General features: G+C 43.0%; 54 protein-coding genes (1 of these 54 only partly in view). 38 read left to right on the top strand and 16 right to left on the bottom strand.

From position 1 onward, the window contains the following. On the bottom strand, positions 1–22 hold the 5' end (the start) of the coding sequence (locus tag QQL36_RS19195) for a transposase (RefSeq protein ID WP_321566443.1). 311 nt of this gene lie to the left of the window's left edge; only the first 22 of its 333 coding nucleotides appear in the window; the start codon lies at positions 20–22; the stop codon falls past the left edge of the window. 392 nt (positions 23–414) lie between these two features. Next, a complete protein-coding gene (locus tag QQL36_RS19200) occupies positions 415–735 on the bottom strand; it encodes a LytTR family DNA-binding domain-containing protein (protein ID WP_321566444.1) in 321 nt (106 codons plus the stop codon). A gap of 457 nt (positions 736–1,192) precedes the next feature. On the opposite strand from QQL36_RS19200, the gene QQL36_RS19205 reads away from it, so the two are divergent. The 6 genes from QQL36_RS19205 to QQL36_RS19230 all read left to right on the top strand — a co-directional run bounded on the left by QQL36_RS19205 (position 1,193) and on the right by QQL36_RS19230 (position 5,098). Then, positions 1,193–1,876 (top strand): hypothetical protein, encoded by a 684-nt coding sequence (locus QQL36_RS19205; RefSeq protein ID WP_321566445.1) that lies wholly within the window; start codon positions 1,193–1,195, stop codon positions 1,874–1,876. Beyond that, positions 1,873–2,745, top strand: a complete 873-nt coding sequence (locus tag QQL36_RS19210; RefSeq protein WP_321566446.1) for a hypothetical protein — start codon at positions 1,873–1,875, stop codon at positions 2,743–2,745. The genes QQL36_RS19205 and QQL36_RS19210 overlap by 4 nt, the downstream gene beginning before the upstream one ends. Before the next feature lie 19 nt (positions 2,746–2,764). Further along, the gene (locus tag QQL36_RS19215; protein ID WP_143709008.1) at positions 2,765–3,379 is read left to right on the top strand and encodes a hypothetical protein; all 615 of its coding nucleotides are present in this window, start codon (positions 2,765–2,767) and stop codon (positions 3,377–3,379) included. Beyond that, complete coding sequence (locus QQL36_RS19220) at positions 3,354–4,007, top strand: hypothetical protein (protein WP_321566447.1); 654 nt, start codon at positions 3,354–3,356, stop codon at positions 4,005–4,007. The genes QQL36_RS19215 and QQL36_RS19220 overlap by 26 nt, the downstream gene beginning before the upstream one ends. 351 nt (positions 4,008–4,358) lie before the next feature. Then, positions 4,359–4,730, top strand: coding sequence for a DUF5071 domain-containing protein (locus QQL36_RS19225; protein ID WP_321566448.1), 372 nt, complete (start codon positions 4,359–4,361; stop codon positions 4,728–4,730). A gap of 80 nt (positions 4,731–4,810) precedes the next feature. After that, a complete protein-coding gene (locus QQL36_RS19230; RefSeq protein ID WP_321566449.1) occupies positions 4,811–5,098 on the top strand; it encodes a hypothetical protein in 288 nt (95 codons plus the stop codon). 38 nt (positions 5,099–5,136) lie between these two features. Here QQL36_RS19230 and QQL36_RS19235 read toward each other — a convergent pair whose 3' ends face one another. Next, positions 5,137–5,265: a hypothetical protein gene (locus QQL36_RS19235; RefSeq protein ID WP_321566450.1), complete on the bottom strand. Its 129-nt coding sequence runs from the start codon at positions 5,263–5,265 to the stop codon at positions 5,137–5,139. 178 nt (positions 5,266–5,443) lie between these two features. Between QQL36_RS19235 and QQL36_RS19240 the strand changes: the two genes are divergently transcribed. Beyond that, entirely contained in the window at positions 5,444–6,028 is a 585-nt protein-coding gene (locus tag QQL36_RS19240) for a YdeI/OmpD-associated family protein (RefSeq protein WP_321566451.1), read from the top strand. A 110-nt stretch (positions 6,029–6,138) separates the two neighbouring features. Here the strand turns inward: QQL36_RS19240 and QQL36_RS19245 are convergent, their stop codons facing one another. After that, the gene (locus QQL36_RS19245; RefSeq protein WP_321566452.1) at positions 6,139–7,554 is read right to left on the bottom strand and encodes a SusD/RagB family nutrient-binding outer membrane lipoprotein; all 1,416 of its coding nucleotides are present in this window, start codon (positions 7,552–7,554) and stop codon (positions 6,139–6,141) included. A 16-nt stretch (positions 7,555–7,570) separates the two neighbouring features. Then, positions 7,571–10,825: a SusC/RagA family TonB-linked outer membrane protein gene (locus QQL36_RS19250; RefSeq protein WP_083726969.1), complete on the bottom strand. Its 3,255-nt coding sequence runs from the start codon at positions 10,823–10,825 to the stop codon at positions 7,571–7,573. 637 nt (positions 10,826–11,462) lie between these two features. On the opposite strand from QQL36_RS19250, the gene QQL36_RS19255 reads away from it, so the two are divergent. Continuing rightward, the gene (locus QQL36_RS19255) at positions 11,463–12,434 is read left to right on the top strand and encodes a family 43 glycosylhydrolase (RefSeq protein ID WP_083726971.1); all 972 of its coding nucleotides are present in this window, start codon (positions 11,463–11,465) and stop codon (positions 12,432–12,434) included. Positions 12,435–12,632: 198 nt separating this feature from the next. On the opposite strand, the gene QQL36_RS19260 is transcribed toward QQL36_RS19255, so the two are convergent. Further along, on the bottom strand, positions 12,633–13,172 hold the full coding sequence (locus QQL36_RS19260; protein ID WP_321566453.1) for a hypothetical protein: 540 nt from the start codon (positions 13,170–13,172) through the stop codon (positions 12,633–12,635). 196 nt (positions 13,173–13,368) lie between these two features. Between QQL36_RS19260 and dusB the strand changes: the two genes are divergently transcribed. Further along, positions 13,369–14,406 carry a tRNA dihydrouridine synthase DusB gene (dusB, locus tag QQL36_RS19265; RefSeq protein WP_321566454.1) on the top strand — a complete coding sequence of 346 codons (1,038 nt, stop codon included), beginning with the start codon at positions 13,369–13,371 and terminating at the stop codon, positions 14,404–14,406. 49 nt (positions 14,407–14,455) lie between these two features. On the opposite strand, the gene QQL36_RS19270 is transcribed toward dusB, so the two are convergent. Next, positions 14,456–19,117, bottom strand: coding sequence for an alpha-L-arabinofuranosidase C-terminal domain-containing protein (locus tag QQL36_RS19270; protein WP_321566455.1), 4,662 nt, complete (start codon positions 19,115–19,117; stop codon positions 14,456–14,458). 140 nt (positions 19,118–19,257) lie between these two features. On the opposite strand from QQL36_RS19270, the gene QQL36_RS19275 reads away from it, so the two are divergent. Beyond that, positions 19,258–19,779: an exonuclease domain-containing protein gene (locus QQL36_RS19275; protein WP_321566456.1), complete on the top strand. Its 522-nt coding sequence runs from the start codon at positions 19,258–19,260 to the stop codon at positions 19,777–19,779. Positions 19,780–19,785: 6 nt separating this feature from the next. Here the strand turns inward: QQL36_RS19275 and QQL36_RS19280 are convergent, their stop codons facing one another. After that, positions 19,786–20,004: a hypothetical protein gene (locus QQL36_RS19280; RefSeq protein ID WP_083726989.1), complete on the bottom strand. Its 219-nt coding sequence runs from the start codon at positions 20,002–20,004 to the stop codon at positions 19,786–19,788. A 110-nt stretch (positions 20,005–20,114) separates the two neighbouring features. Here QQL36_RS19280 and QQL36_RS19285 point away from each other — a divergent pair, with 110 nt between their 5' ends. From QQL36_RS19285 to QQL36_RS19320, 8 genes are all read left to right on the top strand, one after another. Beyond that, positions 20,115–20,702, top strand: a complete 588-nt coding sequence (locus tag QQL36_RS19285; RefSeq protein WP_321566457.1) for a sigma-70 family RNA polymerase sigma factor — start codon at positions 20,115–20,117, stop codon at positions 20,700–20,702. 383 nt (positions 20,703–21,085) lie between these two features. Next, positions 21,086–22,024, top strand: coding sequence for a FecR family protein (locus QQL36_RS19290; RefSeq protein WP_321566458.1), 939 nt, complete (start codon positions 21,086–21,088; stop codon positions 22,022–22,024). A 41-nt stretch (positions 22,025–22,065) separates the two neighbouring features. Beyond that, entirely contained in the window at positions 22,066–25,539 is a 3,474-nt protein-coding gene (locus QQL36_RS19295; protein WP_083726995.1) for a SusC/RagA family TonB-linked outer membrane protein, read from the top strand. Between the two features lie 18 nt (positions 25,540–25,557). Then, entirely contained in the window at positions 25,558–27,015 is a 1,458-nt protein-coding gene (locus QQL36_RS19300) for a SusD/RagB family nutrient-binding outer membrane lipoprotein (protein ID WP_321566459.1), read from the top strand. Positions 27,016–27,028: 13 nt separating this feature from the next. Further along, positions 27,029–27,712: a glycerophosphodiester phosphodiesterase family protein gene (locus QQL36_RS19305; RefSeq protein ID WP_321566460.1), complete on the top strand. Its 684-nt coding sequence runs from the start codon at positions 27,029–27,031 to the stop codon at positions 27,710–27,712. After that, positions 27,712–28,524 (top strand): glycerophosphodiester phosphodiesterase family protein, encoded by an 813-nt coding sequence (locus tag QQL36_RS19310; RefSeq protein ID WP_321566461.1) that lies wholly within the window; start codon positions 27,712–27,714, stop codon positions 28,522–28,524. Before QQL36_RS19305 ends, QQL36_RS19310 begins: the two co-directional genes overlap by 1 nt. Positions 28,525–28,570: 46 nt before the next feature. Beyond that, the gene (locus tag QQL36_RS19315; protein WP_321566462.1) at positions 28,571–30,157 is read left to right on the top strand and encodes a metallophosphoesterase family protein; all 1,587 of its coding nucleotides are present in this window, start codon (positions 28,571–28,573) and stop codon (positions 30,155–30,157) included. After that, on the top strand, positions 30,154–31,884 hold the full coding sequence (locus QQL36_RS19320) for a cytochrome-c peroxidase (protein ID WP_321566463.1): 1,731 nt from the start codon (positions 30,154–30,156) through the stop codon (positions 31,882–31,884). The genes QQL36_RS19315 and QQL36_RS19320 overlap by 4 nt, the downstream gene beginning before the upstream one ends. Positions 31,885–32,209: 325 nt before the next feature. Here QQL36_RS19320 and QQL36_RS19325 read toward each other — a convergent pair whose 3' ends face one another. Beyond that, positions 32,210–33,283: an acyltransferase gene (locus tag QQL36_RS19325; RefSeq protein WP_321566464.1), complete on the bottom strand. Its 1,074-nt coding sequence runs from the start codon at positions 33,281–33,283 to the stop codon at positions 32,210–32,212. 196 nt (positions 33,284–33,479) lie between these two features. Here QQL36_RS19325 and QQL36_RS19330 point away from each other — a divergent pair, with 196 nt between their 5' ends. Beyond that, the gene (locus tag QQL36_RS19330; protein WP_083727009.1) at positions 33,480–34,082 is read left to right on the top strand and encodes a DNA-3-methyladenine glycosylase; all 603 of its coding nucleotides are present in this window, start codon (positions 33,480–33,482) and stop codon (positions 34,080–34,082) included. Positions 34,083–34,176: 94 nt separating this feature from the next. Here the strand turns inward: QQL36_RS19330 and QQL36_RS19335 are convergent, their stop codons facing one another. Beyond that, positions 34,177–34,335, bottom strand: coding sequence for a hypothetical protein (locus tag QQL36_RS19335; protein ID WP_321566465.1), 159 nt, complete (start codon positions 34,333–34,335; stop codon positions 34,177–34,179). A 277-nt stretch (positions 34,336–34,612) separates the two neighbouring features. On the opposite strand from QQL36_RS19335, the gene QQL36_RS19340 reads away from it, so the two are divergent. The 5 genes from QQL36_RS19340 to QQL36_RS19360 are packed head-to-tail and all read left to right on the top strand — an operon-like array spanning position 34,613 to position 38,670. Next, positions 34,613–34,957 carry a hypothetical protein gene (locus tag QQL36_RS19340; RefSeq protein WP_321566466.1) on the top strand — a complete coding sequence of 115 codons (345 nt, stop codon included), beginning with the start codon at positions 34,613–34,615 and terminating at the stop codon, positions 34,955–34,957. Next, positions 34,948–35,967 carry a hypothetical protein gene (locus QQL36_RS19345; RefSeq protein ID WP_321566467.1) on the top strand — a complete coding sequence of 340 codons (1,020 nt, stop codon included), beginning with the start codon at positions 34,948–34,950 and terminating at the stop codon, positions 35,965–35,967. The genes QQL36_RS19340 and QQL36_RS19345 overlap by 10 nt, the downstream gene beginning before the upstream one ends. Before the next feature lie 42 nt (positions 35,968–36,009). Next, the gene (locus QQL36_RS19350) at positions 36,010–37,158 is read left to right on the top strand and encodes a hypothetical protein (protein ID WP_321566468.1); all 1,149 of its coding nucleotides are present in this window, start codon (positions 36,010–36,012) and stop codon (positions 37,156–37,158) included. A gap of 8 nt (positions 37,159–37,166) precedes the next feature. Continuing rightward, on the top strand, positions 37,167–37,691 hold the full coding sequence (locus tag QQL36_RS19355) for a hypothetical protein (protein ID WP_321566469.1): 525 nt from the start codon (positions 37,167–37,169) through the stop codon (positions 37,689–37,691). Beyond that, on the top strand, positions 37,681–38,670 hold the full coding sequence (locus QQL36_RS19360; RefSeq protein WP_321566470.1) for a hypothetical protein: 990 nt from the start codon (positions 37,681–37,683) through the stop codon (positions 38,668–38,670). The genes QQL36_RS19355 and QQL36_RS19360 overlap by 11 nt, the downstream gene beginning before the upstream one ends. A 276-nt stretch (positions 38,671–38,946) precedes the next feature. Here the strand turns inward: QQL36_RS19360 and QQL36_RS19365 are convergent, their stop codons facing one another. Next, entirely contained in the window at positions 38,947–39,423 is a 477-nt protein-coding gene (locus QQL36_RS19365; protein ID WP_321566471.1) for a hypothetical protein, read from the bottom strand. A gap of 613 nt (positions 39,424–40,036) precedes the next feature. On the opposite strand from QQL36_RS19365, the gene QQL36_RS19370 reads away from it, so the two are divergent. Further along, positions 40,037–41,860, top strand: a complete 1,824-nt coding sequence (locus QQL36_RS19370) for a M2 family metallopeptidase (protein WP_321566472.1) — start codon at positions 40,037–40,039, stop codon at positions 41,858–41,860. Between the two features lie 39 nt (positions 41,861–41,899). On the opposite strand, the gene QQL36_RS19375 is transcribed toward QQL36_RS19370, so the two are convergent. Together QQL36_RS19375 and QQL36_RS19380 are read right to left on the bottom strand one after the other, a co-directional pair. Further along, positions 41,900–42,850: a YeiH family protein gene (locus QQL36_RS19375; protein WP_321566473.1), complete on the bottom strand. Its 951-nt coding sequence runs from the start codon at positions 42,848–42,850 to the stop codon at positions 41,900–41,902. A 128-nt stretch (positions 42,851–42,978) separates the two neighbouring features. Then, positions 42,979–43,365, bottom strand: a complete 387-nt coding sequence (locus QQL36_RS19380) for an HPF/RaiA family ribosome-associated protein (RefSeq protein ID WP_321566474.1) — start codon at positions 43,363–43,365, stop codon at positions 42,979–42,981. Between the two features lie 204 nt (positions 43,366–43,569). On the opposite strand from QQL36_RS19380, the gene QQL36_RS19385 reads away from it, so the two are divergent. From QQL36_RS19385 to QQL36_RS19395, 3 genes are all read left to right on the top strand, one after another. Beyond that, positions 43,570–44,667 (top strand): sensor histidine kinase, encoded by a 1,098-nt coding sequence (locus QQL36_RS19385; RefSeq protein ID WP_321566475.1) that lies wholly within the window; start codon positions 43,570–43,572, stop codon positions 44,665–44,667. Between the two features lie 5 nt (positions 44,668–44,672). Further along, positions 44,673–45,404 (top strand): LytR/AlgR family response regulator transcription factor, encoded by a 732-nt coding sequence (locus QQL36_RS19390; protein ID WP_083727031.1) that lies wholly within the window; start codon positions 44,673–44,675, stop codon positions 45,402–45,404. A 653-nt stretch (positions 45,405–46,057) separates the two neighbouring features. Beyond that, the gene (locus QQL36_RS19395) at positions 46,058–47,215 is read left to right on the top strand and encodes a sensor histidine kinase (RefSeq protein WP_083727033.1); all 1,158 of its coding nucleotides are present in this window, start codon (positions 46,058–46,060) and stop codon (positions 47,213–47,215) included. Here QQL36_RS19395 and QQL36_RS19400 read toward each other — a convergent pair. Next, complete coding sequence (locus QQL36_RS19400; RefSeq protein WP_321566476.1) at positions 47,212–47,814, bottom strand: outer membrane beta-barrel protein; 603 nt, start codon at positions 47,812–47,814, stop codon at positions 47,212–47,214. The genes QQL36_RS19395 and QQL36_RS19400 overlap by 4 nt on opposite strands. Positions 47,815–47,909: 95 nt before the next feature. On the opposite strand from QQL36_RS19400, the gene QQL36_RS19405 reads away from it, so the two are divergent. The 3 genes from QQL36_RS19405 to QQL36_RS19415 are packed head-to-tail and all read left to right on the top strand — an operon-like array spanning position 47,910 to position 49,961. Then, on the top strand, positions 47,910–48,386 hold the full coding sequence (locus QQL36_RS19405) for a carboxymuconolactone decarboxylase family protein (protein ID WP_083727037.1): 477 nt from the start codon (positions 47,910–47,912) through the stop codon (positions 48,384–48,386). Between the two features lie 4 nt (positions 48,387–48,390). Continuing rightward, positions 48,391–48,741: a YciI family protein gene (locus tag QQL36_RS19410; protein ID WP_321566477.1), complete on the top strand. Its 351-nt coding sequence runs from the start codon at positions 48,391–48,393 to the stop codon at positions 48,739–48,741. After that, positions 48,741–49,961, top strand: a complete 1,221-nt coding sequence (locus QQL36_RS19415) for an RNA polymerase sigma factor (protein ID WP_321566478.1) — start codon at positions 48,741–48,743, stop codon at positions 49,959–49,961. The genes QQL36_RS19410 and QQL36_RS19415 overlap by 1 nt, the downstream gene beginning before the upstream one ends. Here the strand turns inward: QQL36_RS19415 and QQL36_RS19420 are convergent. After that, positions 49,908–51,083: a metallophosphoesterase gene (locus tag QQL36_RS19420; protein WP_321566479.1), complete on the bottom strand. Its 1,176-nt coding sequence runs from the start codon at positions 51,081–51,083 to the stop codon at positions 49,908–49,910. The two genes, QQL36_RS19415 and QQL36_RS19420, sit on opposite strands and share 54 nt — an antisense overlap. Positions 51,084–51,156: 73 nt before the next feature. Here QQL36_RS19420 and QQL36_RS19425 point away from each other — a divergent pair, with 73 nt between their 5' ends. The 6 genes from QQL36_RS19425 to QQL36_RS19450 all read left to right on the top strand — a co-directional run bounded on the left by QQL36_RS19425 (position 51,157) and on the right by QQL36_RS19450 (position 55,443). Further along, positions 51,157–52,083, top strand: coding sequence for an alpha/beta hydrolase (locus tag QQL36_RS19425; RefSeq protein ID WP_321566480.1), 927 nt, complete (start codon positions 51,157–51,159; stop codon positions 52,081–52,083). Between the two features lie 14 nt (positions 52,084–52,097). Then, positions 52,098–52,595 (top strand): FUSC family protein, encoded by a 498-nt coding sequence (locus QQL36_RS19430; RefSeq protein ID WP_083727047.1) that lies wholly within the window; start codon positions 52,098–52,100, stop codon positions 52,593–52,595. After that, positions 52,592–53,365: an exodeoxyribonuclease III gene (xth, locus tag QQL36_RS19435; protein WP_321566481.1), complete on the top strand. Its 774-nt coding sequence runs from the start codon at positions 52,592–52,594 to the stop codon at positions 53,363–53,365. Before QQL36_RS19430 ends, xth begins: the two co-directional genes overlap by 4 nt. Before the next feature lies 1 nt (position 53,366). Continuing rightward, on the top strand, positions 53,367–53,897 hold the full coding sequence (locus tag QQL36_RS19440; RefSeq protein WP_321566482.1) for a hypothetical protein: 531 nt from the start codon (positions 53,367–53,369) through the stop codon (positions 53,895–53,897). Between the two features lie 146 nt (positions 53,898–54,043). Next, complete coding sequence (locus QQL36_RS19445; protein ID WP_321566483.1) at positions 54,044–54,364, top strand: antibiotic biosynthesis monooxygenase; 321 nt, start codon at positions 54,044–54,046, stop codon at positions 54,362–54,364. Between the two features lie 101 nt (positions 54,365–54,465). Further along, positions 54,466–55,443: a hypothetical protein gene (locus QQL36_RS19450; RefSeq protein WP_321566484.1), complete on the top strand. Its 978-nt coding sequence runs from the start codon at positions 54,466–54,468 to the stop codon at positions 55,441–55,443. A 654-nt stretch (positions 55,444–56,097) separates the two neighbouring features. On the opposite strand, the gene QQL36_RS19455 is transcribed toward QQL36_RS19450, so the two are convergent. After that, on the bottom strand, positions 56,098–57,102 hold the full coding sequence (locus QQL36_RS19455; RefSeq protein WP_321566485.1) for an NAD(P)-dependent alcohol dehydrogenase: 1,005 nt from the start codon (positions 57,100–57,102) through the stop codon (positions 56,098–56,100). Positions 57,103–57,206: 104 nt separating this feature from the next. Here QQL36_RS19455 and QQL36_RS19460 point away from each other — a divergent pair, with 104 nt between their 5' ends. After that, positions 57,207–57,554: a winged helix-turn-helix transcriptional regulator gene (locus QQL36_RS19460; protein WP_083727057.1), complete on the top strand. Its 348-nt coding sequence runs from the start codon at positions 57,207–57,209 to the stop codon at positions 57,552–57,554. Positions 57,555–57,671 lie beyond the last annotated feature (117 nt).

Below are 57,671 nucleotides of genomic sequence, written 5' to 3' on the forward strand. Positions count from 1 at the left end.
ACTTTCTTCTTCCCTTGTTCATATCGTAAATTTAAGATGTTTTTCCACTTAAACTTACTGTCCGATTTTTGGGGAGTATTATATTATCTGTCTTTGCCATAAAAATTGTTTTTGAGGTTCAACAATAATGAAAGGCCATTCTTCGAATGTTCTTCGAATGCGCTTCGAATGTTCTTCGACCTTTCTTCGATCATCCTTCGACACGTCTTCGACGCTTCTTCGATGCTTGTTCGACGAACAGTCATCCAGTGGAACAAAAGGTGCCTCTCCTTCATCCCGGGCACAGCCTGGATCACTATCGCCTTACGACAACAATATTAACACGACAATCCACACCAAAATGAAAAATCTTTTGACGAAGGGAAAATTAACAGTTGGCAATTATAGAAAGAGGAGTTAAACGAAAGGAGGGAGCTACAAAATAATCAACAAACGACTAAATAACTGTTCCGCATAAGTTCTTGACAGGGGAATTTCCCTGTCAAGAACTTTAACACTATTTTCAGTCACACTGGTGATAGACTCTAATGCTACAATGTAACTACGATGTACACGGCAAAAGAGTGCCACGGGTAGCTGTTCCTCCAGTTGGCTGAGGTTACTACTTACCAGGTAAGTACCCTCTCTTGTAATGATCCTGGAACATCCGCCACTGGCCTCTACCAGTATGACGACTTGGCTACTCACCTTCGTGAAAAGCCCTTTACTTTTGCGAACAAATAAATCTACAGTCATAAATAAATGGGGGTTTTTATCTCTTCGAATTAAGCATCAGCAATCGATAAGCAAGATAAGCCGGGTCATGCTCAGTATAAAAATTACAGTACTCGCGTAAAGTAGGTTTATACTTCTTCGGTTTATGATTGGCGTCACGATAATCCTTGAATAGCCTTTGCGCATTACGAAGAGATTGATCAGTTAATTTTGCGATATCACAAGGATGTATCGCTGAATCTATTATACGTGCAATTTCGTCATTAACGACAATTGCGACATTAACGCCACTTTGCAATAGTTCTTAATTTTCATGCTTATTTTTATTTAGGGTTTAATTTACGTGGCAGCACAAATATAAAAATAAATGACCTTATCACAACTTTTTTAAATCACAAAAATTTACAATTACGCTATGCTAAAAAACGATCAACGCCCCAACAGGCGTAAGGAGAAACGTGTATCAAAAAAAAGAAAAATGAATAGAGAATTGATTCACATTGCCCGTGCATCCAAACTCATTCTCACAGTATGTTATTGCGGCCCTGTCTATATGCAACCTGACCGCAGCAGATTTAGATTACTTCAAAGATTTCTTTACCGGGAAGTACTCAAAAATGATTCATCCAATACTTCAGGAAAACGACATATAAGTATGTCAGGCCTGCGTCCATTGATAGGCTATGACCTGGATCCGAATCAGGCCCTGTCAGATTTTTTTGATGTCTTTTATACAATTAATGTGCAGGACTACACAAAAATTATGATTGACATATCGTCTTTTATCCCGGCTGCACAGGTAATAAGTCCCACCAATGCTACACATTGCAGAATAATAGCGGTAGCTGCAGCATTGGATTTTTATAACTATTCAGCTTACATGCAATCAACACAGTCTTCGCTTATTCCATTGAACCGCGATCCTGTAAATGCTTTTAATCTGACAATACCAATGCCCCAACCTCTTGGAGAACCCATCGTTATCCTGCTTGGCCTCTCATTCATAAATGGAGAAATAGCAGAACCAGGCATCCCGGTATACTGTCAGTCCGTAAAAATCATTCATGTAGAAAACGCAACCCCTAAAACACAAACACAAATTCAAGCGCCAACGAATGCCCAAACCCAACCCCAAACTTATACACAAACACAAACACCATGAATTTTCCATTTTTCCCCCTCCACGACTTACGCGTCAGCGTGGAAGAATACCTCTGTGAGTCCGATGAACTCAAAGACGCAGCATATGATAATCTCCAGGAGACGCTCACATTTATGCAAGACGCAATAGCCGACTTTATGCTATCCGCTAAAGACGATGCTGTATTAAGAAGATACATGCGTACCTGGCAGGAGCAGGTCAGACAAATATTCGACCAGGTCCCACTATCATGGCTCGGTGATCTGGATCCACAAGAACCATCTGCATATGATGACCCTGCTGCCAGAAATAAGAATGTATGCTATGAATGCTTTCGCCTGCTAAAGGAGATGCAGCTTCAATATCCATCCCATTTCGACAAAACCAGTGCACCACCATTGATCTATATAGAAATTGAAAAATCAATGTATCACCACAAGGTGCTCCTCATCGCACAATGGATGGAAGAGAAAGGAAAACACTTACAAAAACTATGGCGCATTATGTATGCCGCCATCTGCAAATTATGGAATCAGGCGAATTCCCGATTTAGTTATCACGAACATGACTATATCTGGAACCTGGTTACCCAACTAATGGCTCTCATTAACACACAGGGAGAAAACCTGCATAAAGATCAGGTATACGGGCTTTTGTTTTACCTCAATTTTAATGAAATCACTTTTATGCACCACCTCACCTCCTCCATCACGGCAGAGATGGAAAGTACGGTGTTGACAGGTGAAAAAATAAAGATTCTGAAAAATATGAATAGCACAACCAAAGATATCCTGGTCAGAAACGACGTGATCTTTGATCCGGGAAATCCACCCATCACTAAAATGCTACGACGCTGGCTGCAAGGCCAACTGGAAGAACTGCAATCCTAAAACCATCAACATACATCCCATGAATTACATCATTCATCTCAATGCCTTCTTAGATAAGGCAGCAAAGGAGAAATGGATGGTATCATACCACTATTCCCTTTACATGGCACTCTTTAACACCTGGAATAAACTGGGGTTTAGAAAAACATTTAACATCCGGCGCGACGAAATAATGTCCGCAGCAAAGATCAAAGCAAAATCTACCTATTACCGCTGCATCAAGGAACTGCATGCACATCAATACCTGGTCTATTATCCGTCTGCGCAAAGACAATGCCCGGCCACTATATCCATGATTCCATTAGATGGACTCACAGAACGGTTAAACAGACCACAAAACACGAAAATGGAGAATGCTATGGTCTCTCTGGAAGGACACTTATTACAAACTAATATAAAAACTATATCAAATGATGTGTCAAATGGTCTTCCCAATCTGGAAGAAGTACTGAAGTTTTTCTCGACGCAAAATTATCCGAGAGAAGAAGCACTAAAATTCTGGTATCACCATGAAGCCACGAGTTGGCTCACCGGCAATACCCCGGTGCAACACTGGCAACCACTCGCGCATAAATGGATGTTAAACGTCTCAAAATCTAACAACAACAATGAGGATTACGACCAGTCTTTTTAACTACAAACAAATCCTGCACCTGCTGGCTGAAAAAGGCAGGGAACAATTCGGGAAACACTTCCATATACACAACGAAGACCTCCCTGTATGGATACCCATCATCGCCTGGATGCTCCGTGATGAAGAAGTGGCCAACGAGTTTAACATCGACCTGCATAAAGGCATCTTTCTAGGTGGGCCGGTAGGAGTAGGCAAGACACACATCATGCGCTTAATGCAACTCATAGTTCCGGCGCCGCTAAACTACGAATTACAAAACTGCGACAGGGTCAGTGCAGCATTTAATAGACAAGGTCCTGTTACCCTGGACAAATACATCGGTGACCCTGAAAGAAAAGATAGTTATAACCACCGTATCTGGTGCTTTGATGATCTGGGCATGGAAGAACCCGGACATTACTATCGTATTACCTGCGAGGTAATGAAAAAGATCCTGTTAGGAAGACATGAGTTGTTCACTCGCTACGGTACCTTTACGCATATCACATCGTCATTAAATCCTGATGCGATTGAAAGAAAATACGGGAAAGAAGTGAGAAGCCGGATGCGGGAAATGGTAAACAGGATCACATTTGATAAAGATACGAAGGACAAGAGAGGGGCTTTCAAGCATATAAGGAGACCATAGCATTCGCTATGGTCTCCTTTAAAACACACATATGCCCGAGGGAGCACCACAATAATGGGGCCTTATTGACATCTGATTCCTGATTATCACCTTTTCCAATATTTTCATGACGAGAATCATACCATGACATTACTAAGTACTTTTTCCTCCACTAATATCCTTGTTATTTTTGTGATGTTTCTTTTACCGGTTATAATAGTATTTGTCATACTAAACCTATTGCCGAAGAAAAATTCAGCAGGAAGAAAGTACACTCTCCTTCTGATCGGAATTGCTTTGTTAAGTATGCTCGTTGTATACACTCTTGTACTATAACCAGTAAAAGACATTGGAATAAAAAATAACCCAATCATGAAAAGTTATATTCCTAAGGCAAAAGATGACCTTCAGGCCGTTAGCATTTTGGAAGAGTTACCATTTGAAGAAGTCCGCATGGACGTAATCAGGCTATTAGAATGGGTACAGGATCTTCGCTGGCATGTGTCGAGACCAATAGGAGAATATCTGGCGCCGCATGTGAATGAGATCAAAGATGAAATATTGCAGGTCTTTTCGACCGATGATGATGAATGGAAGTTTAGTATCATGGCTGGCTTGATAAAACAGGCACCTATTAAACTGGATGAGGAACTGGAAGTGGTGATTAAGAGAATGAGGGATAGCCCGACGCAGAGAGAAGAAGATGCAGATCTGAAATGGATCGCCGAGAAGATATTAAATTAGTGGTGCTGCGAAAATGAATTGATTTTCAGGAACAAAAGATATTAAAATGGTACGCTGGCAGTGTACCATTTCTTTTGTATATGACCAAACTCATAGCAGGATTTAGCAGCTTTTTGTTTATTATTTCCTGCCAGCAGGGCAATACATCAACTGCTGAGCAAGAGTCTGTAAATCAAAAAGTCACTTCTGCTCACGAATTAGAATTGATCGTACCGCGTAGCCATAATTTAAAATTAGTTTACACCATAGTGACAATCTTAAAACCCTCCCCATACTCCTTCATCTCAATCGAATTCGCCACCTTCCCCGGCAGCTCCACCATCATATTCTTCCACGGCGTATATGGCAATACCTTCCACATCTGCTGACTCATCCCTCAAATACCTGCCTGATAATTGCTTTCTGTTTATTGATGTCTTTCCGATCGTAGTAAAAAGGACTTGATGGTCACCTGCCATCCGTATTTACTCAGCCACCAGCCGGGCACCGGACCAGCGATGCTGGCGCCGGAGATGAGTATATGTTTTCCTTTCATATTGTAAAAGTAGCTGAAACAATCCTATCCAGGTAAAGCCAACCAAAATGACCGGTAAAAACCAATTTTGAACCGGTGAAATATCTGAACCTTCTAAAGGCCGACTTTTACCCCATGAAAAATCAAGGTCCGAAATATCAACACAAAAATATTTTTATATTTACATAAACACCCCGTTATGGCTATCAACACCCCAGATGAATTCTTCGCACACCTTTCCCAATGGAAAGATGAACTGCTCACCCTACGCAAGATCCTCCTCAAAACCGGCCTGGAAGAAACCTTCAAATGGGGTAAACCCACCTACACTTCCAATGGCAAAAACATAGTAGGCATCAGCGACTTCAAATCCTACTGCGGACTCTGGTTTTTCCAGGGAGCCTTATTAGCAGACAATGCCAAAGTATTGATCAACGCCCAGGAAGGTACAAAGGCCATGCGTTCCATGCGCTTCGCCTCCGTAAAAGAAATTGATGAAAAACTGATCAAAGATTACGTGGCCGAAGCAGTGGCCAATGAAGCCAAAGGCATCAAAATAACCGCTGATAAAAACAAGCCGCTGATTATTCCAAAAGAACTACAAGACCTGTTAGACACAAACCCCGTACTAAGGGAGAAATTTGAAAAACTAAGTAAAACCAATCAACGGGATTTCGCAGAACACATCGCCACCGCAAAACAGGAAAAAACCAAACAGGCAAGATTAGAAAAAGTAGCCACCCTCATAGCACAAGGTATCGGTCTGCACGATAAATATAAATAAACACGCATACGACTTTGGCAGGTTGTGACCCTAAATAACCCCAAAAAACAGTCCCGCCACGACTGGCAGGACTGATTCCATTTTCGTCATTTTATCTAAATCGAACTGCGTTATTCCTTATCCCACCAAATCCTCGCTACATCCGTATTCCCACCATCCAGGCGCTCCACTGCAATTGCCAGGTTATCCGGATTGGTCGTCGCCTCTGATGTCGCATACTTAAACCGCCTCGGTATCTCCCCACTCTCATTCGCCGCATTTACCGAAGGCGTCAACACCGGGTACCCCGTCTTCCGCCATATATTCCACGCATACAAACCATTCGGATACACCGCTATAAACTGCTGTATCGCGATCTTCTTCACATTATCTGTGCCCCATACAACTCCTTCCTGTGATAAATACTCATCCGGCATATCCTCTCCCCAATCATCAAAAGACAACTGAATTCCCGCAGCATATAAAGCTGCCGCACTCTCCGTCGTCCAACCCAGATTCGCTGCCTCTGCCCGAACCAGCGTGATATATGCCGCTGAGATCAATACCATCGGACTTGTCTGCAATCGCAGATCTCCCCGTAATATCCTCGCATAACCCGTATGCGCCGCCGTCCAGTTCACAATCTCCGTCCTCGTTACACCATAAGGCAATCCCAAAGAAGAGGATGTCGTATCCCCCACAGTCGTCGTCGCACCACCAAAAGCATGCTGACGCGTATCACCTAACGATGCCATCAGATCGGTCATCGTTTCACTCTCCCCATAATCTGAGCGGGAATAATATGTCTGGTACCAAAGATTCTGATAAGCATCTCCCGGATAAACAATACTGAAATTCTCATCATTTGCAGAAATATACCCGCCTGCATTGCCAAGCGCTGTATTAAACGCTGTCGCGGCCGTTCCACCCGCGTCCGGATAGCGCTTCGATAATTGTATCGATGCCAGCATAATAATAGAATTGCCTACCCGCTTCCATGCATCAGGATCACCATCAAATGCAATGTCCCCATCAATGGTCGATGCATCAATAGAATCTACCGCACCTCTGATTGTACTGATAATACCACTATAAATATCCTCCTGCTTATCGTACGCCGGCTTGGTATTCGCATCCCCCTGCAATGCTTCACTATACGGTACATCCCCCCAGTTATTTGTAATATTCAAATAGTAATACTGTTGCAGGATCTTAACGACCTGCACCATATTATTAGTAGTACTACCTGCATACCCCATTCGGATAATCTGCTGCAAATAATTCAGGTAAGCGGAATAATACCCGGTGAAAGAAGAAGAGTTGTCTGAATAAAAACAAGTACCCGGGTATTGTGACTCCATGGCATACTGCACATAAATCCCCTGAGTAATGTAAGTCGATGCTGTATACGCCAGTGTATAAGTCAGAAAACCTCCCGCATCTCCAGTATTTACCGCCGTAGGATTTTCGTTCGTATCTCCGAAGTCTTTTATTTTACTACAAGAGAACAAACCGGCTATCAAAAAACAATATATATACTTTCTCATTGTTGTCGATTTAGAATTAAAAGTTCAGTGTCACATTCATACCATAACTTCTGCTACCAGGCAGGTTAGCCGATTCCCCATACACATTGGCAATCTCTGACGGATCAAAGTCACCACCTGTCTTGCTATACAGCAACCATAAGTTACGCGCCACCAGCGATACATTCGCGCTGTTAAATACCTTGTCTAGTCTCAGCTTTTTCAAGGGTACATTATAACCAACAGAAATTTCACGCAGCTTCACAAACGTCAGGTCATATACATAATCATTAAAGATGTAATTGTTGTACATGTTCTGATAGTAGGTATGTGTATCTACATAAGTATCTACTTCAGTTCCATCAGCTGTATACCCTTTTAAATGCATACCTCCGCCATCTTCCACCGCATCCCTTTTAGGTTTACCTCTGTCATTCAGCCCGGCAGTTCTCGCTGTCAAGCCACTGAACGTACCCCACACTTCAGATAAGGAAACGAATTTGCCACCCAATTGCCAGTCTATATTAAAACTGAGCGTAAAGTTTTTCATGATCGTAAATGAGTTCTGTACACCCCCTGTATGTGTAGGCAAAACACTTCCATAATTGTAGGTAGAATTATTGACAAATGAAGTTCCACTGGCATTTACCAACGGGCGGCCTTTGGCATCATACGCTTTACCACCACCAATCAGTTGTCCCCAGCGCTTACCAGCCACATGGTACAGTGAAGGGAAACTGGTACTCCATATCGTACCCTGACTCGCCGTTTGATTGATATTGTATTCCTTACTGATTTCCTCCACATCGTTCTTAATGAGTGGAGACCAGTTAGATGTCAGGTACCATTTGAAATTCTTTGTAGACACGGGTATTACATTCAGGCTAAATTCCATCCCGCTGCGCTCAATAGCACCTATATTCGTCAACATAGATACATATCCGCTGGCGCCATTGATGGTCACTGTATAAGGAAAATCCTTATCCTTGGTTTTGAAATAAGTAGCGGCAATGGTGATCCTGTCTTTCAGGAAACCCAGATCCATGCCCAATTCAAATGATTGGGAAGCAGCCCCGTGAATCTTTGAATCTACCAATGCTGCGTTCGTATACATAAGCAGATTACCATTCCATTTGTTATTCAGAATACCATATAGTGATCCCGGATACCTGTAAGCACCAAATGTTTCACTGGTAGTACCTAATGCTTTGGGTACTTCACCCCAGGAGGCCCTTACCTTACCATAGTTGAGGAATGGTAACACGTTTTTAGTAAATTCAGAAAATACAAATGAGCCCCCGATTGATTTAGAGAATACACTATTATCATCAGCCGGTAGTGTACTGAAATAGTCGTTTCTGGCAGTCGCATTCAAAAACAGGAAGTTCTTATATCCCAGGTTCAGGTTGCCGAAAAATGCACGGTATTTTTCTTCTGATCTGCCGTTGCCGGATGTAGCCGTGTTTACAGAGTTGCTGATCGTGTAAAGATTATAAATGGATAATCCTCCACTCGTAGCAGCATAGTTTGTTTTAAGGAGGTACTTGTAAAAGTCCGCACCCGCCATCGCATTGATTGAGAAATCATGGATCTTTTTATTATAACTACCCTGCAATTCGATATTGCGCTTGTTATTATTTTCGCTATAGGTATAATAATAACCAACCTCTCCCGTCTGTCCACCACTCATGGCCAGATCTGAGCTACGCATATTTTCTATCCAGAGTATCGCCTGTTGTTTGCGGTAGGTAGCTGTGAATTTCAGGTCCTTATTTACTTCGTAAGTAAAGGATGCATTGCCAAAAATGCGATCAGTATTTTTATTGTAGTTGACATTGTTCAGATAGGTATAAGGGTTATACCAGTAGTTGCCGGAATAGAAATTGTCTGGATCTGAACTACTGTAGGATGTTGGATTCAGGTGGTTCCAGCTGGCATATACCCCATCATCCGTCTTCAGGTTTTGCAGTTCCTTCATAATACCAATATCCAGGTCCCTGTGAAACCACTGGTTAAAACTTCCCGTCGTTGCATTGGCATAACCATCACTTACTTCGCCAAAAAGGAAAGTATTATCATAGGTGATATTTGCAGCTACCGAAAAGTGGTTATTAATAGCATAGGTACCAGTCGCATTCAGGTTGTTGCGCTTTTGATATTGCGTAGGTACCATGCCTTTGATGTACTGGTTTTGATACGCCAGTTTAAAGTTTAGCTTATCACTGTTATTCGAAAATGATACACTGTTATTGGCAGTAATACCTTTGTTAAAGAAGCTTTTTGCATTGTTCGGCTGTGGTGTAAGGGCGGCTGTCTTGTAGGAGTATTTAGTGCCGCCATACCATGCATACCAGGGAATATATTCCTGCCCGCTCATCTTCGGACCCCAGCTGGCATCATCCGCATAGTCATGATAATACTTACCATCCAGCGCCTGCCATGCTTCCGGTTGCCCTGTTGTATAATGGTATTGAATAAGTGTATCAGAAGATCCGCCGGCATATTCATTCTGATAACGCGGCAGGTTCATAACATTGTCTACCTGGATCCCCATATTCACCTGCACACCTACTCCATTACCTTTAGCACCTTTTTTCATAGTGATCACTACCGCACCATTCGCACCTCTTGAGCCGTACAATGCACCGGCTGCAGGGCCTTGCAGAATGCTCACATCCTGTATCTCATCCTGGTTGATACTGTTGATGTTTGAAATAATGGTACCATCTACAATGTAAATGGGTGAATTGTCTGAACCGGTAGAAAAACCTGTAACACCTCTTAACAGGATAGAAGCATTAGATCCCAGCTTGGCGGCAGACTGGCTCCTGACCTGCAAACCAGCTACTTTACCTGCCAATGCATTGCTAAAATCGCTTTGCCGGATGGTGTTAATCTGTTCACCGGTTACTACCTGTGCATTGTAGGAAGTAGACCGTTTAGATTGTTGTGTACCATAAGCGCCGGATACAAGGACCTCTGACAAATCACTGGCAGCGGGCTTCATTACGACATTGAGTTGTGCAATAGCTGTGATCTGAATATTTTCCGTTTTAAAACCAACACTGCGTAATACCAATGTTTTAGTTTTTGCAGGCACACTGATGGAGAATGTACCATCCGGACCGGTGACGGTACCAAAGGATGTTCCGACTACACCGACGGTGACTCCCGGTATAGGTTCATCATCAATACCGACTACCTTTCCGGTAATTTTTCTGGTGTCCTGGGCCATGAGGAGACTGACTTTCAATAGAAAGATCAAAAGGAGCGCGGGTAATTTTCCTTTCATAGTTGTTTGAATTTAGATTTTGGTTTAAAAAAAAGAACCTGAGTAGGTGTTGGCAATAAGTCCCTCTCCGCGATTCAGAGTGAGAATCACGGACGTTAATAAGCATCATAATAAGGCGCGTTGCCGCGTCACTTTCAATAGTTGTTTTGCAATCTTTTAAATACAAATTTGCTTATACCCCGTCAGCATAGGTATAGCCAAAGACATTCATTCACATATGATTGAATAACAAAATAACAGGATCATCATTTCGCCATTTTGGTTGACATTTATGTTTTAATCAAATGATAAGTTCAATAGTTCGGGTACTATAACTGGATAAAAACTTAGTGCGTCTTTTGCTCATATAAAAATAGTAAAAGCAAAGATTCCTTGTTTGTATTTATCAAATTTTAAGAAGAGTCAGCTAAAATACGGGCAACCTGTTTTACAATATATAGGGATCATATAATATGATTATATGTATTTCCTTTGGGGGTAAAAGCCATATCTACAGGGCGATTGGTTGATTATTGAGCACCCGGATTTTCTATATAGAGTGCGGTGCTTATTAACTTGTGGATTTTTTTATATTGGGTGCAGCACTATGGTGTGAATTATATTTATGGTATATTCGTCTTATTGACAATTATAGCCGATGAGACATCTATTTACCTTTATCCTGCTCACGCTGACAACATTTCTGCACGCACAGATCCATCCTGCTGCTCCCTGGCCGGATAACAATGGCAATCATATTCAGGCACATGGTGGTGGCATTATCAAAATCAAAGATACTTACTATTGGTACGGTGAAGAAAGACGGCAGGGACTGGATACCGGGTATCGTTATGTGAGTTGTTATGCAAGTAAAGACCTGATGCACTGGACTTCCAAAGGGGATGTGTTAAAATTGTCTGATCCTGAAAATCTCGGACATCATTGGGTATTGGAAAGACCGAAAGTATATTACAATAAGAAATCTAAAAAGTACGTCATGTACTTTCACCTCGATAACCGTAGTTATAAATTCGCCCGGGTGGGGATTGCGGTGAGCAATAAACCCGATGGTAATTATACTTACGTAAAGAGCTTTCGCCCGCTGGGTTTCGAAAGCCGTGATATCGGGCAGTTCATCGATGATGATGGTACGGCGTATATAGTATTTGAAGACAGGCCCAATGGCTTTCACATTGCGAAGTTGTCAGATGATTACATGGATGTGGAGAAGGATATGAGCCTGGTGAAAGCACCAATGGAAGGAGGGGCGATTGTACATTATAAAGGACTGTATTATTCCATTGGTTCACGGCTCACAGGCTGGGACCCTAATCCCAATAAATACGCTACTGCTCCGACCCTGGAAGGTCCGTGGACGGAGTTTAAAGACATCGCACCACCAGAAAAGAAAACGTACGGCTCACAATCTACGATGTTACTGAAAGTAGATACCACGGTGATATTTATGGGTGATATCTGGAAGCCTAAAGAACAATGGAATTCCGCGTACCTTTGGATGCCATTGCAGATAGGTGATGGAAAGCTATTCCTGCCGGAGCCTCAGCCCTGGACGATAGATGTGAAGACGGGGGCGTGGAAAAGGATAGATGCATCCACGGAGTCTAAATGAGATGGTATGATGCATCTGTGGTATCTAAATGAGATGGTATGATGCATTCATGATATCTAAATAAGATGGTATGACGCATTCATGTTATCTAATGAGATAGATGGTATGATGCATTCATGTTATCTAAATAAGAGGCCATTTTACCGAAATAGAATTATTCCATAAAGCAACTCCCTTCATCCGTATTTGCCTGTTTTTTTACGCTAGCAACAGCTCCCTAATCGTTCCATTTCCGGGCAAATCCACTGCGACTACCACCACCTTACCACCAGGCGGTAAGTCCACCGTTTTATAATACCAATCCACGCCATTCCGCCCCAATACTGCCTTGCCCCTTTCTAATATGCTGCCTGCAGCATCGACTACCCGTACTTCCACTTCCGCAACCCTGAATTCATCTTTCGCCGTCACCACCACATCCATCTCTTCCAACCGGATTTGCTGGATCTCCGGAGACCTGAAAGCATCCTTCACCGCCATATTATAAGCATTCTGGCCAGGTCCTGCGAGGGATTGATAATAAGCCTTTAACACCGGATCTTTCAGTATTACCTTGGCATAAGCCGCCGCAATTTTCATCTTATATCTTGCTTCCAGCTGTTTTTTCGTTGGCTTTTTCTTTGACGGACCGCGTTTCTTCGCCATGATTATCTGCCCGTTCCTTTCGTAAATCGTGATTTGATCGCCGAGCGTGCCTCGCACGAGTTGGAGGAGTATGTTGTCTTTTACAAGCGCCATAACAAACAATTTTGGGATTATAAGAACAATATTAATACATACGCTGGAGCTATAGTGTGACTATAATACCAAATGAGTACTAACACATCACTAAATATTCACCTCAATATCAAATCGATATATGGATGTACTTGTAATGACCTTATAATGTCGTTTTGGTATTGTAGTCACGACGTATTTTGTACCTTTGCACCCTATGGTTAAGATCGATCAAATAGTGCTGCCCGATTTCCCTTTGCTCCTTGCGCCTATGGAAGACGTGAGCGACCCGCCATTTCGCGTGGTGTGTAAAGAGAATGGTGCCGACCTGATGTACACGGAATTCATTTCCAGCGAAGGACTGGTGAAGGATACCGAGAAATGCCGTCGTCGGCTGGCCATATTTGGAGAGGAAAGACCGGTTGGCGTACAGATCTTTGGGGGCGATGAGGACAAGCTCGCTATGGCGGCTAAAATCGTCGATATGACCCAGCCAGACCTGCTGGATATCAACTTTGGCTGTCCGATCAAGGGGATTGTGAACAGGGGAGCAGGATCAGGAGTATTAAAAAATATCGATCTTATGGTGCGCCTCACAGAAGCCTGCGTAAAAGCCACCCACCTGCCGGTAACGGTAAAGACACGCCTTGGATGGGATGAAGATTCAAAAAATATTGAGGAAGTGGCGGAACGCCTGCAGGATGTAGGGGTGAAAGCCCTCGCCATTCATGGCAGGACCCGGTGTCAGTTGTATAAAGGGGAGGCCAACTGGGAACTGATTGGCAAGGTGAAAAATAACCCACGGATCAGGATCCCAATCTTTGGAAACGGGGATATTGATAGTCCGCAGAAAGCATTGGAATATAAAAATCGCTATGGAATTGATGGGATAATGATTGGCCGTGCGGCCATCGGGTATCCATGGATTTTCAGAGAGGTAAAGCACTATATTCAAACAGGGGAGCTATTACCCGGTCCAAATCTCGCAGAAAGAATCGCCGCCTGCAAGCTTCAGTTAAGTAAATCTATCGAATGGAGAGGGCCGCAAATGGGGGTATTTGCCATGCGGAAACACATGACTACTTATTTGAAAGGGTTGCCAGCGTTTCAGGAGTTTCGTAAGCGGTTGGTATCAACTACTATTCACGAAGAAATAGAGCAGGTATTGGATGAAATACAGGCCGCTTACAAAGGATTTGAATTTGAAAACAAACCTATTCAACTGGTAAACTATCACGAGAATTGCGCACTTTGATAATGGCTAGACCATATTAAGGAGTTAGTCGGATCTGATATTATCCAAACTAATGTAATATCCTGATTACATTCACCGAATTCGGCTTTAATACCACTTGCAAAGAATCTCCCACCAACGTCTCCGGTACATATTCCATCGGCGCTTCCATACTATTCTCCGCATTCGCAGGAGCCGATAAGGAACTAATTACTAAAACATGCTTCCCCGCTGTTTCAAGTTTAATATCCGCCATTACTGATGAACCATACCCATTTACCGCTTTTACAATAACATCCCCATTCTTCGCCTTCCCCGCTATACTATAGAATTTCTGCGGCGGGATATATTGCATAATCAATGTATCATTTAAAAAGCACTTCACCGTATCCTTGCCCACGTCTAATTTTACATCATACCAACGCCCGGTTTCCAAAGGATTTATTTTCTTTTGATCTGAAATCCCCGCTACGTCATACCCATTCGTAACACTTTCAAATACACAATGACTATTCCACCATGAACCAATATGTGCCCGTAAATAAGTATTACTATCCAATACTGCAAACGGGATCATGAACGCATTGACCCCACCTGTTTTGCGTGCCTTCAGTGTTAATGTGTAACTATCGAAAGAGTGGTTTTTTAATACTGCCAGTTGCTGTGCGCCTTCCGCAGTTTGCGCAATAGAAGAGTCAGTTACTTTCCAGGCACCTCTTGGAAATGACCATTCTGAAAGATCAAATGCCTGACCATTTACTTTGATATCTTTGAATTCAGCTTCTGTATCCCATGTGCCTACACCAATACCTCCTGAATAAAGTGGGGCGTCATTATCAGAAGAAACAGTAACTGATGTAGGTAGATTGAAATCCGCTTTATTATCTGCGAGTAATTTAATGGCATAATAAGAAATACGCGCATAACTATTCGCTGCATCAAAATGAATAAGATTAACCGGCCAGTCTACATCATGTTCATTTACTAAAAGAGGAGCGTAAGAAGACATCTTTACTAAATCAGCATTCTTCTCCATGCTGAGTACATAAATTGCATCACTTACCGCCGCCTGCATATTACCTGTGCCTACGCCGGAATTGGTGGCGTATTCTCCTACATACATATCCCAGTCGCCACGTTTGTATTTATCAAAGTGATCGAAATTCCGCATGCTCCAATAAGCATCTTTGTAAGCATGTTCATCTACCCGTTGTACATGTTGCATACTGTCTAAGGTATGCCTGTTTACATCACCGATGCCCATGCTGGCCAGGATGGTAATGTTTGGATACTTTGCATGTATGGCATCATAAAAGCGATTATATCGCTTTGCATAGACAGGGCCATGCTGTTCATTGCCTACCTCTACATATTTCAATGGAAAAGGTGTGGGGTGCCCGTTGGAAGTCCTTAGAGCTCCCCATTTGGATGTAACCGGCCCTATGGCATATTCTATTGCATCCAGTGCATCCTGAATGTAGGGTTGTAATAATGAATCTGGTACTGATGTGCCGCTACGGTATTCGCAGGATGTACCTGCGTTGAATACAAACAATGCATCTGCATGGATATCTTCACAGAATTGCAAATATTCATGGTATCCAAATCCATCGCTGCTCCAATATCCCCACGGACTAAATGTACCTGGGCGATTTTCTAATTTACCAATCGTGTTTTTCCAGTTGGGCGCGCTTTCAATGGTAATGCCTTCTACGAAGCAGCCACCTGGCCATCTTACAAAGGATGGATGCAGACTGTCGATTAGGGTAGCAATATCATTGCGTAAGCCGTTAGGTCTGTTGTGAAAAGTTTTGATAGGAAATAGCGAAACGAAGTCTACATTTGCAGTGCCTTTCGAGCCAAAGTCTAAAAAGAATTTTGCTTTGTCAGCCGTACTATCTGGCACAAGTACACATTCGTATTTTTGCCAGTCATTATTAGTGGCAATATCAAATTGATGTGCAGCTATGATATGATCGTGAGATGTTAAACCTGCTGTGACAGTACCTTTATACCCTCTTAAATAGAAAGATAGTTGATAGCTTTCACCAGCTTTCACAGCGATACCCCAAAAGCCTTCATTGATTAAGGTGGCAGGGGCTTGTAGTTTTAATGAGTGTGGTGTAGCAGCCGATAAAGGGTGATCTATAGTCAGAAAAACATTGGGAGAAATTAATTTTGCATTAGTCCCGGATACAACCTTGTCGTCATTACTATCCCTTTTCACCGACCATGCCGGCCAGTCACTCTTATAAGGCCATTCCATTTTCCATTCTGTTGGCGGCGCCTCCAGCATACCATTTACCAGTTTAGTCCCCGCTGGTATCCGACTCTCTTCAAATCCCCTGTTCTGAATCATTTCAGCATATAATCCCCCTTCTCCTGCATGACTGATTTCTTCAAAAAAGATGCCATGTAAGGTAGACGGGATTGTATCTTCAGAGCGTAAACTTTTAACCTCAATTGTACTTTGTATAACAGGAAAGGCTTTTAGCAATTTTACCCCATGCGGTGGTATTTTTGCACGAAAGCTATCTGTGCAAAATCGTTCATCACGCTGTCTCCATACATTATGTAATAATACTTTTGATGGCAGTCCTACCTCTTTAAATGATAAGGTGATATCACGATATACTGTATCTAAATTAAATATTCCAATTGCCTTGCTACCATCAGATAATTCCTTCACCCAGATATTATCCTTCACCCGTACCGCCTGCTTCCCTAATGTATCCTGATCTATCGCAATCACCTCATCATTCGTCAATAAATTCAACGTAAAGCTATCCAGTTTGCTAATATCGCAACCAATCAACAACGGTGCTGATAACAAACTCCACAAACTTACATGCGTATATTGCTCATCAGGTGTCAATCTGGAAGGATGCAGACTTTCTCCCCAACCCACCTGACCTACGATCATCATATCCGGATCATTCCATTTACCTGGGCCTGCATACGGTGCCAGTGGCCCCTGACTAAACCCGATATTATATAGGCTCTCCCATGTATCATCGATATCTTCTGTCGTACGCCAGCTTTGGGCATTGACAGATGGCCCCCATTCCCATACCCGCTTCATCCCATACTGACAAAGATTGTATACAATATCCCTGTTTTGCGACGCCAATGCCTGCTGCATCACTTTGAACGGATAGATATAAGCAGCTAATGACGTATCTGTTTGCACATAACTACACCAGTCATATTTTAGATAATCTACTCCCCATGCACTATAGACATTTGCATCGGCTGATTCATGTTGATATGAACCCAGAAAACCGCCACAGGTCAGTGGGCCGGGGGAGGAGTAGATACCGAATTTTAAACCTTGATTGTGTAGCCAGTCACCGAGTCCTTTCATATCTCCAAATTTTTCATTGGGTGAAAGATTACCATCTGCATTGCGTGCTGCTGCCTGCCAACCGTCGTCAATGTTGATATAAGACCAGCCATGATCTGCGAGGCCTTTGTCAATCAACGCCTGTGCAGAGTTTTTTACTTTATCTTCGCTCACGCTCAGGCCCCAGCAGTTCCAGCTGTTCCACCCCATAGGAGGCGTGAGTTGTAAAAGAGAATCGACTTTTATCAGGATGGTTTTTGAAGTAGTACCATGGGAATTGGACACCTGTATTTGAATAGGGTAGTGGCCAACAGCAGCAATGGATCCTTTTATGATAGCTCCTTCCTGCATAAGACCGGATGGCAATCCTGTTACTTTATAAGTTAAAGGTGTGGCGCCTGTAGCTGCGATACGGAATAATATAGGATGGCCGGGACGTGCACCTGATACCAACGCATTATTGATTCTTGGGAATACACCTGGCGCGGGTGTTTGAATGTAAGGGACTATTATCTGTCCTTGTGTGGTCAGACCAGTGCCCGTTTCTTTGAATGTGTATTTAAATACAATGCCATCTTTCTGAGGTGCATCAACTGGAAAGGTTTTCTCTTCAAGGGGAGCAAGACTTGTTGGAATAGAAGCATGTTTAATCTCCCGGCCTTCATCTAAAACTGAATAACTAAAGGTCCCTTCTATTCGCAGGCCAAAGTTATTCTTAATCTTACCCAAACTTACATTGATCCCATCCACTTTCTCCAACATATCTACAAAAGGCTGTCCCATAAATATCCCTCCGGTGCCACCGCCATCATACACCCTCACCGCTATCACATTCTCCTTATCCCATTTTATAGCCGGATGATCTGCCGCTAAGTGATACGACCGCACATTCGGCCATTTACTTACATACCCACCTTTATCCTCCGGCGTAGTACCTGTTTTACCAATTAATACACCATTCAAATAGGTAGCATCCACATCATTCACATGTGCGAGAAATATCCGTAAGCTATCTTGCCAATGCCCGCTCTTGTGTAACCGAACATGAAACCGGTACCACGCATATCCATGGTAATCAGGATAGCCTTGTTCCTGCCAAACCTTACCCGGAACAATAGTCCCCCATGAATGATCATCAAACGATGAAGAAGCCCAAAGTGGAGCATCACCTGTTTTGAATTTTGCAGAAGAAAATACGACTGCTCCGGGATGCTGTGCAAAAGCAACAGAAGAAATCAGCGGGAAAAGGATGATCAGAACAGGTGTCAGATATCGTTGGATATTGCAATTTAAGAATGCCTGCTTAAAAAGAAATAGCGTTAAATCCCTGGTCAGATCCCTATTTGAGAATACCTGCTTAATAGAAAATAGCTTCAAATATCTGGTCATATTACCATGTAAGTATGCCTGCTTAGTGAGAAAATGCTTCAAATACCTGCTCATATCGCAATATACCTCCCCGTACCTTTTGTCAGTTTACACATTTTGCCGTATCTTGCGCAGATTTTAGTAAATTAAATTATAACCCCATGCCTTACATTATGGTAGACATCGAGAGCGATGGCCCTATACCCGGAGATTTTTCCATGATTTCATTTGGTGCCGTGCTCGTAAACGAAAAATTAGATCAGACCTTTTACGGTCAGTTAGCTCCTATTTCTGAAAAGTATATTCCTGAAGCACTCGCTGTATCTGGTTTTAGCAGAGAAGAAACAAAGACTTTTAAAGAACCCAAAATTGTGATGGCGGAATTCAAAACCTGGATTGAAACGGTTTGTGGAAAGGATCGTCCTATCCTGATCAGTGATAATAATGGTTTTGATAGTATGTTCATTGCATGGTATTTTCATCACTTTATTGGGACTAATCCATTTGGGCATAGTTCGCAGAATTTAGGAAGCCTTTTCAAAGGAATGGAAAAGGATATGTTTAAGAACTTTAAACATCTGCGGGTAACAAAGCATACACATCATCCGGTAGATGATGCAAAAGGAAATGCAGAAGCACTGCTGACAATGAAGAAGGAATTAGGACTGAAGATCAGGTGGTGAAAGCCTTCACGCTAAATTTCCGCAACTGAACCCACCACTGGCATTGGAAAATACCGACTTCTGTACATTCGTACCTTTTAATATAGTGATATAAGCATCTTTGAGCGTTTGCCGCGTTACTGTATCAGCGGGTTGACCATAGATTTTACCTGTCTTCTGGGCAATGGCAGGCATAGACACAAACAATAACAGGTACAACAGAATATTATTCTTTAATGATGGCATCCAGGTTAAATGGTTGGGCTTGAACGTAAAAGTACGGATTAACAACGGTTAACAAAAAGTTAATATACTCCCATCTCATTATAGAATAGCTTTGCACCTACTCAAGTCGTATGGCAGTGGGACAAAACGATGAAATACAACTTTGGGAACAGTTTTGCAGAGGGGATAAGCGGGCATTCGACAGTGTGTGGGCTTATTGGTTCCCTATACTATTCAAATACTGTAACAGGTTCACCGACGACAAGGGCCTGATCAAAGATGTATTACAGGATTTTTTTATTGAGCTATTTACCAGCCGTTCCCGGCGTAATAATGTACAGCATTTAAAGAGCTATCTCATGATCGCTGTACGTCGTAAACTGCTGCGTGTTATCAGCCAGCAGAAAGCCAGATCCACCGAGGATTTGGGCAACGATGAAAGCTATGGCTTTTACCTCGATCTCTCCGCCGATCATCCCATCATTCAACAACAGGAATTGCATAATCGCAAACAGTTGGTACAGCACGTTATTAATGGACTGAGCAACCGTCAGCGTGAAGCAATTTATTTGTATTTCTTCGAAAATATCGGTTACGAAAGTATTGCTGAAATCATGTCTATGAAAGAAGTGAAATACGCCAGAACCCTCATCTATAGAGCGCTGGACGAAATGCGTGATACCATCACGAAAAATAAGCAACTCACTGAACTGCTGTAACCGAAAAAACATAAAATTTACTTAGGGTATTCAAATTACTTCCAGCCTCTTATTGATAGCAACTGGTCAGGAATGAGTAGCGATATGTGATCATGGGAAATAACAATTGTAACCGGAAAAAAGATAAAATTTTCTGAGGGTATTTGAATCACTTTCTCCCTCTTATAAATAGCAATCAGTCATGTATTAGAAGCGAGATGCTATCACAAAAAAATGATCATAATTTCTTAACGTATCCAAATCACTTTCTATCACTTATTAGTACTAGTCAGTCAGGAATAAGATATAAGATACCATCACAAGAAATAAAACAACTATCATCAAAAAAAAACTTAAAATTTCCTGAGGGTATTCTATTCACTTCCTCCCTCTTACTAATAACAATGGATCAAGAACAATATACAGTAGCGGATCTGATGACCAATCCCTCTTTCAGAGCATGGGCCGATCAGTCAGATGAAAAGGCCCGCGCACATTGGGAACAATGGCTCGCCGCCCACCCGGATCGTCATGATGATGTGAACACCGCTTTCACCTTACTTTCTTTGTTGAAAGAAAATGAAAACGGACCTTCTCCCGAAGATATGCTTGAAATGCAGGATAGATTCGATACCACACTTGGCCGCCAACGCCGTATGCTGCTATACCGCTGGACAGCCGCCGCTGCATCACTGTTATTGCTTATTACTACAGGTATATTATTCAATAACCGTAGCACCACCATTCACACCGGTATCGCTATGACGAAAGAAGTAAACCTGCCGGATGGTTCCAAAGTATTACTAAATGCCAACACTACTTTAAAATACAAAGGGCACGAAGTATGGATCGAAGGGGAAGCTTACTTCAGCGGTGAACACCATGACCTGAAAGTACATACCGGTGGCATGGATGTAGCTGTTCTCGGTACCGCATTCAACATCTACAATCGTAAACAACAGATTGAAGTATTGCTGGAATCAGGCAAGGTAAATGTAACCGGTGCAGGATGGGCGAAAAACGCAGGTACCCTACACCTCACACCCGGTGAAATGATCCACCTCGATGCCACCAACAAAATGATGACCCGTATCAATCCAGAGACCTTCACATCCTGGAAGAACGGCCGTCTGATCTTTAAAAATACACCACTATATAAAGTTGCCGCCATACTGGAAGAAAATTACGGTTTTCACGTCCGGTGGAAAAGCACCAAATTACAAATGGAACGCTTCTCCGGCTCATGTCCCTTAGACAATACAGACATTCTCCTGGCAGCTATTCGGTCAGTGTACAATGACCAGTTAATAGTCCAGGCTAATCATACTATTGTATTCGAATAAGCTATTATTACTTCGTAAACTAGAAAGCGCAATAATCTTTTATGAAACGCAAATTGAACAGGTACGTTGTCCTGACTGTCCTCCTATTGCTGGAAGTCTGGCAGGTAAGGGCCCACACTGCTCCGATCGCCTATAACTATGTAAGTGAAAAGGTCTCGCTGATTACAGCACTCCAGAAAATGGAAGACATCTTTCACGTGAATTTTAATTACAACAGCGCGACCGTCGCTAACAAATTTGTATACCTTGAACAGTTCCCGCAACAGGGGGCTTTCAATGCCAGCAAGGTAGCACAAGCCCTCCAACCACTGGGCCTCACTATCGTTGAACTGGGTCATAAAGACTACGCGATCCAGCGTATGACCACCGCTAACGCGATCACCATCTCCGGCAATGATCACAATGCCAATAACGATGATCACAAAATCATCAACGGTACCATCACCAACGATAAAGGTGAACCTGTACCCGGTGCTATCATCACCGATCAGGCCACCAACAAATCTGTGATCGCTGATGATCAGGGTCGCTATACCATCGAAGTAAATGGTGCGACCACTTTATTGGTGCACGCTGTCGGCTTTACCAAAAAGACTGTTAAAGCGGGTACTTCTGCTATGCTGAACATCCAGCTCATGCCGGATGTAAAGGACCTCTCTGCCGTGGTGGTGACTGCATTAGGTATCAAACGTGAAGAGAAAGCACTGGGTTATTCTATCGCTACTCTCGACGGTTCTAAAGTAAGCACTGTAAAAGATGTGAACATTGTAAACAGCCTCTCCGGCAAAGTTGCAGGTGTGGACATCCGCTCTGCCAGCTCTGATCCGGGTGGTTCTGTGCTGATCACCATCCGTGGCGCCAGCTCTATCGCTAATAATAACCAGCCTTTGTTCGTTGTGGATGGGGTACCTGTCGCTTCGGCTAACAGAAGCCCAACCGTTCCTGTAGGCCAGGTGACTGTTGACTACGGTAGCCCTATCTCCGATGTAAGTCCGGACGATATCGCCACCGTTACCGTGCTCAAAGGCGCCAGTGCTGCGGCTTTGTACGGTAGCCGTGCTGCTAACGGCGTGATCCTCATTACTACCAAAAGCGGTAATGGTAAAAACAAAAAAGGACTGAACGTAAGCGCAAACTTCAGCGCGATCTATGACAAAGCCTGGCAGTTCCCTGACTTCCAGAGTGAATATGGTGCAGGTGATGCCACGGGTTCTGTAGATCCATCCAATACCTTGTCTACTGCTTCATGGGGTCCTAAACTCAACACCGGCGCCAAATATATTCAATGGAACAGCCCTACCGATGCCAACGGCGACAAGGTAGCGACCGACTGGATCGCTTATCCTAACAGGGTGAAAGATTTCTATGAAACTGGTTCTACCTATACCAGCAACGTAGCCATCACTGGTAGCAACTTCCGCCTCTCTTATACAAATTTGCAAAATAAAGGTATCACGCCTAATACAGGTCTGCAGCGCAACAACATCAACCTCGCCGCAGGGTATGATCTGAATCCTAAAATTAAGGTGACTACCAATATTGCTTATACAAATAATACCAGTAATAACCGTCCTACTTTCAACAGGGGTAGCTCCAGTTATATCCTGTATACCATGCCGGCGAACATCAACTCCAAACTGCTGAAAAATTACTGGCAGAGTGGTGAAGAAGGCCTGCAACAATGGTCACAGGATCAGGGTAGTACAGATAACCCTTACTTCGTAGCTTATCAACTGACCAATGCCTACAATCGTCATCACGTAACAGGCAATGTGCAGTTGACCATGGAACTGGCTAAGGGCTTAACATTAATGGGTCGTACAGGTCTCGACTGGTATACTGAAACCGACGAAAGCAAGCGTGCAGTAAGTGCTGTGCAGAACCCTTATGGTGCCTATTATATCGGTGACCTCTTCGGTAGTGAGCAGAATACAGACTTCCTCCTGACCTATAAGAAAAGTCTTCAACACGATTTTGCATTTTTCGTAAGCGTAGGTGCTAACCGCATGGACCAGCATTCTAACACGCAGTCACAGGCTGCCAGTAAGCTGGTAATGCCGGGTGTATACAACATCTCCAATGCTGCTGCAGGTACTGTTACCAACTCTTCTTACAAGGCAACCAAACGCATCAACAGTTTGTATGCTATGGGTGAACTGTCTTACAAGAGTTATGCATTCCTGGATCTGAGTGCCAGAAATGACTGGTCCAGCGCGCTGCCTACTAATCACAACTCCTACTTTTATCCCTCTGCCTCATTGAGCTTAGTGTTGTCTGATATGTTGAAGATCGAACACGGTGCGCTGTCTTATGCCAAATTGAGATTGAACTGGTCTAAGGTAGGTAAGGATACTGATCCTTACAGCCTGTACAACAGCTTTACCTTCAGCTCTCCTGACTGGGGTGATGTGAAGATGGCGACCTTCAGCACTACACTGAAGAACAACAACCTGAAACCTGAAATCGCTACCTCTTATGAGATTGGTACGGATCTGAAATTCTTCAACAACAGGTTAGCGGTAGAAGCTACGTGGTATACCACCGATAGCCGTAACCAGATCATTCAGATCCCGACTACCATGGCCAGCGGTTATAGCGCACGCATCATCAACGCCGGTGAAATCCGTAACAGAGGCTGGGAAGTAGCTGTACACGGTACGCCGATCTCTGGTAAATTCATCTGGGATATCGGTGCAAACTTTACCCGCAACAGGAACAAAGTGATCGCACTGGCTGATGGTATTACTTCTTACCTGCAAGGGTCTGCAGAAGGTATGCAGTACCAGGTACGTGAAGGTCAGTCACTCGGCAATATGTACGGCTTCACCTGGACAACCGTTCCTGATGGTCCTAACAAAGGCAAGGAACTGCTGGACGAAACCGGTCATAGCCAGTATGCAACTGGCCTCGTGAAGATCGGTAACTACAATCCTGATTTCTCACTGGGTATCACCAACACCTTTACCTACGGTCACTTTACACTGAATACCCTGATCGATTACCGCCAGGGTGGCCAGTTCTTCTCTTATATGTTCATGAACCTGTTGTCTGACGGTCGTACTAAAAATACACTGAAAGGCCGTGATACAGAGCATGGTGGTCTGAGCTGGAACGATGGTACAACCGACCGTACAGATGGTATGATCGAAGACGGTTATATCTCAGATGGCAATGGTAACTATGTTAAGAATACCAACGTTACAGATCCTGAAAGTTTCTACGGTGACTACTATTGGAAGATGCACGCCCGCAATACCTTCAGCGCTACATATGTAAAGCTGCGTGAAGTGAGCCTGACATACCTGTTCAGCAAAGAGCAGACTGGCAGACTGCCGATCTCTAACCTGAGTGTATCACTGATAGCACGCAACCTGTTTAGCTGGACAGCCGCTGGTAGCGGATATGATCCTGAAACTGCGATGACGATCAAGAGCGGTAGCATCACCCCTGGTACATCCAGCTGGTCACTGCCATATACACGTTCTTATGGTGTGAAACTGGGTCTTAATTTTTAATATTCATACGACAACTATATGAAAAAGATATATGCCATTGGAGTGCTGTTCATGTTAAGTGCATGTACAAAGAACTTTGAGGAAATCAACACGGATCCAAATACGGCGACAACTGTGAATCCGCAATACCTGCTTTCAACGGCACTGGTAAAGACGGCATATCCCTATCAGAGCGAGGCATTTCTCGACCAGCCTGCAGAAGCAGGCCGTTACATCACCAAAGTACGTAACGAAGGTGATGACCTGTTTGGCTGGTCTGGCAATAGCTGGGACGGGTATTACGGTGCGCTGACATACAACAAAACCTTCCATGATCTGGCAGCCGGCAATGATATGTTGCAATACACAGCCGTGTCAGACATCATCAGGGTTTTCAACTTCGCTTATATTACAGACCTATATGGAGACATACCTTATAGTGAGGCCTTACTATCTAAAGACAGTAGTATAGTACATCCCAAATACGATCAGCAGGAGGATATCTATCCTTCGCTGCTGGCCACACTTACCGCTGCAAATGATACGCTGGCGGCGACAACGCTGAGCATCGATGCAGACTACGATATCCTGTATAGTGGTGTTGCACTGAACTGGCGCAAATTTGCCAATGCACTGCACCTGCGTTTACTGCTGCGTATATCGAACAAGTCAGCAAGTGCATATACTGAAATGCAGAATATAGTAGACAATCCTTCCAAATATCCTTTGTTCGACAGCAATAGCGACGATGCCGCACTGAGATATTTAGGTGTCAATGCATCTGATGCATGGCCGGGTGGTAACCTGAACAGCAAGACGACTGAGATCGATAAATACAAACCTAGTAAGGAGATCGTAGATACACTGCTGCGTCTGAATGATCCAAGGCTACCGATCTGGGTAGCGCCTGTATCAAGTACAACAGGGTATACAGTAGATTCAAATCTGTATGTAGGTGTACCCAATGCGATTTCTTCTCCTTATGATTATAATGGTGGTGAGACGCATATTTCCAAGATGGCAGCTATCTTCTACGCTAACCAGGATGATTTGCTGAATGCAAGTATGATGACCTATGCAGAGCAATGTTTTATACTGGCGGAAGTAGTACAGAGTGGCAAAGTAACGGTGAGTGGTGAAACAGCTTCTTCTTTATATAATAAAGGTATCAGCGCATCGCTGGATGCATACGGGGTATCTGCTACTGATAAGGCAACTTACCTGGCACAGGCCTCTGTACAATACAATGGTACATTGGTACAGCTGATCACACAGAAGTGGATTGCGAATTTCCTGAAAGGACCAGAAGGTTGGTTCGATCATAGAAGAACAGGGTATCCTGTATTTGTGACCGGACCGCTGGCTGCTATATCTGAGATCCCTTCCCGGTATAAGTATCCTACTACAGAGCAGTCTTATAACCTGGATCAGTATAATGCTGCGGTAGCAAGACAGGGTGCGGATGTACTGACAACGAAGATGTGGTATTTAAAATGATAAATAATTAGCTATGCAATTTTTTTCAATACTATTGATTGCATTGCTGCCTGTCGTAAAGCATAAACATGTAGTGATCGCCCATAGAGGCGATCACACTGTTTTACCGGAGAACACACTGGCAGCATATACACGTGCAATAGAAGATGGAGTGGATTATGTAGAGGTAGATTTGAGGACGTTCAAGGATGGGAGATTATATATTAGTCATGGGGAGCTGTCTGCGCTATCTGACAAAGTGCCTTCCTTTGAACAGGTATTGAGTCTTTGTAAGAAAAAGGTAAACATCTACCTTGACTTTAAAGATGCCGATCCGGCTATAGTATATCCATTGATTAAGAAAGCGGGTATGCAAAAGCACATCGTTGTATTCTGCAATACATTTGAGCAATTGAAGGATTGGCACAAAGTGGCGCCAGATATGCCACTGATGACGAGTGTGCCTGATGAAGTGAAGGATCTGAATGCGTTTTTTGACGAATACCCGGTGTCAGTGATCGATGGCAGCATTGGACAATATACCCCTGAAATGCTGGCAGTTTGCAAAAAACGGAATGTAGCCATATGGCTGGATGTGCAGGCAAAGGATGAAGATCCTCTTCGCTGGCAAAAGGCGTTGGATACACCTGTACAGGGTTTACAAACCGATCACCCGGGGGCATTGATCAATTACCTTAAACAAAATGGGGACAGATAATGAATAAGCTATTATTTTTACTGCTGTTTATGGCGCCTGTAGATAATATTATAAAGGATTTCTATCACCACCATGAATATGTATTGGTCGCGGCCCATCGTGCCGATCATGAGGAGTATCCTGAAAATTCTCTGCCGGCTATCCAGCGAGCGATAGATAAAGGTATTGACATTATTGAATTAGATGTTCGGGAAACAAAGGATGGGGTACTTGTGTTAATGCACGATAAGAGTATTGAGAAAAAGACGGATGGACATGGAAATGTAACCGATCTTACTTTTTCTGAATTACAGGGTGTACATTTAAAAAGAGAAGGCGTCATTACCTCAGAACGAATTCCTTCTTTTCAGAATGCGTTGGAAATGGCGAGAGGAAAGATCATGATCGATATCGATTTTAAAGCAGATACACGTAGTGCGATGGTATCGACCTGTAAACTGGTACGCGACATGGGAATGGAAAAACAGGTGTTGTTTTTTGTATATGATTATAAAGATGCGGATCTTGTAAGAGCAATAGATCCGAATATACCGGTGATGCCAAGGGTGCATAATGCGGAAGAGACTATGGCGGTGGTAAAACAGGGACGTTATGCTATCCTGCATGGAGATGATGATTTTTATACGGATAGTTTAATGCAGGTCGTGCGGAAAGCGAATATGAGAGTGTGGATGAATGCACTGGGGGATTATGATGATTTAGGGGAGAAGGGGTTTGATTCGCTGTTGCAGAAGAAGCAGGTGAATGTGATTCAGACGGATAGGCCGGAGGAGTTGCTGGGGTATTTACGGAGGAAGGGATTGCATAGATAAAAATAACGTAAAGATCATATAGTAATTACTAGAATTAAACAGAATTATGATTACCTCGCAGAAAAAAATGCAAATGAAGGGATGGCTGTTGCTTTGTTTATTATTTGGTGCGTTTTTAAATGTGCGTGCCCAGATCAGTGATGGAGATGAAGACCCGATTACAGTGATCCGTGGCCCCTACTTACAGGTAGGATCCCCCACCGCTATGACGATCCGCTGGCGTACAAATGTAGCCACACGTAGCCGTGTGCGCTTTGGTACGACAGTGAACAAATGGGATCTCTTAAAAGACGATTCTACAATTACGACAGAACACATCGTGCGTATTTCAGGTTTACAACCTCATACCCGTTACTATTATACAGTAGGTACATTTGCCGATACATTGCAGGGCGATGCGAACAACTACTTCTACACCCTGCCGGCTGTGGGTAGCAAAGACCTGATCAGGATCGGTGCATTTGGAGATTGTGGCAATAACTCCGCCAACCAGCGTAATGTAAAACAATCCGTACTCAATTACCTGGGTAATAACTATATGGATGCGTGGATACTCTTAGGTGATAATGCATATGGCAGTGGTACCGACCAGGAGTTTCAGACAAAGTTTTTTAATGTATATAAAGATGATCTGTTAAAACAGCATCCCTTGTATCCTACACCGGGTAACCATGATTACAATGACCATGATTTTCCCGGTGCGGTAGAAGTAGCGATGCGTACGCACAAGACCGCGTATTATCAGAACTTCTCTATGCCGACAGAAGCAGAAGATGGTGGTGTACCTTCTCACACACAGGCGTTCTTCTCATTTGATATCGGAAATGTACACTTTATTTCATTGGATAGCTATGGTAAGGAAGCAGATCAATATCGTCTGTACGATACACTGGGTCCGCAGGTACAATGGGTAAAGCGTGACCTGGAAGCGAATAAGAATAGACAGTGGGTGATTGCTTACTGGCACCACCCTCCTTATACGATGGGATCTCACAACTCTGATGAAGCAGATGAGCTGATCAGTATCCGTGAAAACTTTATCCGTATACTTGAGCGGAATGGTGTAGACCTCATCCTTTGCGGACATAGCCATGATTACGAGCGTTCCCGCCTCATGAAAGGACATTATGGAATGATGGATTCATTTGATCCTGCGGTACATAACCTGAGTCATTCTTCAGGGCTGTATGATGGTAGTGAGAATAGCTGTCCTTATGTAAAAGATTCACTGAATGCAGGAACGGTGTATGTGGTGAGTGGTTCAGCAGGTAAACTGGGTGGCAGACAAAAGACCTACCCACACAAGGCGATGCAGTATGCGAATGATACGAATGGTGGGGCATCCTTGTTAGAAATTGAAAACAATCGGCTGGATCTGAAATGGATTTGTGCAGACGGCGTGATCCGTGATCATTTCACGATGATGAAAGAAGTGAATAAGCACAATGAGATCAAAGCCAAAGCGGGACAGTCATTGACACTGACGGCTTCATTTGTGGGTAATTATAAGTGGAGTGAGAAGGGGCAGGAGACTAAGTCAATAACGATCAAGGTGGCAAAAGGAACGAACACTTATACTGTAGAAGATAAGGAAGGTTGTGTAAAAGATACCTTTACAATTACAGCGCGATGAAAAGAATAAGGGTGCTCACCGGTTTGTGTTTGTTGTTGTGTCTGGGGATAGTCGGTGAAACACCAAAAGGGTACCCGGAGCAGGCGATCCGGTATTTCAAAGAGCAGCAGGTCGTATTTGCATCAAAAGCAAGCGCTTTGAAAGCTGCTATTGAAAAGTATGATGTGAAAGATCCGGTTACTGTGGAGCAGGCGAAAGAAGCATTGAAGGAATGCAGGATTGCTTATAAACGCATTTCATTTTTCCTTGAATACTTCTTTGTGAGCGAAGCGTATGTGTTCAATACGCCGGCGAAGTATGAGGTAGAAGAACCTTATATAGAATATGAAGAGCCGGTAGGATTGCAACAAATAGAAGCGTTATTATATAGTCATGCATCGAAAGAAGAACTGATGCAGCAGGCAGACATCGTCGCAGAAACAGCGGCAGGTCTGCCTGCTTTGTTATATAACTTTAAGGCCACGGATGCGCAGGTGATGGAGAGTATCCAGTTAGAATTAATCCGGATACAGAGTTTGTATATAACGGGGTATGATGCGCCTTCCTTACAATGTGGGGTGCCGGAGGCCGCGGCGGCGATGGATGCATTGCGGAATGTGGTGGGAGTAGATAGTATTCGCTCCGCGATGTCTGCCGCGTTTGATTATTTGCATGACCATCCTGATTTCAACAGTTTTGATCGCCTCACGTTTATTACTGATTATGCCATGCCGGTACAACGTATGCTTTCAAACGTAGAAGCGACGCATACGGTAAGAGCGCTGAATACAACGGCGATTTATGGTGCGCGGGATGCATTTAAGAAAGAAACCTTTACACAGGGGGCGGATATTACAGTAGATGGCAGGGGGGATGTAATACGTAACGCAGATAACAGTGTGCCAAAGATTGGGTATGATACAGCTTTAGGTCGTCGGTTGTTTTTCGAGAAAAAGCTATCTGGTAATAGGCAGCGTAGTTGTGCCACCTGTCATTTACCGGAAAAGCATTTTACAGATGGGATGCCCCAGAATGCGTCTTTGTCAGGAGGGTTTTTACCAAGGAATACGCCCTCATTATTATATGCAACCTATCAGTATGCACAGTTCTGGGATGGCCGGGCAAAGAGCCTGGAAGAGCAGATAGATATGGTATTGCATAGTCCGGCCGAGATGGGGGGAACGGATGATAGTATTGTGGCGCGTATGCAAATGCCGAAGGCGAAGGTCATCCGTGCGCTGGCGGCTTATATCCGTACATTGACCCCGTTTAATTCTCCTTTTGATCATTATACAGAGGGAGATAGAACGGCGATGACCAGTCAGCAGAAGCATGGGTTTAATATTTTTATGGGCAAGGCTCGTTGTGGGAGTTGTCATTTTGCACCGTTGTTCAATGGGTTGACGCCTCCGTTATTTAACAGAACGGAATTTGAAATATTAGGAGTACCCCTATACAGTGATCTGCAACATCCGGTGGCAGATACGGACAGGGGTAGGATAGCGGTGTTTCCCATTACCTTTTATGAAGGCGCTTTTAAGACGCCTACAGTGAGGAATGCGGCTGCTACGGCGCCTTTTATGCATCATGGGAATTTTAGTACCATGCAGCAGGTGATTGACTTTTACAATCAGGGAGGCGTGACACCGGTGATGCATCAGACGTTGTCTTCTGATACATTAGGGCTGGATAAGGGGGAGCAGCAGGCGCTTATTTCTTTTTTAGAGGCATTGGTAGATGGCGTGTAAACTCTTTAGCTAAGCTTATTTTCTAAGGTGCAGGCTGGTTTTCTTCTATTCACGGTAGGTGCTTATTCCTTTTTTGGGCCTTACATTGGTTTGAGTTTAAGTGGGAACCACGTATCCGAAGTATCTGCTGACCATACGTCTCTGTACACCCATTTTCCATTGTGTTTTTCAAGGTAGCCGGGGATGTCGGTGAATGGTTTGGGAATTGTTCCCGAATCTGTAAAGAATGCAGATTCCCTGATCCGAACGTGAGGTTGCTCGTACTTGGGTATTTGTTTTTTTTGCGTGCACCCCCAAATTAAAAATAGGAAAATAAGGTACCGGGTCATTTTGCAAGAATTTTATCTCTCCATCTCAAAAATGGTTTTTCAACCAGGAACCTGAGCAGCCATGCAGCCGTGAGGCAGGTGATCGTACAAATTACAAACATCATTGTACTCTTCTTATCTATGCCCCATTGCGAGACGATCTTCTGGGTCACATGAATGACTATCTTATGGCTCAGGTACAGCGCATAACTCAGCGCTGCCAGCGAGCGGGTGATCCAACTACCCTGTCTATATAAGAAGCATTCAGGGCTGGCGGCAGCAGCTACAACACAACCATAGCCAATGGCAATCAGGGGGAACCCATAAATGGATTCATTAAACAGGTCTTCGTTGTCACACAGGATGTAGGCGCCTGCCAGTATGAGTAGTCCTGCTATCAGGAGCGGGGTACTATATTTATATAGCTTTTCTTTTATGGCGGCGAGACTAATACCTACAAGCAAGCCATCCAGCCGGCAGAAGGTAGGGTAGTATATCCATTTGTACCACACCATCCAGTTATCGGTGGTAGCGGGTAAATAGAAATGGTTCCAGCAGTAATAGCGAACGCCAAAACCAGCGAGGAATAGGGAGGCGATGAACCAGGGTGTGATTTGCGTCAATCGGTAGGTTCTGAAAAAGATGATCAATATAGGTAAGAGAAGGTAGAATTGCTCTTCGATACAGAGGGACCAGGCATGTGAGAAGGCGCCGGTGTTTTTCAGGTCGAGGCCAATGTTTTGGGTGAAGGTGAGGAATTTCCATAATGGAGGGAGGGTATCACGCTCCCGTAGGTACGGAAAAAGGAAGTACAGTGCTACAATGAGGAAGTAGGCGGGGAAGATGCGGAAGACCCTTTTGGTATAGAAGGTCTTTAAAGAGATCGGATCTTCACTGAATAGTTGGCCGGCGATGAGGAAGCCACTAAGTACGAAGAAGAGGTCTACGCCTGTCCAGCCGAAGCTACCGACTGTATAAATCCAGTTTGGGTGGCCAAATAGGTTGTAATGGAAAAGGTATACGAAAGTGATGGCAAATGCGCGAAGATGGTCAAGCCCGTTAAGCTTACGGGTGATCGGTTGATGTAGCATAGTAAGTAATGGGAAAGGATTGCAAAATAGTATTTTTTGAATAGTGTACAACGAAGAGATGTATTTTTATTTATAGCGATTAGTGAAGAAGATATTATTCATTTGGTTTGATACTTGCATAAATTACACCGGGTGTATATCTGTTATTGGTCGCCTTCCTTTTGGTGACGGCGATTTTTTATTTACATTCATAGTTATGAAAAAACTGACTGCGGAATTTTACAACCGGCCTGAGGTATTGACGATAGCAAAGGAGCTACTGGGAAAGATCATAGTAACCCGGTTTGATGGGGTCCTGACGACCGCGCGGATTGTGGAGACGGAGGCATATAGGGGAGTGGTAGACAAGGCGAGTCATGCTTATGGTGGGCGTCGTACCCAACGTACAGAGGTAATGTTTGGGGCGGCGGGCAAGGCGTATGTATATCTGTGTTATGGGATCCACTTCTTATTTAATATAGTGACGAATGAGGCGGAGATTCCGGAGGCGGTGTTGATCAGAGGGGCGGAGCCGCTGGAGGGCATCCCGGAAATGTTGAAACGAACAGGGAAGGCGAAGGCCGATTTTACACTGACAAGGGGGCCCGGGAATGTGAGTAAGGCTTTGGGGATTGATAAAATACATACGGGATATAATTTGTTCTCGAAGGATTTTTATCTGGCGGAGGATGGGTATGTGCCTGAGAAGGTGGTAGCGACGCCCCGCATAGGAGTGGATTATGCGGGGGCGGATGCGTTGCTGCCGTATAGGTTTATAGTGGAGGGGAATAGGTATGTGAGTGGGAAAAGGATTGTCTGAGATTCATTGATTTTAAGTATTGAAGAGGGAGGCCGGTAGCCTTTAGGTAAAAGCCCTGCACTTATTCGGTATTGAAAGTAAATCCTGTTGATGCCTAATAGCCCTTTTCATTGAGCAATTTTTCAATAAATGCACTATACTCATCCCGCATTGGCAGTATATCATTCACGACCAATGTCCTTCTCTGCACAGTCATCTGTTGTCCTGTCAGATAAAGGAATGCTGCAAAATAACAACCTTCACACCAATACATAAGATACCGTTTTGCAGACGTGCCAAATAGCAGATTGCTATGGCTTTACCTTCTACGATAGTATGATCACTACTGAGGCTTTGGAAAGCAACTATAATCTGCTTTATTCAGAAGAATTAAATTATACGGACGGGTTATTGATGGAAAATTAACGGTAAAAATCCCTTTAAATAGATAAACCATTACTAATTTACAATTGCAAAATTTATTTATTATAGATATTGGTAAATTTAGTATTTTTAAGTGATTTTCACATACCCATTGATTTAAGACGCCCATGAAACTACTAGTTGGAATAAGACACATACTCATCTTCTCTGCTTTTTTGATAAAATCACTATTTTGCTTTTCTCAAATTTCTACCCCTAAATTTCAATCTTTCGAGCCGATTGTTACAAACAAATCTACATCTAATAAACTATCTGAAAGCACAAATAATCTGATCCAAAATAAAGAGGAGGAAGAAAGGAAAATAGAAAGTAAATATGCCTTATCGCCAAAGATTAATCAAGTAAACGAAGAAAATGTGAAGGCGATGTATGGTGCGAATTCCGTTGATCCAGACAATAGATCGGATGCGTTAAGTTATTTAATAAAAGCTTTCAACAATTTTTGCAAATAAATCCCGATAGCTTTTCTATTACCAAGGCAGTATATCTTTCTGAAATGCCATATTACAGTCAATCCTATAGTTATTCTGAATTTGAAAAAGTGATTGAACAAAAAGCACAATTGGTAAAGTTTATATTAAAGCAGGAAGGATTGAATGAGAAAAGCAACTTAGCGCTCCATTATGCTATACAAAAGTTATTTGGCCAATTGAATAATATTAAGGATCCTTTGCATAACAAGTATTATACTTTAGATAAAATCAGGTATGACTTTGAAGACCCAATGGGAGAAAATGATTGGACAAAAATGTTTGTCACCAAATTACTATTAACTAACAAGGGGCAATGTCATTCTTTACCATTATTATATTTATGCATTTCAGAACATTTAGGAGCGAAGGCATATCTCTCGCTATCTCCTAATCATTCCTTTATACAATTCTTTGATGAATCTGGCAAACGATATAATTATGAAACAACTAATGCCCATCTTGTTTCAACCTCTTGGCTAATGCAATCAACATATGTGAACTCTACTGCTTATAAAAACAAAACCTATCTTGATACACTCTCAAGTAGAAAATTATATGCGCAATGTTTAGCTGATTTGCTTTTATGTTACCAGGAGAAATTGAAGGTAAATTACGATAGCTTCTCTCAACTGCTGATAAATAAGATTTTGAAAGAGGATTCGGTAAATCTAACAGCACTAATGGTACGTGCTAATTATTATATTACCACATTTGAAAAATTAGCTTGCTCAAAAGGATACCCTTCAATTAAGGACTTTTATAAGTTTCCTGACTTACAATTAGCTTATAATAATGCCAAAGTAACGCAACAGGCAATTACAGTAACAGGGTTTCAGGAAATGCCTCCTGAAGCCTACAATAAGTGGCAGGAATCTTTAAAAGATGAAAAAACAAAGGAACATGAGAAATATGAACAAGAAAAAATGAATATAGAAATTAAAAAACTTCAGATGGTTCAGAATAGTTTAACCAACAAGCCTCAAAAATAAATTTTCACTTTTCAATAAATAAAGATGCATAACCTAAGGCCTTTGAATTTAATTTTCATTCTCCTACTTTTATTTTCTATATCATCAATTGCTCAAAATAAAAATCCATATAAAAAGATTGGTAAGAAAGCAAGTATTGTAACCTTGACAAGTGGTAAGTATAAGGAATTATTTGATGAAGACAGTATCCAAAAGATCGGTACCGCATTAATAAATATCAATACAATGCAGGTCGTCCATTTAATGGATGAAAATACCGAGATCCGAAGGAGACCGGATAATTCTACTAGCAGTAGGTTTTTAAGTACAGATCCTCTTACAGGGAGTTTTTCAATGTTAAGCCCGTATCAATATGCAAGTAATAGACCCATTGATGGTATTGATCTTGATGGTATGGAATATGTAACCTATACCTATGTTTTCAACTTAGATAAAAGAAACTATAACCCTGAATTAGGAAACCTTGCGAGCGCCAGCTATGTATGGTATAATGCCAATCAACATAATGCCCATGGCAGTTTAGGGCAAGGTGTTCAATATATTATGAAATATCAGGTTGAAGGCAAAGAAGTTGGGCAGAATGCATATTTTGTTGCGAGGAATGCAAGTGCATTAGGAATAAGTACTGAATATGGCAACTATATGGGTGCTACCGCTCTTTTTAATCCAAATACTGATGGATTGGGCAGTAGTAGTATATATAATTATGATTTGCCAGCAGTCGATCAGGTAGATTTTTTGGCGCAGCAACATGATCTGGGATATGATAGAATAGGTGCTGTTGGACAAAGTTCCTTATTTGGTGATTGGGGGACAACTCCTATAGATGAAGCAGCGTTAAATGGGTGGAATGATTTCAGAGATAAATATAAAACCGGAAGTAGTGATCCTTATAATGGTCAGGCTGTTACTACTAGTGAAAGAAAAGCGGCATGGAGAGGTGCAACACTGTTCAGCGATGTAGTAGCTAATAAAAAGGTGAACATATCCTACTGGATGTTGAAAAATTATTCAAGTGAAGCCCGTACTACAAAAAATGGATCTTTTTTAAAACCTGATACTCAATACAACTACAACCTATTTTTAAAGAAATATATGGAAAAAGATAAAGATGGAAATTGGACCAGGAAAGCCGGAATGTGGAACGAAGATAAAGATCATAACTTTACACCTAAAGCACCATCTGAATAAATAATAGCATGAAAGCAATTTACGGAACGGGCATACCAATTGTTATATTGGTAATATTTTTTTTCGCTTGCAATAATTTATACAAGGCGGGTAGTAGGGTTCCTCTTATGGATTTAAAAATCACTACTAATGTAAATGATAGATTAATCTATAGCTATCTGGATAGTATCAATAGCAAAATTGATACATCTAAAGGGTATCCCTTTGTAGTTAATGGAGGTGATTTGCAATACTTCCCAGACATAAATAAAATAGCTTACTTTGTTGATAGTCCATTTGAAGCATACCACCTTTCTTCGAACGGGCTGTTTAAGCTTGCTGAGGTGTATAATCCAAATAAATCCATGAATTGGATAACAAAAGGAGAAAATTTAACCAAAGAAGATTATAATAGAATCGAAAGAAGGATTAATTCTTTGCTTAAAGGAGTAGTTAAAAATGCCAAAGATAAAAATGTTCCAGATACAGTTGTTTTTTGGGAAAAGCCCTATGACACGGTGATTTGTAAATTAGAAACGCCTTATGATCAGTAAGAAACAACTCATTTTAATTTTATATACCTCAGTATTTAATACTTTTTTTTGTGCTTATGCTCAAACGAATAATAATACATCAATCCGAAAAAACTATGAACAATCATATGACCTGCTAGATTCTTGCCTTAAGAATAATTCTTCTTTTAAGGATGCTGTATTTATTGCAGAAAATTGCTACAAAGCCAATAGGTATAGCAAACAGATATTTCAGGGTTTTATTACTGAATACGCGGTACTTTGCAAACTGAATATAGATAATATTACTGATGAAAATAATAAAGTCGATTCGTTCAATTTTATTGGGAATTATGCAATTTTCAAGTTATTATGTGACACCTCTATATTCATCAATAAATCTGATTCTATTTCTACATTACATCTCCCATTCAAATATGATGAGGATGACCCTTCTGCTAAGCATGCATGGAGCAATATGTTTGTGTTCAAACTCTTATTAACTCATACAGGGAATTGCCACAGTCTTGTCTATCTATATAAGATTCTAGCTGATGAATTGCATGTCAAATGTTGGCTTTCCTTAGCTCCTAATCATATTTATATTCGTAATTACAGCGAAAAAAGTGGTTGGTACAATACCGAATTAACAAGTGGTACTTTCCCTACTGATGCCTGGATAATGACTACAACAAATACGCCATCAGAAGCTGTTCGTAATGGTCTTTATATGGATACTCTCAGTAATCAACAGTCCATTGCATTATGTGTTCTAGACCTAGCCAAAGGCTATGAATTTCAAACACACAATTATACTGACGGATTCATATTAAAATGTTGCGATCTAGTACTCAAATACCATTCTATTAATCCAATGGCACTATTACTTAAAGCAGAATCACTAAAGAAATTATACCTCAAACAGCATAAATTACAACTACAAGAAGCAGCTATTACTTATTCAAAGATGTCGAATACTTACATAACATTAGCAAAAATGGGATATCGTGAAATCTTTTAATTGCGCATTATACGTTTTTAGACGACGAGGAAAGTGATACATTTGAGTGGCATACCCAAGAGGAGAATGATGTTGAAATGAGAGCTTAGGCCATACTAATGTAGTGCAGAATGAAGTTAAATTACTGACTAGAACTTATTTCATAAATAGGATGTATGATCAGTCGGGCCAGGTACTCGTTTCCCAGTCATTTTCTTGGTAAAGATTATTTTCATCCGGAACTGATGAATGGGTGTCCAAACGCTGGATGATAGTTGTATTCATTGCTTACTTTAATTATACGGCATGGGTGTCAGCCTTGATTAATTTATTTTTAAAATATTCATATACCTGCAGCATCGAAATTATTTTTTGACCAGTTACTAATGTTTTTTTCCAGGGATTATTTACATCATTATGAAAAGCCTTAATGATAATATTATCTCCGATATGCCCATAAGTATTCCATACCCGGTCAAGTAAGTGCTGGTCTTCTTTGGAAATAGCCTGATTACCCTGTGGATTAGGCAGTTTTTTGTAATAAGATCTTCTTCTGGAGACAATCATATTTTCCCATAATGAAGCAAATGTAGCGCAGCTGATATGGCAAATCAACGGTTCTTTGATTAAGGTTGATCTACCTTCTGAAAAAGCAAGATACCAGCCATATGAGAAATAGGTAAGACCAACAAGTTGGTTGACATTAATAGGTACATATTCTGATGCATACGTGGTAATAAAATAATTGGCAATTGTAGTTGGATTATAGGCCATGGTCTTTTAATAATTTAGTCTTTTAATAAAATGGTCTTTAATGAAATATTCTTTTACCTACTGGTCTTTCAATTATTCAATCTTTTAATGAAACAGTCTTTCCCCTCCCGGTCTTTCAATTATCTAGTCCTTTAATGAAACAGTCCTTTCCCTCCCGGTCTTTCAATTATCTAGTCCTTTAATGAAACAGTCCTTTCCCTCCCGGTCTTTCAATTATCTAGTCCTTTAATGAAACAGTCCTTTCCCTCCCGGTCTTTCAATTATCTAGTCCTTTAATGAAACAGTCTTTCCCCTCCCGGTCTTTCAATTATCTAGTCCTTTAATGAAACAGTCCTTTCCCTCCCGGTCTTTCAATTATCTAGTCCTTTAATGAAACAGTCCTTTCCCCTCCCGGTCTTTCAATTATCTAGTCCTTTAATGAAACAGTCCTTTCCCCTCCCGGTCTTTTATTCCCCCTTCCAATGAAATAATCCCTTCCCCCTCTCTTAATCCCAAATCTACACCCTTCTTCTCTGTTCATTTTGTTCATTCCTCCATTCCCCCCACCTCCCCCTCGCCATTTCTCTGAACAAAATAAAATTCCCTAAATTCACTCCGCAAAATCTACCCTTTTATGAATCGTATCACCCTTGTCGCCACCGGCGCCCTGCTCTCTTTCGCAGCCTGCCAGTCCACCGACAAAAACAACCACCAGCTTGTCCAGCTACAAGCCCAGACCTACCTGGATGGTTACAACAAACAATTCCAGGACCTCATCTACAAAGACAACCTGGCCCAATGGACGCTGAATACCCGTATCGTAAAAGGAGACACCGTAAGCCAGCAGCTGGCAGATGCTGCCGATAAGGTGCTGGCTGAATATACCGGTAGCAAAGCAAACATTGACTCTGCGCAGAAATACCTGCAATTAAAAGAACAACTCACTCCCTTACAAATAAGGCAGTTCGAAGTCATCCTCTTCAACGCAGGCAATAACCCCGCTACCGCCGGCGATATCGTAACCCGCCGTATCAGCGCCACCAACAAACAATTATCTGCTCTCTATGGATTCAAGTTTACCCTCGATGGCAAACCCGTTACTACCGGACGTATCGATGAAATACTGGAATCTTCCAACAACCTGCAGGAGAGAAGAAAAGCATGGACCGCCAGCAAAGAAGTCGGCAAGACTCTAAAAAACGGACTGGATTCACTGCAGTTCCTGCGAAATGCTTCTGTTACACCATTGGGTTACAAAGACTTCTTCGACTATAACGCCCGCGAATATGGCATGAGCGAAGATGAAATGATCAAACTGACCCGCCAGTTTGTAACAGAAATATGGCCGTTGTATAGAGAACTCCATACCTGGGCACGTTATACCCTCGCTGAGAAATATAAACAACCCGTACCTGATTATATTCCTGCCGACTGGTTGCCCAACCGCTGGGGACAAGACTGGTCTTCTCTGGTGGATGTAAAAGGGCTGAGTATCGATTCTATCCTCAAAGTACATGGCGCTGAATGGATGGCACATCAGAGTGAAGACTTTTACAAGAGCCTCGGTTTCGATGCACTGCCACCTGTATTCTGGGAAAAGAGTAGCCTGTACCCGGTACCTGCAGATAGCCCGTTCACCAAGAATAACCACGCTTCTGCTTGGCATATGGACCTGGATAAGGATGTGCGTTCTTTAGAAAGCATTACCCCTACCACCGATTATTGGAGTACAGTATTACATGAATTCGGACATATCTATTATTATATGTCTTACAGCCGTCCGGAGATCCCCGTAATTTTGCGCGGTGGTGCGAATAGAGGCTTTCATGAGGCTTTCGGAACCATGATGGGATTAGCTTCTTTACAAAAGCCTTTCCTTGAAAATCTGAATTTGATTCCTAAGAATACGACGACCAATGATACACTGAAATTGTTAAAAGAAGCATTGAGTTATGTAGTGAGCCTGCCATGGAGCAGTGGGGTGATGACAGAGTTTGAATATAATCTGTATGCAAAGAAACTCCCGAAAGATCAGTATAATCAGGCATGGTGGAAACTGGTAAAACAATTCCAGGGGATCGTACCGCCTACGGAGAGAGGAGAGGAGTATTGTGATGCGGCGACCAAAACGCATATCAATGATGATCCCGCTCAGTATTACGATTACTCTATTGCGAGTGTACTGGTATTCCAGTTTCATGCTTACATTGCTGATAATATTCTGCACCAGGATCCACATGCCACTAACTACTGGGGAAATAAAGCCGTAGGTGATTTCCTGAAAAAGGTAATGAGCCCGGGAGCCAGTATTGATTGGAGACAACAGCTGAAAGATGACCTGCATACTGATATGAGTGCGAAGCCAATGGTCGCTTATTTCAGTGTATTGATGGATTATCTGAAGAAAGCAAATACCGGTAAAAAATATACATTGCCGGCACAACCTGTGTTTGAATAAACACTTAAATAACGCGCAGGAAACACACCTGCGCGTTATTTAAACAAAACTAACAATAGACCACAACGCCGCCCCTGCAATCAACACCCACAACACAACCCCCTGCACAAACGGCCTGATCCCCACTGCCCTCAACACATTCGCATTCAACCCACACCCAATCAAAAACAACGTCAGCGTCAACCCTGCCTTAGCAATATCTACCACATAATGACCATATTCCTGCACAATAGGTATATACGTATTCAACACCATCGCCACTATAAAGAATCCTATAAACAAAGGTATCTTCACCTTCTTCTTATCAACAGAACTCAACAAAGAAAGCGGGATGATCCATAACGCCCTCGCCAACTTTACCGTAGTTGCCACCTGCAGGGCGGTTGTTCCATACTTACTGGCAGCCCCTACTACAGAACTGGTATCATGTATCGCAATCGCACTCCACAGTCCAAACTGTGTCTGCGTAAGATTTAACAAATGTCCAACAAAAGGAAAAAGAAAAAGCGCGAAAGAGTTTAAGATAAAGATCGTTCCCAGTGCCACGGATATCTGTTTTTCTTCAGCTTTGATAACAGGAGAAATCGCTGCTATCGCACTCCCTCCACAAATCGCCGTTCCCGCAGATATCAGGTAAGATATCTTTTTATCTATTTTTAACAATTTTCCAAGCAGCGTTCCGAATACTAATGTACCTGCAATAGACGCTATGGTAAACCACAACCCCTGACTCCCCGCATGCATGGCACTCGTTACATTCATCCCAAATCCCAATCCTACTACTGAGATCTGCAATAACAAATGGGTCGCCTTATGATTTAAATGTAAATATGGATGCCCGACAAACTGGGCAATGACGAACCCCATCAATAACGCTACTGGCGGCGTGATGAGCGGTGTAAGACAGAATACGAATGCCAGCAGAAAAATGACTTCCCTTGTCGTAAGACTAACTGTCCGGTCTAAAAATGTTTTGTTCCCTGTTTCCATTTGCCCACAAATGTCCGGCGAAGTAATGGCAAATGAAAATCGAAAATGGTAATGGGTTATAACTTTATGTTATGCAAAAGGGGCGATAAAAAGACTCTTTTTATCACCCCTTTCTACTTAAAAAAACACTATTTCACGACATCTTCCAATTCTACATCTTCATTGTTATCACTGTCCTCCTGCAGCAGCACATCCTGGATATTTGACTTATCCTGGTGCCTGTTGCCATCCTCTTTTCTACCCCTGACCTTCGCTATCTGTGCTTGCAGCACATCTACACACTCATTCACAGCAGGTTCAAAGTGAGGACTCACTTTCTTTACAAAATGATCCTGACCGGGTACTTCCAGCCTGATCTCACAATAATTATTTTCAGGCGTACTATCCGGCCCTTTATATAATGTAACGTTTGCTCTTACGATTTTGTCTGTTTTTAACGTGTTCAGCTTTTCACGGATATATGACTCAAGTGCATTACTGGCTTTAAATCCGAGGGATTGAATAATAATATCCATAGTTCAATATTTTTAATGAAGTAACTACAGGAATTGTGCCAGATGAAATCAGGCAAGCAACTGATGCCGGTTAGAGCACTATCATAATCCGGTCCGCCGGTGAATGACAATCTCAAAATGCAGGAGATGCAGTTCATCAATTATTTCATGTCATTCATGTAACGGCGGCGGGAAATAACCCGCGTTTTGCGTAACTTCAGATAGATGCGTAACTGGTTCTACAAATACAAACTTTACCACATCCCCTTCTGGATGCTCTACCAGTTTATATGGTGGACAGTGGCTGTGGGCAACCCCATCAAAGCAGCGACCATCATCTTTACCACCACCATGTTTCCAAAGTATTTTACCTATGTATTCTGGGAAACATTGGCTGTGTATTTCAATTTATATTTTCTATTGCCTAAGTATTTTGAAAAGGGAAAATATACGACCTATGTCATTCTGCTGGTAGTGACGACGTTGTTAACAGCAGGATGTATCGTACCAGGGTATTACCTTACCGCTTCGCTGGCAGGTACGACTGTGAAGGAACTCTTTCATACAGATAGTTTCCTGAGCATTTTATTCGCCAATTCCCTGCCCAGCGCTATTGCTGCCATGACCCTGGCTATGAGCATCAAACTGGGTAGAAGCTGGCTGCAGACCAGGCGAAGAGAACAACTACTGGAAAAGGAGAAACTGGAAACCGAACTGAATTACCTCAAGTACCAGTTTAATCCCCATTTCCTCTTCAATACCATTAATTCCATCTTCTTCCTGATCCATAAGAACCCGGACATGGCCTCTGCCTCCCTGGCCAAATTCTCTGACCTGCTCAGGCACCAGTTGTACGAATGTAACGATAAGCAGATCCTGCTGAATAAAGAAATTGCTTACCTTGAAAATGGAATAGAACTGGAAAGACTGCGGCAGAACGCCAATGTAGAGGTCGATATCCAGTTGCCGGCCCTGTACGATGCCAGGCTGGGCATTGCCCCGTTTATATTGATGACCTTTGTAGAGAATGCTTTTAAGCATGTATCAAAGCATGCTGATCAGCAAAACTGGGTGCAGATTGAGCTGCAGATAAACGGTCAGGAACTGCAATTGGCCGTGGCAAACAGCGTATCCGGTGCTGAAAGTGAAGAAGTCGTGCATTACGGAGGTATCGGATTGAAAAATGTACGGCGCCGGCTGGACCTGATGTATCCCGGTCAGTATAACCTGACAGTAAATAGCAATAGCACCACTTTTACCATATTACTTACTTTACAATTGTCCATATTGCAAAGTATGCCGATCATGCATAAAATAGCCTGAAAACGATGATAAACTGTGTAATCATAGATGATGAACCCCTGGCCCGCGAAGGGATGGCGGACTATGTGAAAGAAATCGATTTTCTGCACCTGATCGATACCTGCGAAAACCCGGTAGCGCTCATGAAACTGATGGATCAGCATCCCGTAGACCTGATTTTCCTGGATATCCAGATGCCAAAGATGAACGGCATCGATTTTCTGAAGATCATCCAGAAGCCACCTATGGTGATTATCACAACGGCCTATCCTAGCTATGCGCTGGAAGGATTTCAGCTGAATGTAATGGACTACCTGCTAAAACCTATCACTTTTGACCGTTTTTTTAAGGCCGTAAGCAAAGCGAGGGAATACCACCAGCTCGTAAACAGACCTACGGTACAGAAGGCCGAGGTTGCTACTGATTATTGCTTTATCAAGTGCGGCAGCAAGTATGAAAAGATCCATTTTGAGGATATTTTGTATGTAGAAGGCATGCAAAACTATATCACCATTTATACCGTGAAAGGGAAGTATGTAACGTTACTCTACCTGAAAAACCTGGAACAAAATCTCGATAGCAATGCATTTATCCGGGTGCACAAATCTTACATTGTGGCCATTGATAAAATTGAGGCGATAGAAGGGAATGAGATCTTTATTCAGCAACACAGGATCCCTATCAGCAGAAATTACAGGGAACAGGTGATTGAACAGGTGGTGTCAAATAAATTGTGGGATAAGATCCGTTTTTCGTAAAATGTTAGTGCAATTACTCCATACGAATCAGGAACTACTATGGATCGCAAAGGTGTAAACCTGACTCCATCACTGCAAAGATGTAAACCTGACTTCATGACCGCAAAGGTGCAAACCTGACTCCATCACTGCAAAGATGTAAACCTGACTTCATGACCGCAAAGGTGCAAACCTGACTCCATGACTGCAAAGGTGTAAACCTGACTCCATCACTGCAAAGGTGCAAACCTGACTCCATCACTGCAAAGGTGCAAACCTGACTCCATGACTGCAAAGGTGTAAACCAGACTTCATCACTGCAAAGATGTAAACCTGACTTCATGACCGCAAAGATGCAAACCAGACTCCATGACTGCAAAGATGTAAACCTGACTCCATGACCGCAAAGGTGCAAACCAGACTCCATCACTGCAAAGATGTAAACCTGACTTCATGATCGCCGGGAATAACCCATTCTAAAAACCTGGTCAATAGGACAAATCTTTATGACAGGCATTCATTTCTGCGCATTCCGGAACCTGCTATACCCTTACTGGCAGAGCTTGTGCCAGATATTCCAGTTTCTACTAATGAATCATAAAATGTGATACATCCAAACTGAACATTGCATCAGGCATATTGTTTGGTAATAATAAGCGACTTAACTTAGTTGAATGCCTGAAAGAATTGAAAGTTTTGCAAGAGACATTGAGAAAGTACAACAGATTGCTATCGTACCATCCCTGTTGGAAGTGATTTGCCGTACAACCGGTATGGGGTTTTCTGCAATTGCCCGTGTTACAAAGGATAGGTGGATTGCCTGTGGGGTAAGAGATGAAATTAATTTCGGTCTGGTACCCGGTGGTGAACTGGAAGTGGGCACTACCATCTGTGACGAAATCAGGGATAGCGGAAAGGCCGTGGTAATAGACCATGTAGCAGAAGATCCCTTGTATCGCAATCACCATACCCCTAGAATGTATGGCATACAGAGTTATATCTCAGTACCTATCATCCTGAAAAATGGTGAGTTTTTCGGTACCCTCTGTGCCATCGATCCCCGCCCGGCAAAATTAATAGAACCTAAAATAGTCAATATGTTCCAGCTCTATGCTGAGCTGCTGGCATTTCATTTGCAAAGCCAGGAAACCATACTTGAAATGAGCAAACAACTCAAGGAAAGTATCGAAGAGAACAAACAATACCAGTTTATTTCCCATCATAATTTACAGGAACCTTTGCGCAAGCTCCGTTTATTCAGTGATATCCTGATTGATGCGGTGGATAAGAATATGGTAGATAAAGCAAAGGAATATGCTGTGCGGATTAATAACAATGCACAGCGGGTATCCATGATGATCCGTGACCTGTCAGAATATTCCGGTTTGAATGATAGCAAGATCCTGTATGAATCCGTGGATCTGGATAAGGTGGTGCGTGATGTTTGTATACAACTATCCGTTCAGGGGGCTGTGACAATCGGGCCGCTCCCTGTAATTTCAGGGATTAATTCCCAGATTGAACAGCTATTTTACCACCTGATCCACAACGCAGTGAAGTTTGTTGCCCGTGAGCGGCCTTTGCAAATTGACATCAGCGGAGAGGAAGTAGTACTGAAAAAACGCTATATAGCTATCAGGGTGGCAGATAATGGAACGGGGATTGAAAAACAGGACATGGAAAAGGTCTTCGACATCTTTTCACATATGCAATCCGGCGTAGGACTGGCTTATTGCAGGAAGATCGTCCGCAATCACGGTGGTGACATCCAGATAGATTCCACACCGGGAGTAGGAACGACCTTCACACTATTATTACCTTTGGAGAATTAGAAATTAAAGAGGACGTGGTAGCTGATGATGTTATGATCTTCACCCGTTATACCCAACAGATAACCTGCACCTAGTTCTATGTTTTTCCTTCTGTATGTCCTGCCTACAGCCAATCTGATACCTGCACTGAACGCGGCGCCCGTAGAGAAGGGTGAGCTGGTACCAATACTTTTGGTTTCGTTGAACTGGTAAACTTCATGATAATAACGCAGCTGTACACCATAGCCTGCACCCACAAAAAAACCGAACCGGGCAGGTGCCTTCTGGGATGAACCCGCACCATAGGCAAAGTTGAATAGTACTGGCAGTTGTACGATCACGCTTTGCCAATCGTCTATAACGATTGTATCATTTGAATTCTGAGAGAAATAAGTAGACGCATAACCCACCCGGAAAGGTGCCGTAATGGATAAAGCATATTTCCTGGTTTCCAGGAATGTCACTCCCGGTGTATAGGCAATTCCAATGTAAGGATTGTTGCCAGAATAATTAGTTTCGTCATGTAATATGCTTATCCCCAATCCATTGGTAAAATGTTGGGAATGGCAGGTTAAAAATGCGGTTACGCAGAAAAGGGATATAAGAAGACTTTTTTTCATAGGATCTATTGATTTACAAATGTATAAAATAAATATCTATTGGTTTTGTCCAATTCAGAAACCCCCGTTTGTTATAAGGGCAAAATCTCAAAATCATGAAAAATAGACTGAACTATTTTAAGGGAGCCAACAATCCCCTGCAAGCTTTAAGTGGTTTTGCCCCCTATCTGGCAAAATCTCCACTTGACAAATCCTTATTAGAATTGATTTATTTTCGGGTATCGCAAATTAACAGTTGCGCCTTCTGTCTGGATATGCATACAAAAGAACTGCGTGCTATGGGTGAAGAAGAACATCGTCTGTATGTAATGGATGCATGGAGAGAAGCCCCTTTTTATTCAGACAGAGAGCGGGCGGCCCTGGCTTTTGCAGAAGCCCTCACCAAAGTGAGCACAGGTAATGTATCTGATGAAGTATATAACGCCGCTGCTGCACAGTTTTCAGAAGGAGAACTGGTAGACCTGGCCATTGCTATTGTGGCGATTAATGGTTACAACCGTTTGAACATCGCATTTGGTTCACCCATGCCGGTAGGCACTTATAAAGTCGGCCAGTTCGCCGAAAAAAATTAATGTTATGAATGAGTTCTTATTGATCTTCAGAAAAGACAATTCTAAAGAAGCACAACCTTCTCCCTCAGCATTACAGGCGAGTATCAAGCCCTGGCAGGAATGGCTGGGTAAACTGGATGCCGAAGGCGCCCTGGTAAGTCATGGCAACCGCCTCAGACCCGAAGGTGCTGTGATCAAAGCGGGTAAGATCGTTACAGACGGACCATATCCGGATATCAAGGAATCCATTGGTGGATTTGTGATCATCAAGGCCATAGATCTGGCGGCTGCCACTGAGATCGGGAAAGACTGCCCGGTTTTAGATGCCCCCTGGAACGGATTTGTGGAAGTACGTATGCTCTCCAAAGAAGTGTGATGGAAGATCAGGAGCTGCTCCCATATTTATTCAGGACAGAGTACAGGAAGATCATTGCTGTACTCTGTCAGCTATTTGGTATTGCACACATTGAAACGGCTGAAGACATTGTGAGTGATACTTTCCTCTCTGCCACGGAATTGTGGAGTGAGCAGGGGCTTCCCCCAAACCCTGTGGCATGGCTGTATACCGTGGCCAGGCGCAAAACGCTGAACCATATAAAAAGAGATGCGTTATTTGCAAAGAAGATAAGTCCGGAGATCAGGAATGCAAGTCAGGATATAACAGAGATGGATATTGATCTGTCAGATCAAAGTATTCATGATAGTCAGCTGGCAATGATTTTCACAGTTTGTAACCCGGGTATTCCCGAGGAATCGCAGGTAGCGCTGGCATTGAACCTGTTGTGTGGCTTTGGCGCACAGGAGATAGCGGATGCGTTTCTCACCAATAAAGATGTCATTTACAAAAGACTGCAAAGGGCTAAGGACAAGCTGAAAGCAGATCATATTGCTATCACCGCTCCTTCCGCCGAAGCAGTGCATCACCGTTTGGATACGGTGTTGACTACATTATACCTGTTATTCAGCGAAGGGTATTATTCTACCTCGCAGAATACCACCTTACGGAAAGACCTTTGTCTGGAGGCGATGCGGCTCACTTATTTACTGGCTTCGCATGTGCCCACAGCTGTGCCTGCGGTGTATGCATTGTTGTCACTAATGTGTTTTCATGCATCGCGGTTCGAAGCAAGAGCGGATCAGCAGGGAGAGATGATCTTATATGAAGATCAGGATACGAACTTGTGGGACCACGAGCTGATTGCGAGAGGAACGTATTATTTGAACCAGGGTGCAACGGGCAATGTATTGACCAAATATCATTTAGAAGCAGGCATTGCTTACTGGCATACGCACAAGGCAGATAGCAGGGAGAAATGGGAACAGATATTACATTTATACGATCAGCTGGTATTGATGGAACCTTCTCCTATTGCTGCGCTGAACAGGATCTTCGCATTGGCGAAGGTAATGGGCAATGCAACAGCGATAGAAGCTGCTGCATTGTTACCATTGAAGGATAATCATTTTTATTATGCCTTGTTAGGACATTTATATACACCACTGGATCGTACACAGGCCATGGTGCATTTCCGGAAAGCCTTGTCACTGGCCATCACTGCGGCTGACAAGGAGGCTATCAGAAAGCAGATGCTGTAGCTGTTTTATTTTAGCTGGTGTGTGCAGTGACTTTCTCAGGTCTGTTACGCTCAAATTACCGGACCTGCTTTTGTACAGGAAGGTTTTAAAAGGGTATTCATGCAGGCGTTCGCTGTGTGCACTTGCGAAAAGGTCAAGTTGCGCTTTGATTGTGGGCAGCGAAGCATCGAGGTCTGTTAAATAAGAGCGTTTATTATTCAGATAATCCTTTATAGCAGGCGATTCTTTGTACGCCAATCTATCCAGTTCTTTTTGAATAGCACTTATTTCCATGTTATCCCAGTCTTTACTTTCCAGAACCGGTATTTGCCATTGTGCCTGTTGTTCTTTCCAGTGATCTTTTTCAACTTTTACCTGGTGGATGATAAAACCGGGAAGCTCGATGGCGGTGAGGTAACCACCATGACAGGCGCCGGTATCGATGCCGTAGGTATTGTTGACGATGCGGGGGAGATGGCCGGTGACAGAGTGTCCATAGATGACGGGTTTGGTACCGGTATAATGATCTGTCCAGTATGCGGAGGTGGTAACGCCGGTATGGCGACCTGTCTGGCCGGCTGTATCTTTTGTCGTCTTATGTTCCGTCTCTGTTGTTGTCTGGCCGGCTGTATCTGTTGTCGTATCTGTTGTCGTCTTACATTCCGTCTCTGTTGTTGTCTGGCACAGCTTATCTTTTGTCACTCCCTGACCAGCATATTTCTTCTCCAGGTATCTCTCACCGGCAGTCGTGCCACTCAGTACATCCTGTCTTTGCACATGCAGTGGCAGGTCATGTTCCATAGCCGCATGTACGATGATCGCATCGTCTGTTTCAAAATAATAAGGCAGTGTCATAGCCCAGGCCAGGAAATGAGGGTATTGCTCACCCATCTGTATTTTCACAATTTCCTGTGCGTAATTATGAATGCCTTGCAGGTGTTTTCGTTCATGGTTACCCATGAGTGTAATGGTATTAGGGCGATCCATAAAGTACTGCCATACTTCTTTGGATGTATTGCCACGGTCTACGAGGTCGCCCACTGAGATCAGGAGATCTTCGTCCCGGAGGCCGGTTTTTTCCAGTAGGGTCAACAGCTCATGGTAGCAGCCGTGGATATCCCCCACAACTATTGTTCTTTTCATGTCACAATATTATTTGCGAATAGCGTAGTCTTTCTGCGTATTTCTTATTTTGCAGTATAACTTTTTACAGGGAATGAGATTTGTAACTTTACTATTGTTATACTGTACATTGGGTGCAAAGGCCCAAACCATTGTATCCCATGCATTTGGTGATGCGCACAACCCCGCTGTTATTTTTATGCATGGTGGCCCGGGCAGTAATGCTATTAATTTTGAATCTACCACCGCCGCAAAACTCGCAGCACAGGGATTTTATGTGATCACTTACGACCGGAGGGGAGAAGGTCGTTCTGTGGATGCGAAGGCGGCGTATACCTTTCAGCAATCTTATGATGACCTGAATAACCTGTATAAACAATACAATGTGAAAAGAGCGACCCTGATCGGGTTTAGTTTTGGAGGGATCGTAGCTACGGGTTATACGGCAAAATATCCTGCACAGGTGCGGGCATTGGTGCTGGTGAGTGCGCTGGTGGATTTGCAGGAGACATATAAAACAATCATTGCCTCCTGTAAAAAGATATATACTTCCAATAATAATACAGCAGGTTTAAAAGACCTGACCGCATTAGCAAAACTGGATAGTAGTTCCATTGAATTCAGGAGAGGATGTTTTAAACAGGCTTCTAAAAACGGTTTCTTTGCTACACCGAACAGAACGCCTGCTGCACAGGCGATTTATAAACAACTGGATGCGGACACCTTGTACCAGCATTATGCAAACCTGAACAATGATACCCCCGGCAATGAGTTTTGGAAACATGAAAAGTATTCTACCATCAATAACCTGCCTGTTCTCGAAAAAATAGTGAAACAGGGAGTGCCTGTGTTTGCCATGTATGGTATGGATGATGGATTGTATTCACCTGGGCAGATAGATGCACTAAAGGCAGTGATAGGCGTTAATCATGTGCTGTATTTCCGGGATGCGGCGCATTATTTATACAATGATCAGCAGGTGCATTTCCTGGGTGGTATGCTGGTGTTTTTATCATATTAGTTACCTTTGGCGATATGGAGATTACGCAGCGTCAACGGACTTTATTACTCTACATCCTGGAATGTGTAGCAGGCACGGCGATTGGATTTTACCTGTACCGCGTTTATCCTACCATCGGTGCCTGGGCCCTGATCTCTATTATTCTGGTATTGGCGCCAGACAGGAAAGATGCGATGACACTGGCTAAGACCCGTATCAAGGCGAACCTGGTAGGGGCTACCATTGGATTGACGATCTTCTTTATCCACCCGGTAAATCTGTTGATGATGTGTATAGGAGTCACCCTTTCCATCATCGCCTGTGAATTACTGAAATTACAGCCTGCTACCCGATCGGCGGCAATTGCCGTATTGATCATCACCATGCATGAACCGGGTAAATACTTCTGGGATGTGGCATTGGAGCGGGGAGGCGGGGTATTGGCAGGTTGTGTGATCGGGATGCTCATTACCTGGATCTTTCATACAGTCATTATCCGTTCTAAAAAAGTGATACGAAAAATAGGAAAATGAAAATAGCTACTTATAATGTGAATGGGGTGAATGGCCACCTGGCAGTATTACTCCGCTGGTTGACAGAAACAACGCCGGATGTGGTGTGCTTGCAGGAGCTGAAAGCGCCACAGGAAAAGTTTCCGGAAGCCGCGATCCTCGAAGCAGGATATACCGCCATCTGGCACGGACAAAAGAGCTGGAATGGGGTGGCAATCCTGTCTCGCATCGGCAAACCTGAAGAAGTAAGAAGAGTGTTGCCCGGTGATCCTGAAGATCTGCATAGCCGGTATATAGAAGCTGTTGTAAATGGTATCACCATTGCATGTTTGTATCTGCCAAATGGAAACCCGGCTCCGGGACCAAAGTATGATTATAAGTTAGGATGGTTCAAGCGGCTGCATGCACATGCACAGGAATTGATGGACAGTGGTAAACCTGTGATTATACTCGGTGATTACAATGTGATCCCTACGGAGAAAGATGTATATAAACCTGCCAGCTGGGTCACTGATGCGCTCTTTTTGCCACAAACCCGTGAAGCGTTTGAGCTACTGAAGTCGCAGGGGTGGACAGATGCATTACGGAAATTATACCCGGAAGAAACCATCTATACCTTTTACGATTATTTCCGTAATGCGTATGGTAGAAATGCGGGTTTAAGAATAGATCATTTTTTGGTGAGTCCGGATGTAGAAAAACGATTGATATCCGGCGGCGTGGATAAGGAAGTGAGGGGATGGGAGAAGACAAGCGACCACTGTCCGGTATGGATTACAATAACAGACTAATATGAATATTAAATCCTTATTACCGTACGATCGTTATACCCTGACTACCAGATTGAATGAGGGGGAAGTGAGGCGGAGACTGGAAGCCAATGTGGCTCCCCCAAAGAAACCTTTTAGCTTGTTGGTACAGCGTTATGGGCTAAAAAAGAATACGACGGACAAGCCTTATGTAGGTGTGGTAGTAGGCCCTCATTTTGAAATAGTGAGAGTGATTAACTACAAGAATTCTTTTCTGCCGGTTACCAAAGGGGAGATGAGTAATTTTCTTGGGCAGACGGAGATAAAGGTGAAAAGTAGTCCTCATCTGGCCGTCATGATATTTTCAGGCGTCTGGTTGTTCATGGTATTGGTAGGTTGTGTGGCGGTATTGGGAGCATCTATCAATGATGGGTTTGAGCCTGTGATGTTAATACCTTTTGGGATGTTTGTATTTGGCTGTTTACTATTTACAATTCCTTATAAGTTGGAGGCGAAGAAGACGAAGCGATTTCTGGCGGAGTTGCTGGAAGCTGAGGAAGTTAAAGAAGGTTAAAATGCTATTTGGGAAGTGTATCATTATAAATTTAGTCAAGCCGGCCCCAGGACCCTGCTTTACCTTTTGATTCGTTGCACTTTTAGTGATATATAGTTAGCCGAAGATATTTGAATACCTTACCGGAAGAATAATTTAAATTATACATGATAGCCCGTACACCCACACCACCCTACTACGCAGTTATATTTACATCACTCAGAACGGAGGTAGAAGAAGGTTACAAAGACACCGCTACCCTGATGGTAGAACTGGCGCAGGCACAGCCAGGATATTTGGGCGTGGAGTCTGCACGCGATGGAGTGGGCATTACCGTTTCTTATTGGGAGAGCCTGGAAGCGATCCGTAACTGGAAGCAACAGGCGGATCACCTGATTGCGCAGCAGCTGGGGCGGGAGAAATGGTATGCGCAGTATAAGACGAGGATTTGCCTGGTAGAAAGAGATTATGGTTTTGATAAAGAATAATATATTTTATGAACGTTGATGGCTAGTCGTATAGCAGTATGAGTGGTCTGAAAGGCTTGAATTAAGTTCCGACATTTGACTTTATAAATATTTACTATACTATGAGGGTCTTATTGCTGCTTTCTTATCTAACGGTAAGTTCGTTATTTTGTGCTGCGCAGGTGCCTTTGCCTGCAAAAAATCTAAGTATTTTCGGAAGGGGGATGTATCCGGGGGATGATTCTACCTATGCATTATTGCAGGAGGCGGGTTTTAATACCGTGTTGTTATCCAGCTTTTATATTCATGGAGATGGAGATCTGTATTCCGGGGATGATAATCAGCATCCCGTGATCCATGATGGAAAGTGGGTAGGGGATACGGCTTACCTGAGAAGGGTCGCAGCGTTAAAGAAGGGGGCGAGGATTGAGATCCTGCTGGAAGGAAGATGGTACAATCAGCCACCGAATACGTTTGATTTTATGAGAGATTGGGTAGATTCAACTAAACAGGTACCGGGTGTGGTGACAGGAGTGGGTGATAACAGTACATTGTTTACCATTTGTAAAGTGTTGAAAGAAGTGGTGGGTGCCGATGCATTTTGTATAGATGATGAATCCGTGTATGATAGTCATTCTATCATAGAGATGGGTAAGATAGCGGCGCGGTTAAAAATGCATATGACGTTGTGTCCGTTTAGGGTGAATGAGTTTTGGAGTACTGTGTTGAAGAATACAGATCCGAAGGTAGTGGACGCGATTTATTTGCAATGTTATGATGGAGGAAGGAATGCAAATCCCGGCTTGTGGAAGAATGCAATGAAGCCAGTACAGCCGGTGTATCCGATATTTATGTGCAGGGGAGCGTTTAGTACTTGTGGCACATCGCATAATAGTAAGACGGTGGAGGAGATAAAAGGAGAGATGACCAGGTTTAAAAAAGACTATCCTGAGATGAGTGGTGCAAGTATCTGGCAGATGGCGGATGTAAAGAATTTTGTAAAGAATAATTGTGCGGTGGTGGACCCATCATCCGGTACAGCAAGATCAGTAAAAGAGTTTTTGGCGCAGATAAAAGGGGCTTTATCAACAGGCCTTTAAGCTGGCAACACGGTTTTAAACTGGCAACACGGTTTTAAGCTGTCAACAGGCCTTTAAGTTGTCTACACACGGTCTGTAAGCTGTCTACACGGCTTTAAATAAACTACAGGCTTTTTAAATGGCCTGCTGCTACAGGCCATTTAAAAAGCCTGTGCCTAAATACAAAGGCCGATTGCGTAGCAATCGGCCTTTGTATTTAGTTTATTAAATCACAGAAAATACTCTTCAATGCTATATTGTTTCCTCTACAGAAGAGACAAATTTCCAGATTATGGAAAGAATGCTACCTATGCCAGAATAAAATTTATTGAAAATCAATTAGTTGTGATGTTTTTGCCCATTGGCATCCATTTCGCACTATACTATACAGAGAATGAGAAATAATCAAACCTTTTTCCAATTGGAACACACCGGGGTTCTTTAGAACCCCGGGGATTGTTCCTCAGATGACAAACGACGAAGCTAAAGCCTTACATAATTAATGCTGACTGTTTGGGGGAATGCTAAAGAGGAGGGAGCGAAAGCTTCCTCCATCTTTTTTTAAGCCCTTTTAGAAAGTCTTTATTCAGAAAACACTTTTTTGAAAATCTCTTTTCAGAAAGCCCATTTCAGAAAATCTTTTATTCAGAAAACCTCTTTTCAGAAAGCCTTCATTCAGAAACTCACCACCAGTTTACCAAAATGTCCACCGCTTTCCAATTCCCTGAAAGCCCTTTCCACCTCCTCAACAGCAAACACCTTATCAATCACTGGCCTGATCCCCGCTTTCAACAACCCCTTAAAACTCTCCCTGCTACCTACCGCAAATCCTGCAATCCGCTTAAAATTCAGGTTCAGATCTCCATACACATCCAGCGTAATCGTAGACCCTGTCAGACCACCGGCAGTACATACCAGTCCATTCACCTTCACTGCCTGCAATGATTGACGAATAGTATCCTTACCGCCTACATCCAGGGTCACATCTGCCCCGAGTCCTCCAGTAAGTCTTAACACCTCGTCCTGCCACTGCGGATGGGTGTTGTAATTGATCACGGCATCCGCACCTAATTCTTTTAACCGAACAGCCTTCGCATCAGAACTGGTCGTTGCTATGACCCTGGCCCCTGCCTGACGGGCTATCTGCAAGGCAAACATCGATACCCCACCAGTGCCCTGTACCAACACCGTTTGGCCCAATTGTATTTTGGCAATATTGATCAGCCCTTCCCATGCTGTCACCCCTGCTACCGGCATGGTCGCCGCCTCCTCAAAGGAGAGGGAATCGGGGAGTTTTACCAGGCCATAATCAGGCACTGTTACATAATCCGCCATCAAACCCTGTGTCTGCCAGCCAATACGTACCGCATCTTTTAATGGAATTCCATCCCCTGAAAGAAAATTCTGTACATAGGTCAGCGCTACCCTGTCACCCACCTCCCATTCACTCACCTTTTCACCCACTGCTGTTACTATTCCCGCGCCATCGCAACCAGGTGTATATGGGAAAGGAAGTCCGGTCGGGAAGTCACCCTTCACGATCATGAGGTCCAGAAAATTCAGCGATACTGCTTTAATATTCACCACCACTTCATGTGCAGCCGGTTGGGGGATGCTTGTAGTGCCTACCTTGAGTGCTTCAATTCCTGTTTTGTCTAACTGTACGATTCTGTTTTGCATATCCTTATTTTTGTATTGCAAAGTTGAAACCGTACGGAACGAAAGTCAAGTACCGGGAATTTAATCACCAGGTGATAATTTAATCACCTTTTAAGGTCTGAAACATGTATACAAGGAAAATCCCCCGTTTATATAATTGTTCGCTGGAAGTGACGATGGAAGTAATGGGCGGAAAATGGAAGCCGTTTATCATCTGTTACCTGCAGCAGGGTCCAAAACGCCCCAGTGAACTGCTCAAAATGATCAATGGCGCCAGCAAACGGGTGATCAGTCAGCAGCTGAAAGAGCTGGAAGACCATGAAATTGTCGCTAAGAACGTGTATGCCGAAGTGCCGCTGCGTACGGAATACTACCTGACCGACTTCGGAAAGGAGCTGTTACCCGTCGTATTGATGATGGAGCAATGGGGTAGAAAGTATCAGCCGCACCTGGAAAATAAGCGGACTGCCTGATTCAAATTTTCACAAAATTTTTACATTTAAATGTTGTGAGTTTACTAAATTGGCAGCCGTTTCATTTTAATAGGTAAGTAAATAACAATTATTTCAACCAGTATATAATTTATTATT

Origin of the sequence: Chitinophaga sp. LS1 (genome assembly GCF_034274695.1) — a bacterium.
Classification (GTDB): Bacteria; Bacteroidota; Bacteroidia; order Chitinophagales; family Chitinophagaceae; genus Chitinophaga.

Excerpts from the sequence above, each read along its gene's own strand:
- QQL36_RS19200 (WP_321566444.1), bottom strand. The coding sequence starts at position 735 with ATGACTGTAGATTTATTTGTTCGCAAAAGTAAAGGGCTTTTCACGAAG.
- QQL36_RS19205 (WP_321566445.1), top strand. The coding sequence starts at position 1,193 with ATGAATAGAGAATTGATTCACATTGCCCGTGCATCCAAACTCATTCTC.
- QQL36_RS19210 (WP_321566446.1), top strand. The coding sequence starts at position 1,873 with ATGAATTTTCCATTTTTCCCCCTCCACGACTTACGCGTCAGCGTGGAA.
- QQL36_RS19215 (WP_143709008.1), top strand. The coding sequence starts at position 2,765 with ATGAATTACATCATTCATCTCAATGCCTTCTTAGATAAGGCAGCAAAG.
- QQL36_RS19220 (WP_321566447.1), top strand. The coding sequence starts at position 3,354 with ATGAGGATTACGACCAGTCTTTTTAACTACAAACAAATCCTGCACCTG.
- QQL36_RS19225 (WP_321566448.1), top strand. The coding sequence starts at position 4,359 with ATGAAAAGTTATATTCCTAAGGCAAAAGATGACCTTCAGGCCGTTAGC.
- QQL36_RS19230 (WP_321566449.1), top strand. The coding sequence starts at position 4,811 with ATGACCAAACTCATAGCAGGATTTAGCAGCTTTTTGTTTATTATTTCC.
- QQL36_RS19235 (WP_321566450.1), bottom strand. The coding sequence starts at position 5,265 with ATGAAAGGAAAACATATACTCATCTCCGGCGCCAGCATCGCTGGTCCG.
- QQL36_RS19240 (WP_321566451.1), top strand. The coding sequence starts at position 5,444 with ATGGCTATCAACACCCCAGATGAATTCTTCGCACACCTTTCCCAATGG.
- QQL36_RS19245 (WP_321566452.1), bottom strand. The coding sequence starts at position 7,554 with ATGAGAAAGTATATATATTGTTTTTTGATAGCCGGTTTGTTCTCTTGT.
- QQL36_RS19250 (WP_083726969.1), bottom strand. The coding sequence starts at position 10,825 with ATGAAAGGAAAATTACCCGCGCTCCTTTTGATCTTTCTATTGAAAGTC.
- QQL36_RS19255 (WP_083726971.1), top strand. The coding sequence starts at position 11,463 with ATGAGACATCTATTTACCTTTATCCTGCTCACGCTGACAACATTTCTG.
- QQL36_RS19260 (WP_321566453.1), bottom strand. The coding sequence starts at position 13,172 with ATGGCGCTTGTAAAAGACAACATACTCCTCCAACTCGTGCGAGGCACG.
- dusB (WP_321566454.1), top strand. The coding sequence starts at position 13,369 with ATGGTTAAGATCGATCAAATAGTGCTGCCCGATTTCCCTTTGCTCCTT.
- QQL36_RS19270 (WP_321566455.1), bottom strand. The coding sequence starts at position 19,117 with ATGACCAGATATTTGAAGCTATTTTCTATTAAGCAGGTATTCTCAAAT.
- QQL36_RS19275 (WP_321566456.1), top strand. The coding sequence starts at position 19,258 with ATGCCTTACATTATGGTAGACATCGAGAGCGATGGCCCTATACCCGGA.
- QQL36_RS19280 (WP_083726989.1), bottom strand. The coding sequence starts at position 20,004 with ATGCCATCATTAAAGAATAATATTCTGTTGTACCTGTTATTGTTTGTG.
- QQL36_RS19285 (WP_321566457.1), top strand. The coding sequence starts at position 20,115 with ATGGCAGTGGGACAAAACGATGAAATACAACTTTGGGAACAGTTTTGC.
- QQL36_RS19290 (WP_321566458.1), top strand. The coding sequence starts at position 21,086 with ATGGATCAAGAACAATATACAGTAGCGGATCTGATGACCAATCCCTCT.
- QQL36_RS19295 (WP_083726995.1), top strand. The coding sequence starts at position 22,066 with ATGAAACGCAAATTGAACAGGTACGTTGTCCTGACTGTCCTCCTATTG.
- QQL36_RS19300 (WP_321566459.1), top strand. The coding sequence starts at position 25,558 with ATGAAAAAGATATATGCCATTGGAGTGCTGTTCATGTTAAGTGCATGT.
- QQL36_RS19305 (WP_321566460.1), top strand. The coding sequence starts at position 27,029 with ATGCAATTTTTTTCAATACTATTGATTGCATTGCTGCCTGTCGTAAAG.
- QQL36_RS19310 (WP_321566461.1), top strand. The coding sequence starts at position 27,712 with ATGAATAAGCTATTATTTTTACTGCTGTTTATGGCGCCTGTAGATAAT.
- QQL36_RS19315 (WP_321566462.1), top strand. The coding sequence starts at position 28,571 with ATGATTACCTCGCAGAAAAAAATGCAAATGAAGGGATGGCTGTTGCTT.
- QQL36_RS19320 (WP_321566463.1), top strand. The coding sequence starts at position 30,154 with ATGAAAAGAATAAGGGTGCTCACCGGTTTGTGTTTGTTGTTGTGTCTG.
- QQL36_RS19325 (WP_321566464.1), bottom strand. The coding sequence starts at position 33,283 with ATGCTACATCAACCGATCACCCGTAAGCTTAACGGGCTTGACCATCTT.
- QQL36_RS19330 (WP_083727009.1), top strand. The coding sequence starts at position 33,480 with ATGAAAAAACTGACTGCGGAATTTTACAACCGGCCTGAGGTATTGACG.
- QQL36_RS19335 (WP_321566465.1), bottom strand. The coding sequence starts at position 34,335 with ATGTATTGGTGTGAAGGTTGTTATTTTGCAGCATTCCTTTATCTGACA.
- QQL36_RS19340 (WP_321566466.1), top strand. The coding sequence starts at position 34,613 with ATGAAACTACTAGTTGGAATAAGACACATACTCATCTTCTCTGCTTTT.
- QQL36_RS19355 (WP_321566469.1), top strand. The coding sequence starts at position 37,167 with ATGAAAGCAATTTACGGAACGGGCATACCAATTGTTATATTGGTAATA.
- QQL36_RS19360 (WP_321566470.1), top strand. The coding sequence starts at position 37,681 with ATGATCAGTAAGAAACAACTCATTTTAATTTTATATACCTCAGTATTT.
- QQL36_RS19365 (WP_321566471.1), bottom strand. The coding sequence starts at position 39,423 with ATGGCCTATAATCCAACTACAATTGCCAATTATTTTATTACCACGTAT.
- QQL36_RS19370 (WP_321566472.1), top strand. The coding sequence starts at position 40,037 with ATGAATCGTATCACCCTTGTCGCCACCGGCGCCCTGCTCTCTTTCGCA.
- QQL36_RS19375 (WP_321566473.1), bottom strand. The coding sequence starts at position 42,850 with ATGGAAACAGGGAACAAAACATTTTTAGACCGGACAGTTAGTCTTACG.
- QQL36_RS19380 (WP_321566474.1), bottom strand. The coding sequence starts at position 43,365 with ATGGATATTATTATTCAATCCCTCGGATTTAAAGCCAGTAATGCACTT.
- QQL36_RS19385 (WP_321566475.1), top strand. The coding sequence starts at position 43,570 with ATGCGTAACTGGTTCTACAAATACAAACTTTACCACATCCCCTTCTGG.
- QQL36_RS19390 (WP_083727031.1), top strand. The coding sequence starts at position 44,673 with ATGATAAACTGTGTAATCATAGATGATGAACCCCTGGCCCGCGAAGGG.
- QQL36_RS19395 (WP_083727033.1), top strand. The coding sequence starts at position 46,058 with ATGCCTGAAAGAATTGAAAGTTTTGCAAGAGACATTGAGAAAGTACAA.
- QQL36_RS19400 (WP_321566476.1), bottom strand. The coding sequence starts at position 47,814 with ATGAAAAAAAGTCTTCTTATATCCCTTTTCTGCGTAACCGCATTTTTA.
- QQL36_RS19405 (WP_083727037.1), top strand. The coding sequence starts at position 47,910 with ATGAAAAATAGACTGAACTATTTTAAGGGAGCCAACAATCCCCTGCAA.
- QQL36_RS19410 (WP_321566477.1), top strand. The coding sequence starts at position 48,391 with ATGAATGAGTTCTTATTGATCTTCAGAAAAGACAATTCTAAAGAAGCA.
- QQL36_RS19415 (WP_321566478.1), top strand. The coding sequence starts at position 48,741 with ATGGAAGATCAGGAGCTGCTCCCATATTTATTCAGGACAGAGTACAGG.
- QQL36_RS19420 (WP_321566479.1), bottom strand. The coding sequence starts at position 51,083 with ATGAAAAGAACAATAGTTGTGGGGGATATCCACGGCTGCTACCATGAG.
- QQL36_RS19425 (WP_321566480.1), top strand. The coding sequence starts at position 51,157 with ATGAGATTTGTAACTTTACTATTGTTATACTGTACATTGGGTGCAAAG.
- QQL36_RS19430 (WP_083727047.1), top strand. The coding sequence starts at position 52,098 with ATGGAGATTACGCAGCGTCAACGGACTTTATTACTCTACATCCTGGAA.
- xth (WP_321566481.1), top strand. The coding sequence starts at position 52,592 with ATGAAAATAGCTACTTATAATGTGAATGGGGTGAATGGCCACCTGGCA.
- QQL36_RS19440 (WP_321566482.1), top strand. The coding sequence starts at position 53,367 with ATGAATATTAAATCCTTATTACCGTACGATCGTTATACCCTGACTACC.
- QQL36_RS19445 (WP_321566483.1), top strand. The coding sequence starts at position 54,044 with ATGATAGCCCGTACACCCACACCACCCTACTACGCAGTTATATTTACA.
- QQL36_RS19450 (WP_321566484.1), top strand. The coding sequence starts at position 54,466 with ATGAGGGTCTTATTGCTGCTTTCTTATCTAACGGTAAGTTCGTTATTT.
- QQL36_RS19455 (WP_321566485.1), bottom strand. The coding sequence starts at position 57,102 with ATGCAAAACAGAATCGTACAGTTAGACAAAACAGGAATTGAAGCACTC.
- QQL36_RS19460 (WP_083727057.1), top strand. The coding sequence starts at position 57,207 with ATGTATACAAGGAAAATCCCCCGTTTATATAATTGTTCGCTGGAAGTG.